This window comes from Sulfuriferula nivalis, from assembly GCF_009937995.1.
Classification (GTDB): Bacteria; Pseudomonadota; Gammaproteobacteria; order Burkholderiales; family Sulfuriferulaceae; genus Sulfuriferula; species Sulfuriferula nivalis.
Genome location: NZ_AP021881.1, coordinates 2873447 through 2931117 on the forward strand (window position 1 = coordinate 2873447; position 57671 = coordinate 2931117).

A 57671-nucleotide genomic window follows, 5' to 3' on the forward strand; every position below is an offset into this window, starting at 1 on the left:
CGTTATCTAAATAATGATGATCTGCCATTAGCGCGCACCTCTTTCACAGTGTATGTCTTCTCTTCGTGTACGCTCACAATAACCCACCTGTGCCGCATCCCCAGTTACCATAACAGACAACGCCTCATCCACACTGCCAGACGGACGCACGCGCGCTATCCACGCCTCATACGGTTCTATATTAAGCAGGTTAGGATCATCTAAAACATCGTGATTAGCATCTTCGATAACACAATCAAAGACATTAGGTACAGGACCAGCCCACTTTCCACTTTCTATTGTGGCCACTGGCTTACCTATAGGACGCAATGTTCCGGGACGACGAACTCGTACATGTAAAATTTTACCCGCAACAGTTTGAGAAATATCTGTCATACCAATGGTTAAAGTACCGTCTTCTTCTCGGCGTGCCCATATTTGGTATTGATCATCGTAATATAACTCAGGGCGAAATTCGCAACCGTTACATTCCATATCTTTATCTTTATTCTATGTGCTTGAAGATGGATAACTTGCTCTAAGCACAGTCAATTAATGTAAGTGGGGCTGCATTAACTTCCTGCAACCCCAATGACAACTTAATTAAACCACACCTTTTGCATGCAAGAAGTCTAATGAATCGCTTACATTCTCATGAACACCTAACTTGCGAGCAGACAAACCCATTGCCAAGCCAAGCAGTTGTGTGAAATATAAGATTTTTACATTAGTTTTGATACCAAACTCTGTTTCTGCACGAACTTGATGCATTTCCAAACCAGAATGGCATGTTGGACATTCTGTAGCAATAACTTCTGCACCTGCATCTTCAGCAGCTTGAATAATGTTCAAAACAAGTTGAGTAGAAGTATCGGCATCAGACAGTGTATGAGCACCACCACAACAGGCTGTCTTAAGTGGGAAATCCACATTCACAGCACCTGCTGCACCAAGCAAATCATCCATGAAATGCGGCTTGTAGCTTGATTCACTACCAGGGCCTTGATCCTTTTCAGGGAAAATTTGACGTGGACGTGTATACATACATCCGTAATAATTCGCAACCTTAATACCGTTCAGGCTCTTTGAAATTTTTTGCTTAATGCCATCAGCACCCAAATCTTCCATTAACCATTCCAGCAAATGCACTGTGCGCACATCACCTTTATAAACTGGATCTTCAGATTTTTTAGCCAAACCTTGCAAAGTATCCAAGGATTCTGAAGATGTAGCCAATTCATACTCAGCTTTTTTCAGATTGTGGTAGCAACCGTTACAAGGCGCCATAACTGTGTCATAACCCATTTGCTCACTTGCAATAGCCATAACACGTGCTGACATGTAAGTTTGCAACATAGGATGGATGTTTTTAACTTCCATCGCGCCACAACAATTCCAGTCATGTACGGTTTCCATTTCCATACCAAGACTTTTAACAAGTGCACGAGTCGAACGATCATAAGGACCGCCAGAACCTTCTAAGGCACAACCTGGATAATATGCAACCTTAGCCATGCGCTAACTCCTTTTGCTCTTTAACATATTGACTTAACACTTCGCCTGTATGACCCCATGATTTCGTTTTTGGTTTGAAGAACATAGAGTAACCCATATGCAATGAATGCATGATAGGTGTACGTGTAATGAATTTCCATATATTACCGTTGCGCAATTCAGTCCACTTATTCATACGAGCAACAAAAATCCCTAACCAGCCATTTAACGCCATTTCTTTAATGTCTTGATTGGTGTTTTTGTAGAAGTTCGTCATCACTTCTGAATCTTCAATACGTCCACGCGCTATACACTGGCGAGCAAATTCTTCATCGAAAATAGTCGAATTTGATTTTTCACCAAATCCTTCAGCCTCAATCCAATGCGCCAAAGCTTTCATCACACCTTCAGGGCGAACATCTTTTGGGCAGATATTCGTGCACTTGTTGCACGAAACACATTGCCAAATAATATCTTTATCCTTCAGGATTTCATCTTTTAAACCTAAACGAGTAAGGTATATCCAATAACGCGGATTAAAGTCCGTATTTTGAGCATACATTGTGCATGAATTTGTGCATGACCCGCACTGCCAGCAACGGTGTACATTTTCAGCACCTGCGTACTCTTTGATATGCGCCTCAAAACCATCGTCATATTCTTTCAAAGTACGCGGTAGGATCATGGTATTCCAGTGACCTGAAACGTCGACCCCATCCACTACTAGGGTATCACTAGTGATTAACCGGCTAGGGTCAATCAGCGTTTTTTCATGAATTGCCATTCAATCTTCTCCTAAAATCCGTCTATTACTCAATGCTTATACAATTTAATCCGTGAATAACTAATCAGTTAATGTTTCACGCCGCACTCTTGACAATCCAACCTTCGCAGGTGCATCTATACCCAAAAACTTTTTAATATGATCACTAGGTCCACTGGCCCTGCCAAAATCAGCACTTAACATACCTTCAGCCATAGAACGGAAGTATTCGGCATACGCTTGTGCCTGAACCAAATCCACCCAGAAATGCACATCTTTATAAAGCCCTTGTTCAGCAAGTTGCGTCGCTAACCATGTTCTAGCACCTTCATACATTTCTGGACTGTTGCCTAACGGCACATCCGGCATTGTATCGTTACCACGAATAAATTCGCGCAAAGCACCGCTAACTGTATTTTGATCCCATACCCATCGAGTCATCAGTGGATACTTTATAGGATTATTAAAATGCAGCAGTTCAGCACCAAAATCGAATGCCGCACGCTTATTTTTAGCAGCCAGCTTTCTGGTCTCTTTGTCTGCACTATCATCGCACACGACTACATCAGAGAACTGATCAAGCCTATCAAGCAAACTTGCTTTACCGTATAACAAATTCCTTACCCGCTCACGCGCACTATCTATCCCTAACGTTTCTATTGATGGATAGACCCGACGACGAGCCGAAAAAACCGTTTCCAATAATGCTTCTACACTTTCCATGCTCAATTCTGTTAGCTTTTCTTCAGCTAGCAAATTTGAAAACAACTCATGCTTTGCTTGTAGACTTGCTAAAAACGCATCAACACCAGCATCCTCTTCCGCATTTTTTTGCAATGCGGAAAATTTCTGCTGAAATTGGCGGGCATCAAGCGGAACTGAAAGCTCAGCCGGAATAATTAAATCCGGCTCACTCTCAGCTGCTATCTGATTAGGCTGCTTTTTGAACCAAAGCATTCATATCACCCACAGCGCGCATAGCCATTGCCAAGCCATGAGAGATACTAGTATCGATATCTTCTGGACCCAATGCTGCACCACCGACGTAAACACCACGGCGAGTACTACTAAAACTGCTGGTGTACTGCTCGCCCTTGTCTACGAATCCGTGCTTTTCCAAACCTATGCCAAACACTTTAGCAAGTTCTGGATTTTCTTCGTTTGGATCCATACCGATAGCATGCACAACGATATCCATAGGAATAACGATAGGGCGTTTAACAAGAGTATCTTCACCCTTAACTAATAGACGACCATCAGCTGATTTGGTTACTTCTGCGATACGGGCTTTAACAAATTTAGTCTTAAACTCTTCCTGTGATTTCCAGTAGAACTTATCTTCATACAGACCAAATGTGCGAATATCCATGTAATAAATGAATACTTCAGTCGTAGGCGAAATTTCTTTAATTTCCATTGCCAAATTTGTAGATACAGTACAGCAAATCTTTGAGCACCATTCACGACCAATTTGACGATCACGAGAACCTACACACAATAGAATTGCAACACGCTCAGGCACACGACCATTCGATGGACAAGCAATTTTACCTGTACCAACCATTTGCTCCATCTGAGTAGTTGTCAACACATCTTCATGCGTACCAAAACCCCACTCAGGCTTATTGATAGAATCAAAATGTGTAAATCCTGTACCCAGAATAATGCTACCAACATTTGCAGTTTGGCCATTAGAAAGTGTCACTGTGAAATTACCAGCCTCACCCTCAACCTTAACAACTTTTGTTGATTTGTGTATGGTCACGTTAGGACTATCTTCAACGCGCTTTACCATACGACCAATCGCATCTTTAGCCCATTCACCAGAAGGAACCAATTTCGCATAACCAGATAGAATTGGCGCACCGCCTAAGACAGATTCCTTTTCTACCAAGATTACTTTCTTACCAATAGATGCCACGCCAGCTGCTGCGGACAATCCTGTTGGGCCTGCGCCCACTACTAAAACGGTATCAGACATTTTATTGACGGCCTCCTAATGCCAGCTCTGGGTTATATAAATACTCAATGTTTCCTGCTTCTACTTCTTTTAAGTAAGCCTCAAATGTTTTCTTGGCTTCAGTCCAAGAAACACCCATTTTCTCAACCAACTCTTCACATGGTGATGCATGCCATTGCAATTGTACAATTTTAAATGGGTCTGCTCCGCATGCCAAAGCAGCGAATTGTATATCAGCCATAATAGGCACTGCAAAATTGTTATCGTGAGCTTTACCAATCCACTGGTTCTTGTCCATGGTAGTAATACAACCAGTATCAATACCCAACATTACGTCAGCGTTTGCTTCCTCTCTAACAACACGAATTTTACGATCCATCGTGAATGAACGTGTAAATTCACGTTCAGAAATAATGTGACGGAAACCAAAACCACAACAGTCATACCAAGTTGAATAGTCAATTAACTGCGCACCAAGCGCTAAAGCAACAGAACTACCAACTGCAGTACGATTACCACCCAAAACATCAGGATCATAAATTGCATCTTCATGAACCATTTTGTAATAGTGACAAGCCGCATGCATAGTAACGCGTATGTTTGAGACATCTACAGTTTGCATCTCTGAAGCAATACGGTTGCGAACAACGTGTACCCATTCTGAGTAGTGAATGATCTCTTCTGGTATAACCAACTTACCATCAACCAAACGACCCAACTTTCCTAATATTTTAGTAACGCGCTCACGCAACTCAGCAGATTCTACTAAATATTTACGAATTTCTTTATAGTTACCAAAAGAAGTACCACAGTGAACTAACGGGAAAAAGTGACCAGCTTCAAATCCATGCTGTTTACCAGAAATATACGCTTGGTGGAAATTACGCATAAACACTGCAGCTAAAGACTCTACGTTACCGATACCTGATCCATGGTAATTCCATGCTGTACATGAAGTTTGATCTGTCTCATCCAAGTAGTCTTTACCTGGTACATAACCAAAGTTATTCATGAACCACAAGATTGATGTCGGGTAACCTGGAATATTGCCACACTGACCACATGATTTGTGATGCCACAATTGTGTCGTTGGGACTTTTTTTGCCCAACCAAACAAAGTGTTGACTTCAACTGGCTTGTGATCATCAGTGATACGGTGAACGATAATTTGACCGTCCTTTTCGAGCTCCCACATATGATCGCGGATATCATCCATACGCTCACCGAGATCGACAGTACGCTTATCTACGTGTTTACGAACCCACTCAGTTGCCGTAGCTGCTTCTGCACCTGATAGATTTGTTTGCTGGAAGAACGACCCGTGACCAGCAATTCCTTCATTTTCATTGCCTATATTACTCATGGCATATCTCCTAAAATTAACTTACAGAATTGATAAAATCAGTCTTCTTCCTGCTCTTCCAACCATTCTTCATACTCTTCGCGCTTCTCGTCAATGAAATCTTCGATAACGTCAAATAAGTTTTCATCCATTGCTTCTAACGAACTTAGAACACCTGTCATTTCCCAAATTGTGTACATCTCTACCGATGTCTTTAATGAAACTTCCCAAGCTGTATCAGTTGTTTGCAATGTACGAACTGGAATTGCCTTACGTAAAGTTTTCAGATCGCCTTCAACTTTTTGTATGTTAGGACCCCAGTCTGGAAAGTGATCTGGCTGGATCATGTCTGGAGACAACTGGTTACCTGTTGTAATCAGTTTCAACATTACACGACCAAACGGGCGAAGCACATCTTTAGCCGACTGCATACCATGCTTAATCGACACTTCACGCATAATCATCACCAATCCACCTGGTGAGTTCTTAAATGGACAACGAGCAGCACATGTCATGCATTGAGCGCACGCCCAAATTTTCTCCTGCATTGCATCGTAAATTTGCTCCACATTTTCTGTCCACAACAACTGGACAATTTCACGTGGACTGTAGTCATAAAATTGCGCTGATGGACATGTTGCAGTGCAAATACCGCAATTCAAACATCCATTCAATTCATGGTCATAACGAAAATCGCTACGAATATCATCATAAATTTCGCGCATTTCAGCGTAAGTTGCCATTATGCACCTCTCGTTTAGTCGTGCCGCTACAATAAATTAAAACTGGAACCATAGTCGTTATAGTCCAGACTGGTAAAATATCAAGATAAACCATTAAGCTATCTCAATCAACTATAATTTTGATATCAATTAGACGTTACTATTGATAATTAGACAGCGCAGCTGATTGCCGCGCTATTATTGATTGAAAAACAACGATTTTGTCGCTGCTTTTCCAATCCTGCTTGATTACAAGTACAAGCAAATATCTGAATCACCTGCAAATGAGAAGAATGAAGCCGCGCCAACATAATCTACGCCATCAATGAACTCACTGTGATCAAAGCCAAAAAGCTCTACAGTCATTTGACATGCCAAGAATTTCACATCGCACTCATGGCACATGGAACGTAGATCTTCTACTGTAGCAACACCATTGTTAGAAATCGACTTCTTCATCAGTACAGTTGCAACAGCTTCATAACCTGGCACGATTGCCTGAATCGCATTTGGAACATTCCAATTAATCCCACGGAACCACTTAGGCCCGAACGGCATCTTCATAGGCATACCAGGATTTCCCAGCGGGCTAACTCTTAGGAAAGAAAGATCCTTGCGCACTAACTGCAACCCGTAGAATGTAAAGAAAATCTCTACAGAATAATCCAAAGCCGCAGCTGTTGAAGCCAAGATAAATGGCGGGTACGCCCAATCCAGCGTGCCTTTTGTTGCAATGATTGCAAGTTTCTTTTGTTCCATGTCTATCCCTCAAATTTTGAGACTGACCAAACATTCAAAATGTTTGGCACATCAATTATGTTTATTTATTTCTTCTTCATAAAGAAAGTAAATTCAGCACCAGCTTGAGCAGATGAAAGCAATTCATTACCTGTTTGCTTAGCAAATGCTTCGAAATCTTTAATAGCGCCTGGATCTGTTGCAACAATTTTCAACACTTGACCAGTAGTCATATCAGCCAAGCTTTTCTTGCAACGCAAGATTGGCAATGGGCAGTTTAAACCTTTTGCATCTAATTCTTTATCGAAATTCATTACTCATCTCCTTAAATTTAAACAAAAACACCAAAAAACTATATCGCAGATAAAGGGCGGCCTGAACGTATCCAACCCATTATCCCTCCCTGCAAATTATACACCTCAACCAATCCCTTTGAAGCCGCGAAGGCTGAAGCTTGGGCTGAGCGTCCTCCAGACTGACAATAAAACACCACTGCTTTATCGGCCGGCAAATCTTGTGCTTTTAATGGGAGCAAATGCAAGGGCAAATGTATTGCACCTTCTATTCCTCCGCGTGAAACCTCAGCATCTGTACGCACATCAATTAACATGCATCCTGTCTTGGCTATTAAATCATCCAAACCTTGCACATCAATCTCTTTAAATCCGTACATAACTACCCCAAAATAACGAAAGTTTACTAATATACCAAAATGCAGTATCCAAGCAAATAGTTTTCTTTATTTTTTTAAGTACGCTGTGCGCCATGATATAAATTAATAACATGCCGCGCCTCTGCAAAAAACAACCAGCGCTCTGCGACTACACCAATTACAGCAAGCATTACCGCAATATATATATCACCTTGGGAAGTTAGCCCCATTGATAACATTACTATTGGTAATACAAATCCTAGTAAAAACACCACAACTTTTAACATCAACGCGTATTTACGTGCAATCTTAAAACCAAACTCTTCAGTTAAAAATGTACCGTGCGTATGCCCCGTATCCAGCAATCGCACCGTTCCACGAGTAAAACCTGTTGCAGTATTAATTGTTGATGTTGCACCTGGCTTACCAATCCAAAAATAGTAAATTGCTTTAAGCACACCTGCGATAACCGTTAACGCAATACTTATTGCAACATACCCATCCATTTTCACTAAACTGCCATTCACTATTATCAACAGTAGCAGCCCGCCCAGCAAATGACCCAGCGCCAAATAATTAGCTGGCACCAAGGGTGAGTTCCATTGCCGTATAGTTTTCAAACATGCATATATCATTCCCGTGCTGAATATAGTCACCCATGCCAATATAGCTGCCAACACACCGAATATCATCTTAATAGTGGCAAATTGGCTCATATCCAGCCAAGTCAACCCCAAATATGCAATTGCAAATGGATAGAACATAACAGCGAACACGCCTTCCCTGGACAGCCAGGAAGTGCGATATCGGCTAAACGCCCTCCATGCATTTTTTGGATTCGCCAAATGGAACACTGACGATGACAAACCTGCGGCCACAAGGAACAAAGCCAAACTACCCGCCGTTAGCTTTTGATCAATCGACAGACCGCCACCCAAGCCCAGCAAATCAGCCAATACTAGCAACGCAAATAAACCAAAACCAGCGCCGGAGCTAACTGTAAAAAAAATCACGGAAAATGCGGGATGCATTATTTACTCCATCTAGAATGAATATGTATAAAACGTACTTAACGTTTTACTACTTTATTAACAATACCCTTTAATCTATCTTTAAAGCCTGACTTACCCATATTGTCAGTAGATATTGGCGTAGCTTTGCGCACTGGAAGGTAATGATTAGTAGGGTTATAACCTAACTCAGGCATTAATTGATAACCACCACGCTCACGAATGACAACACTCACAGCAGAGTTTGCATCATCCATGTCACCAAACATCCGAGCATGCGCAGGACATGTTAATACGCATGCGGGCTGACGCTCTTCAACTGGCATAAACGTGTCATATATACGATCAATACACAAAGTGCACTTCTTCATTGTGCCAGATTCTCTGTCCAATTCCCGAGCGCCATAAGGACATGCCCATGAGCAGTAATTACATCCCATGCACTTGGTTTGATCAACCAAAACAATACCATCTTCCGCACGTTTGTATGACGCACCAGTTGGGCATACCGTCACACAGTCCGCATCTTCACAATGCATACATGACATAGGAAAATTAATAGTCTTATTGTTGGGATACTCACCCACTTCGTAACTACGTATACGATTAAACCAAACCCCGGATGGCTGAGCTCCATAAGGTTGATAATCAGTCAACGGAGCAGTCGCACCAGACGCATTCCATTCTTTGCAGGCAATCGCACAAGCATGACACCCCACGCACACATCCAAATCAATTACTAAACCTAATCTCATTTATCTCTTCCTAAAAATCAAGCCTGTTCATTATCTTCTGGACGCGTGCTATAACGCAGCGTATCAGGGCGCTCACCATCATCCCATGGCAATGGCTTCAATGGAGGGAACTCTGGCCAACTGCCTGTCTCTCCTTCAGCTGCCTTGGATATCTTCACGCGCAAGTCAAACCATGCCGCCTGTCCCGTAACAGGGTCGGAATTAGTAATGCGACGCTCACCCTTTTTAGCTGGAAGCAACTCTGAAATAAGGTGATTTAGCAGAAAGCCATTTTTAGCTTCCGATGCTTCTGGCTTCAGACCCCAAGCACCACCCTGCTTACCAATTGCATTCCACGTCCATACTGTATTTTCTTGCGTACCTTCCATAGTGCGCATTTGGCAACGAATCTTGCCGTTATGCGACTCAACCCAAATCCAGTCAAAATCTTTTAATCCCATACGGGTAGCCTGACCACGATTCATGTACATATAGTTTTGCGCAAGTATCTGACGCAACCATACGTTTTGCGAATCCCATGAGTGATACATCAACATTGGACGCTGAGTTAATGCGAAGAACGGATATTCATTTGCATCCACACGCTCTTGTTCCAACGGCTTATACCACATAGGCAATGGATCAAAATAGGTTGCCAGGCGTTCGCGATCTACTGGATTATTAGGCTGAGGCCCATCATACAAACCCTGACCCGCCAATCTAAATTTTTGCAGTGGTTCTGAATAAATTTGCATCGTAATCGGCTCGGACTTACCTACGAAACCAACTTCAGCAGCAATATCCAAATACTCCTTGTTTGCAAAACGATTGTATTTTTGACTGTCTGGCCAATGGTGCGCAAAGAAAGACTCGTTTTCTATGTACTTTTCCCATTGTTTTGGATTTGGCTCGCCCTTAAGCGACTTTTCACCATTTTTACCACGCCAACCCGCAAGGAAACCTATACCAGGCGCGCGCTCATAATTGACGATAAAATCAGGATAATCCTTGAATTTAGGCGTTCCATCTGCATTAGTAAACGCTGGAAACTTGAGACGCCCCGCCAACTCCACCATCACTTCTTGCCATGGGCGCACATCCCTATCCAGCTTCAATAACGGATAACGGATTGCATCAGCAGCTGCATCAGGCTCTGATATAGGTCGGTCTAACAGCGAAATCGTATCATAACGTTCCAAATAGGTTGTATCCGGCAATACCAGGTCAGCAAAGTTAACCATTTCCGAATGGAATGCATCAACGACTACCAAGAACGGGATCTTATGTTGATCTGGTTTAGCCGGATCCTTTTCTCGTAACATATCCTGCACATTCTTGGTATTCATTGTCGAATTCCAAGCCATGTTAGACATAAACAGCAACAATGTATCAATAGGGTATGGATCGTGGTTTGTTGCGTTAGTAATTACCATATGCATCAAACCATGAGATGCAATAGGTATTTCCCAAGAATAAGCCTTATCGATCCGCAATGGATTACCCTGCTTATCTATTACCAAATCTTCTGGGCGTGTTGGAAAACCTAGCGGTGTTTTTGATAATGGCGTATTTGGTGCATTGATTACATCGATATTGTTTTCCGGCAACTGATGCGGCGGAATTGGCTTAGGGTAAGGCGCTCGCGCACGGAAATTACCTGGGCCATCCAGCGCACCCAACATAATCTGTATCAGATGAACTGCACGACAAGCATGGAAACCGTTGGAATGTGCAGCGATACCACGCATCGCATACATTGCTACCGGACGGCCTATGACTTTATCATGCTGACGACCCCAGCTATCGGTCCACTGTATATCTAGCTCTACTGTTTCTTTGAACGCCACATGCGCCATCTCTAACGCCATGCGCTCTATAGTTTCTGCAGACACACCACATTCCTGCGCAACATTTTCGGGCGCGTAACGATCATCTAAGTAACGCTCTGCAGTTAGCGTCATGACCGTTTTAACTGGACGACCATCAGGAGCAACATAATTCCCAAATAATGCAGGGGCTATATCTTTATCCAGCCCATTTACAAATCCAGCCTTTTCTATGTCCCAAACCAGAGGATTACCCTGCTCATCACGCAAGAACAAGCCATGGCCTTTCTGCCCAGGAGTATCAACCACCAGCCAAGCCGAGTTCGTGTAACGAACCAGGAATTCCCAGTCAAACAATTCACGTGACAACAAGACATGCACTACAGACAGCGCCAGCAGACCATCCATACCCGGCTTAATAGGTATCCATTCATCAGCGATTGCAGAATACCCTGTACGCACAGGATTAACTGAAACGAACTTCCCACCATGGCGCTTTAGTTTCTCTAAACCAATTTTAATTGGATTGGATGAGTGATCTTCAGCTACGCCCCACATTATGAAATACTTGGCATAATCCCAATCTGGCGCGCCAAATTCCCAGAACGAGAAACCTATAGAATACAAACCTGCCGCCGCCATATTGACAGAACAAAATCCACCGTGTGCAGCCCAGTTAGGCGTACCAAACTGTTGCGCCCACAAACCTGTTAACGCCTGCATCTGATCTCGACCAGTAAAGAAAGCAAGCTTAGAGGGATTCGTGGCGCGAATATCAGCCAGACGCGTGGTTAACATATCCAACGCCTGATCCCATTCAATCTCAACAAACTCACCACTACCACGCTCAGCGCCAGGCTTGCGCATCAACGGTTTACGCAACTTAGCAGCAGAATACTGTTTCATAATGCCCGCAGACCCCTTGGCACACAACACACCCTGATTGGTAGGGTGATTGCGATTACCTTGAATAAAGCGGACTTTATTCTCTTCCAAAGTCACTTTAATACCACAACGGCACGCGCACATATAACAAGTGGTGAACTTGATTTCTTGATTGTCGTGATTTTCTATTTTAACGATAGCGTTCATAATTGAATAACGGAATAGGTTTAAGGTTAATACACCAGAATTTCATATTTTCCCCCATGCACAACACTTTAGGCAAACTATAATCTTTAATGGGGCTATAAATATTATCAAAAGAACTTCTTCGCTTAGCTAGTTGTTTACGCCCCTGACTTTCCATGCTATATTTTGCTATATTTTTTGCAGCCGTTTCTGGATTCACCACATCTTTATTCATTTAAAATCAAGCGTTACGCTTTAGCAATTACTTTTAGGAGTGCAGCAGTGGACAAGACCAACTTTAAAGAAAATACTCGTTACACAGTAGCTTGGCGTGCAACAGATGGCAAAATTCGCCCAGCAAACATTTACGTTTATAAAATGTTTGAATCTGCGATGATTGCACGCATGACGGACAAAGCAGGATTTTTATACAAAATTGCTTATGACGACATTACCAAGATTGTTAAAGAAATTGCTGTTGAAACAGAAAACCAGTTCCACATTCCAGCTGCAGTGCTGGATGAGAAGGTTTGGAAAGATCGCTCCATGATGGAACGTTACTCTTCTTCGCCACACATGGGCAAATAAGCAATTAACACCTAACGGCGATTTACTCGCCGTTTTTTATTCCCGCTTGACAACCATTCTCCAAGCGCTAAACTGAATCACTCCTACATACTCGTTTTAATTTAGCTTGAACGACATCCCTATTGCCATCCTATTGGCGGCACTTTTTGTTTTACTTGCGCTATCTGCATTTTTTTCCGCCTCAGAAACCAGCATGATGGCACTTAATCGCTATCGTTTACGGCACCTAGCCAACCAAGGCAATCAGAATGCCAAACGCACCGCATTATTGCTAGCCAATACAGACAAACTGCTGGGTGTAATTTTACTAGGCAATAATTTAATCAATGCAGCATCTGCCACCCTAGTCACCATCATTTCAATCAGACTATTTGGTAATAGCGAATGGGTGCTAGGTGCAGCAACACTTGCCGTCACCTTTGCAATTCTGGTGTTTAGCGAAGTCACACCTAAAGTGATAGGCGCAGCTTACCCTGAAAACATTGCGTTACCTGCCAGCTTCATCCTGCGCCCGCTATTGACACTAGCCTACCCCATAGTCTGGTTCGTCAATCTTTTTGTGCAAGTTCTACTCAAAGCGTTACGACTAAAGCCCAACAACGACACAGGACACACTTTGGGAATAGAAGAGCTCAGAACCATCATTTTTGAATCAGGAAAACTACTCCCCCCTACCCACAAGAGCATACTAATCAACTTATTAGACTTGGAAAACATCACCGTGGATGACATCATGACGCCACGAAGTCAGATGGAAGCCATCGCGCTGGATGATTCTGCAACCAATATTACCAAACATCTTATCAGCAGCCACCACACACGCATCCCTATTTATCGAGATCAACCCAATGAAATAATCGGTATACTTCATCTACGTGACATTGCTCGCGATCTGCGCCAACAAGACATTAGTAGCGACATCATCCTTGCCAACGTAAAAACTCCATACTTCATTCCCTCTGGCACCTTATTATTTACTCAATTACGCCAATTCCAAGAAAACAAACGCAAGTTAGGCATCATTGTAGATGAATATGGCGAACTACTCGGCTTGCTTACCCTGGAAGATATACTTGAGGAAATAATAGGTGAGCTAAGACAAACCTCCCACAATCACTCCCTGGACTGCATCCCTCAGCCCGATGGAAGCTGGCTGGTTGAAGGAGGCACCCCTATACGAACCATCAATCGTCGGCTTAAGCTTGCTCTACCAGAAATCGGCCCGAAAACACTCAACGGCCTAATTTTAGAGCGACTAGAAGACATACCTGAATCAGGCACCACCATCAAAATTGCCGACCACCCTATCGAAATAATGCAAATACATGACAGAGCAGTTAAGACTGCACGCATCTACCCGAAACAACCTACCACCTAGCATCTTTACAAAAAAAAATTAACAGCGCATTATTACCAAGCAAGAACCCATTCCAACTAAAAATTCAACTTCGAGACTAATGGCATCAAACTCAAACCCCATCATATTGACAGGTCTTGCGCGCGCACTAGTTAGCCAACAATGGCTCACCAATGACGAGGCAGAGGCCATTATGAAAGACGCCAAAGCCAGCAATGAACAATTCGTCACCCAGCTGCTAAAATCCAAGAAAACTACGGCCGTTAAATTAGCTGAGTTTGCGGCAGTACAATTTGGTTTTCCTTATTTTGATTTAAATGCGATAGACCCTGAAGTCATACCCAACAAACTGTTAGACAGCAAACTGATACAAAGTCGTCGCGTCGTTGCACTATATCAAAGAGGTACCAAATTAGCGGTTGGGCTGTCCGACCCAACCAATTTACAAGCCATCGATGACATAAAGTTTCAAACATCACTGACTGTTGAAGTTATCGTTGTTGAAGATGACAAACTTGGCAAACTCATTACTCAAATTAGTGAAAGCAGTAACAACACCATCGCCAATTTGGCGGGTGACGATGATTTTGAACTTGATCTTACTGACGACGCTACACAAAATGCAAAAAATGCTGAAGAATCCCAAGAAATCGATGACGCTCCAATTGTTCGGTATCTGCAAAAAATACTCTTAGATGCTATCAATGATGGTGTATCTGACATCCATTTCGAGCCCTACGAAAAATATTACCGCATACGCTACCGATTAGACGGTGTGCTACGCGAGATCGCGCAGCCTCCATTAGCAATTAAAGACAAACTGGCTTCCCGCATTAAGGTCATCTCGAAACTCGACATTTCAGAAAAACGCGTCCCACAAGACGGGCGCATGAAACTCGTGTTATCAAAAAACCGCGCAATCGATTTCCGCGTCAGCACCCTACCCACCCTGTATGGTGAAAAAATTGTGATGCGTATTCTTGACCCAACCAGTGCAACATTGGGTATTGAAGCATTAGGATATGAACCCAAGCAAAAAGAGCTGCTGCTAAACGCAGTACAACGCCCCTATGGCATGGTGCTCGTGACCGGGCCAACAGGTAGTGGTAAAACTGTCTCGCTGTACACCTGCTTAAACATCCTGAATCAGCCGGGCGTCAACATCGCTACAGCAGAAGATCCAGCTGAAATTAACTTGCCTGGCATAAACCAAGTTAACGTGAATGATAAAGCGGGCTTAACCTTTTCTGCCGCATTAAAGTCGTTTTTGCGACAAGACCCAGACATCATCATGGTCGGTGAAATACGCGATCTGGAAACAGCTGAAATCGCGATTAAAGCCGCACAAACAGGTCACATGGTGCTATCAACACTGCATACAAATGATGCACCATCCACATTGACCCGTTTAATGAATATGGGAATCGCTCCATTTAACATAGCATCCAGCGTCATCATGATTACCGCGCAGCGACTAGCTCGGAAATTATGCAAGTGCAAACAACCTATAGACATACCAAAGGAAGCCTTGTTAAGAGCTGGGTTTGCTGAGAGCGAGCTTGATGGTAGCTGGAAACCCTATCATGCTGTTGGTTGCGATCTTTGCAAAGGTACAGGATACAAAGGAAGGCTAGGCATTTACCAAGTCATGCCCATAACTGATGAAATGCGCCGCATCATTATGAGCAACGGCAATGCAATTGACATTGCCGACCAGGCGCGCCGCGAAGGTGTGAGCGACTTGAGGCGCTCTGGTCTAAATAAGGTCATTACAGGACTGACCTCACTAGAAGAAGTTGAGTCAGTTACTAACGAATAACCCCACTAATCAAATAACTAAATCAATACGGGAGAAACACGATATGGCTGTTGCAAAAAAAACACCCACAAGCAAAGATGTTGCTTATAGCTGGGAAGGAACTGACAAATCAGGCAAAACGGTTAAAGGTGAGATGATAGCCGGCGGCGAGGCTGTGGTGAGCTCCACTTTGCGCCGCCAAGGTATTAATGTTAAAAGAATAAAGAAAAAGGGTAACTTGGCAGGCAGTAAAAAAATCACAGCCAAAGATGTTGCCTTATTTACCCGCCAACTCGCAACCATGATGAAATCTGGCGTACCACTTTTACAAGCCTTTGACATTGTAGCTAAAGGGCATGCTAACCCTGCTGTACAGAAGTTATTGATTGACATTAAAACGGATATAGAAGGCGGTACAAGTTTAAGTAAATCTTTCGCCAAACATCCACTTTACTTCGATACACTTTATGTCAATTTGGTTGATGCAGGTGAGCAAGCAGGTATTTTAGATGGCGTACTGGATCGCCTAGCGACTTATCAGGAAAAAATAATTGCGATTAAAGGTAAAATTAAGTCCGCATTATTCTACCCACTTTCCATTATTGTCGTTGCATTTGTTATTACTGCGGTGATTATGCTTTTTGTCGTTCCCGCATTTAAGGAGTTATTCAGTAGCTTCGGTGCCGACTTACCCGCACCAACCCTCATTATGATGAGCATTTCTGACTTCTTCGTTCAATATTGGTGGTTAATATTTGGCTCTATAGGCGGCGGATTCTGGTTCTTTTTCTACACATGGAAACGGTCTATCAAAATGCAAGAAATCATGGATAGAGCAATGCTTAAAATGCCAATTTTTGGCGTTATTTTAGAAAAAGCCGCCATCGCACGCTGGACACGCACACTCTCAACCATGTTTGCTGCTGGTGTGCCCCTAGTTGAAGCATTAAATTCAGTCGCAGGCGCTGCTGGCAACATCGTTTTTTATCACGCAACCATGAAAATCAAAGCAGAAGTCACTACAGGTACCAACCTCACAATTGCCATGCAGAATACTCATTTATTCCCTAACATGGTACAACAGATGGTACAGATAGGTGAAGAATCGGGTGCACTTGATTCTATGTTAAGCAAAGTTGCTGACTTTTATGAAGCTGAAGTAGATGATGCAGTTGCATCTATTTCCAGCTTGATGGAACCTGTTATCATGGTCATACTTGGCGGTTTAATTGGCAGCATGGTGGTCGCGATGTACTTGCCAATTTTCAAAATGGGCAGCGTGGTCGGTTAAACATGCTCACACTTCTGCAAACCAACCCCCTCTGGTTTACCGTTACTTGTGGCATTATCGGTTTACTGGTGGGGAGCTTCCTCAACGTGGTAATTTATCGCTTGCCGAAGATAATGGAAAACGAATGGCGTGTTCAATGCGCGGAGTTGAATCAAACCAGCTTGCCAGATCAGCCACCGTTTAGCCTGTCAATTCCACGCTCTGCGTGCCCTACATGTGGTCATGCCATCACCGCTTTAGAGAACGTTCCCATACTAAGTTATTTATGGTTACGAGGAAAATGTCGTGGCTGCCAGACTCGCATTAGCGTACGTTACCCTGTCGTGGAAGCCATCACTGGCATATTAACCGCAATCACCGCTGCCTACTTTGGCTATGGCACAGCCTCTCTAGCAGCCATTGTATTTGTATGGGCACTCATTGCACTTACATTTATTGATTTTGATACTCAATTACTGCCTGACAACATTACCTTACCTTTACTTTGGCTAGGACTACTGGCCAATATGCAAAATACCTTTACCCCTTTAAATTCAGCTGTCATCGGTGCGATGATGGGCTATTTAAGCCTATGGTCTATTTATTGGTTATTCAAACTTATAACTGGAAAAGAAGGTATGGGTTATGGTGATTTTAAACTGCTTGCTGCAATCGGTGCCTGGCTAGGCTGGTCCATGCTGCCTATAGTCATCCTGCTTTCTTCTGCAGTAGGCGCAGTGGTCGGAATCATACTGATCGTCGTTGCTAAACAAGGACGCTCAATTCCCATACCATTCGGCCCTTATCTTGCAGGTGGTGGATTAATTGCACTATTTTGGGGTAAGGAAATCATGCAAAGTTACCTCGCCACACTCTAATGACTTACTTGGTAGGACTGACTGGTGGCATAGGTTGCGGGAAATCAACTATCGCCAATTTTTTCAAGGAATTAGGCGCTCATATTATTGATGCCGATGAAATTTCACATGCCTTAACTGCACCATCAGGGATAGCGATTGAAGCCATTAAACAAGCATTTGGCAATGAATTCATAGATGACCTCGGCGCCATGCATCGCGCCAAAATGCGTGAATTAATCTTTTCCGATCCTGACACGAAACGTCAACTAGAAAACATTTTGCATCCATTAATATATCAACAAGTTTTGGCTAAGATTAACCAATTACAACACACACCATACATATTGCTGGTTATCCCACTACTTATTGAGAGTCCCAAGTATTTAGCCTTGGTGCAACGTATCGCTGTGGTCGATTGCGATGAGCCACAACAAATCAGTCGCACTATGGCTCGCAGCCACCTGACAGAAGACACCATCCATAAAATCATGGCCTGCCAGATTAGTCGAACCCAACGACTACAGCACGCTGATGATGTTATTAGCAACCAAAATGAACTCGTACTGACAAAAGCACAGGTAACTGCCTTACATGCTCAATATCTCAAGATGAGAAATTAATATTAAGCATTTGCCAAGTGTGCACTACCATGTCAAAATCAATGAAATCAACATTCCAAAACCCCTATTACACGTGATAGATTACGAATATCCATTAAGTGAACGTGTACGTACCTTGTTACGTCTAGAAAGCCTTTTCCACAAGGCGTTCTATTTCGTTGCGCTGGAAGATGCATTGCAGCATCATGCGGCGTTACTTGCGTTATTCGAAATCATCGAAGTGGCAGGCCGCGCTGATTTAAAATCAGACATACTGCAGGAATTGGAACGCCAACGCCAAGGTTTAGAAAACCTGCGTAATAACAAAGCAATCGACCAGGATAAATTAGCAGAAGTATTAACTGAAATTAGCCAGTGCCTAAAGTCTATTCATGGCTTAGCAGGTAAACTAGGGCAGAATCTCAAAGAGATAGAATGGTTAATGAATATTAAGCAACGCGCCAGCATACCAGGTGGCACTTGTGAATTTGACTTACCTGCTTATCATTATTGGTTACATATACCAAGTGACGAACGGCGTGCACAATTGAATCTTTGGCTTAAACCTATGCTGCCAATTTATCAGGGTATCAGCGTCGTGTTAAAACTATTACGTGAAAGCGGCGCGCCTCAAACCGTGCTTGCTATCAAAGGCAGTTATCAACAAATGCTTAATGGTCGTAATGCGCAGCTAATTAAAATTAGCCTGAATCAACATCAACCTTACACCCCAGAAACCAGTGCAAATAAGTACGCGCTCAGCATACGCTTTTTAGAAGCGCTGACCGAGCACCCCAAAACTTGCACCGAAAATCTGGAATTTAAACTCACCTTCTGCAATTTATGAACCTGGTTGTTAAATGCCCAACCTGCAAAACTGCTGTGGAATGGACTAAAGACAGCCAGTTTCGCCCATTCTGTTCAGAGCGCTGCCGCCTGATAGATCTTGGCGCATGGGGAAGTGAGCAATACAGCGTGCCCGTCTCAGGTCTACCTGATCAGAGCGACGCCGAGCCACTCAACTAGTCACCAGCCTTCATCGTTTTCACACCATCAGCAGTACCAAGCAACAGTACATCTGCAGGACGCAGTGCAAACAAACCGTTAGTGACCACACCGACGATTTGATTCAATGCCGTTTCCAGCTCAACTGGATTCATAATAGTCAAGCCCACCACATCCAGAATCACATTACCGTTGTCGGTTATAAAGCCTTCACGTAAACGCGGCTGACCACCGAGTTTTGCCAATTCGCGGGCAACATAACTACGCGCCATCGGAATAACTTCGACTGGCAACGGAAAGTTACCCAGCAAATCGACCAACTTAGATGCGTCAGCCAAACAAATAAATTGCTTTGCACATGCTGCAACGATTTTCTCCCTTGTCAACGCACCACCACCACCCTTGATCATATGCATGTGTTTGGTGATTTCATCTGCGCCATCTACGTAAATTTCCAATTCGCCGACATCATTCAATTCATATACGGAAATACCATGCGACTTCAGACGTTGTGCCGTAGCCTCACTACTTGCGACCGCACCATCAAAACGGCCTTTGACCTTGGCCAACTCATCAATAAAAAAATTAGCCGTTGAACCCGTCCCCACCCCGATAATACCTTGTGGCACATATTCTATTGCTGCACGGGCTACAGCTTGTTTCAATTCATCTTGCGTCATTATCATCCTCACATTACTTAACTAAAAACAAAACAAACAGCATAACCATAAATGAGAATTTTCACAAATCACGCAAGGTCTGTTAATCTAGACGACTCTTATGGAACAAAACATCATCATGACTAGCGACACCGATTACCTGGCTAAAATACTCACCTCCCACGTTTATGACGTAGCAATAGAATCTCCGCTGGAACTCGCGCCAAATTTATCTGCGCGCATAGGCAACCAGATCTACCTCAAACGTGAAGACTTGCAGCCCGTTTTTTCATTCAAACTACGCGGCGCATATAACAAAATGGCGGGGTTATCCGCCGATGCACTCCAGGCGGGGGTTATTACCGCATCAGCGGGCAACCACGCTCAAGGCGTTGCGCTCGCCGCACAGAAGCTCGGATGTCACGCCACTATCGTCATGCCATCACCTACCCCACAAATCAAAGTCAATGCAGTCAAAGCACGCGGTGCCGAAGCCATACTCATAGGTGACACCTATGATGACGCTTACGCCCACGCCAAACAGCTTGCCGAACAAACGGGGGCAACCTATGTGCATCCCTATGATGATCCCGCTGTCATTGCAGGACAAGGCACTATCGCCATGGAAATCCTGCGCCAGCACAGCGCGCCCATAGATGCAATTTTTATTCCGGTTGGTGGTGGTGGACTGATTGCAGGCATGGCCGTCTACATAAAGCGGCTCAAGCCGGGTATCAAAGTTATCGGTGTAGAGCCTGAAGATGCGGATGCGATGGCACGCTCGCTGTCAGCCAAGCAGCGGGTGCTTTTATCACAAGTAGGCATATTCGCTGATGGTGTAGCCGTCAAGCAAGTCGGGGAAGAAACCTTCCGTCTGGCTAGCTTATACGTTGATGAAATTATCCGCGTCGATAATGATGCAATCTGTGCAGCCATCAAGGATGTGTTTGAAGATACTCGTTCCATATTAGAACCCTCTGGTGCGCTCTCCATCGCCGGTGCCAAACTGTGGAGCGCACGTGAGCAAGTCCAGAATGCCACGCTTATCGCCATCGCCAGTGGTGCCAACATGAATTTTGATCGCTTACGCTATATCGCTGAGCGCGCCGAACTCGGCGAACGTCGCGAAGCCATTCTGGCCGTCACCATACCCGAAACACCAGGCAGCTTTAAAGCCTTTTGTACGCTATTGGGTACTCGCAACATCACCGAATTTAATTATCGTTTTGCCAACAATCAGGACGCACATGTATTCGTCGGCTTACAAGTACCCAACCGTCAGGCCAGCACCGATTTGGTCGCCATGCTACAGGCAAACAAACTAACTACGCTGGATCTGACTGACAACGAAATGGCCAAACTGCATGTACGCCATCTAGTCGGCGGTCATGCGCCTCAGGTTGAGCATGAACTGCTCTATCGATTTGAGTTCCCTGAACGGCCTGGCGCATTGATGCAGTTCCTCAACGCACTCAGCCAGAATTGGAATATCAGCTTGTTCCACTACCGTAACCACGGCGCTGATTATGGTCGTGTCTTAGTCGGCATTCAGGTACCACCAAACGAACGCGATCACTTCCATACATCACTGGACAACCTGGCCTATCCATACTGGGATGAAACAGATAACCCCGCTTATCAATTATTTCTCAGTTGATGCGTTATTTATTCATTCTCTTGATACTGTCATTAAGCGTGCTCACCCACGCTGATGACAGTAAAGACTACCTTGCGGCACGTGATGCATTTCGCAACGGACAACTACAAAAACTGCCCGCCTATGCTGCTCGACTAAAAGACTCGCCATTACTGCCCTACCTACAATACTGGCAACTTACCTCCCAGATTAAAACGGCAAGCGCTGATGATATCCGTTATTTCATCGACCGCAACAGCGACACGCCACTATCTAACAAGCTCCGTGTTGACTGGCTGCGTTTGCTCGCTCAACAACAAGACTGGGCGACCTACCTGGATTTATACCCGCTGGCTGTCAATCCTGATCTAAGCCTGCAATGCTACGCACTACAAGGACGCGTCCAGCAAAATCAACCCACCGCCATCACCGAGGCAAAACAACTCTGGCTTACCAACAAAGACCTGCCCAGCGCCTGCGATCCACTTTTCATCGGCCTCATCAACGGACAACAAATCAGTAACGATAATATCTGGCAGCGCATCAGGCTATTACTGGCAAACAACAATAGCGCTAGCGCAATGACATGGTCTGAATATCTGGACACACCTTTAACAGATAAACAACTTAACCTTGCTAATACTAACCCTGAAAACTTTCTGTCCAGCGACAATCTCAATCTAAAGTTAAGAGATCAACGTGAAATCGCCATCTATGCAGTTACCCGCCTCGCCACAAAGGATGCGGCACAGGCTGTGCAACAGTGGCAACTAATTAAAGATCAATTTCCTAAAGCTGACCGCCAATATACCTGGGCGCAAATTGCCTACCATGCTGCACGCCAGCACCTCCCAGAAGCTTACGACTGGTTTGAACATAGCGACTTAACCCAACTGAGTGATGAACAACATGCATGGCGCGTACGAGCAGCGCTCTGGCAGGGCAACTGGCGTAATGTACAGACCAGCATCCTCGCCATGCCTGAATCCGAACGCAATGAAGCCGCATGGCGTTACTGGTTAGCTCGCGCCTACAAAATCCAGAATAAAACACTGGCTGCAAATACGCTATTCGTCACCTTATCCAAAGAATACAATTTCTACGGCTTACTCGCTGAAGAAGAATTAGGTGCAACCGTAGGAAATCTCACTATCAATGTTAATGTCAGCAACGACGAAATTGCTGCCATCCAGCGCATTCCCGCGATACAGCGCGCATTAGCACTCTATCAAATGGATTTACGCACCGAAGCCAATAACGAATGGTCATGGGCAACACGTGATTTCGATGACAGGCGCTTACTTGCTGCAGCTGAACTCGCACTACAATATAACTGGCTAGATCGTGCTATCAACACGGCTGATCGCACGCAGCAACTCCACAATTTTGATTTACGCTTTCTGGCACCATATCGCGACAAAGCCAAACAATATGCCAAGGAAAGTGGGCTGGACGAAGCCTGGGTATATGGACTCATCCGTCAGGAGAGCCGCTTTGTCAGCCATGCAAAATCTGGTGTAGGTGCATCTGGCCTCATGCAAATCATGCCCGCCACCGCGCACTGGATCGCTAAAAAACTCGGCATCAAACGTTTCCAGACCGAAGATTTACATGATATGGATACCAACATGCAATTTGGCATGTATTACCTTAAAACCATACAACAAAGTCTGGATAACTCTGATGTGCTAGCTACCGCTGCCTACAATGCAGGGCCAAGTCGCGCCCGTCGCTGGCGTGCAGACCATGCCATAGAAGGCGCAATTTATGCGGAAAATATTCCCTTTAGCGAAACACGTGACTATGTCAAAAAAGTTATTTCCAACGCCATCTTTTACGCTCGCCGCTTCGATGAACCAGAAACGTCCATCAAAACACGTCTGGGCACTATTACCGGCAACAATCTGACTTGCGCTGACGCAGACAGCAACTCACCAGCCTGCACTAACTAAGCAACACTTGATTTAGCGCAGTCAATGCACCTGTCACCAGCTGATCTATCTCCGCCTCACTTATCACATAAGGCGGCATAAAATAAACCGTATTACCGATAGGGCGCAGCAATAAACCTTGCTTTAGCGCAGCCAGATAAAACAAACGTGAAAAATCGGCTGGTGCATCAGCGACATCAAACGCCCATATCATCCCAGTGCGGCGCCAATGGCGCACTTGCGGATGATAACGCAACGTTATGGCCACGCTATCGAGATAATCACCCTTATGCGCGTTCTGCATCAACACATCATCCTCGGTAAAGATCGCCAAAGTCGCTAATGCAGCACGACACGCCAATGGATTCCCTGTGTATGAATGTGAATGCAAAAAGCCACGCACCGTGCTATCCGCATAAAATGCGCTATAAATTTCGTCCGTAGTCAACACCGCCGACAATGGCAAATATCCTCCGGTAATCCCTTTTGAAAGACACAGCATATCAGGCTTAATCTGCGCCTGTTCACAGGCAAACATCGTTCCTGTACGCCCAAAACCAACAGCAATTTCATCAGCAATCAAATGCACCTGATATTTGTCACATAACTCACGCACATGACGCAAATAGGCAGCGTCATACATTGCCATCCCCGCCGCCCCCTGCACCAGCGGTTCAACAATGATCGCTGCCACACGCTGATGATGTTGTGCCAGGTAATCCGCCACATCCTGCGCTGCGCGCAACGCATAATCCGATACAGTTTCACCCGCGGCGACCAAACGACTATCAGGACTCATCACCTGCACACTATGTCGTAACAATGGCGCATAAATATCTTTGAATATTGCCACATCCGTAACCGACAACGCACCCAACGTTTCGCCGTGATAGCTATTTTTCAGACTAATAAACTCGGTCTTGCCGCCTAAACCAACATTGCGCCAGTAATGAAAACTCATTTTCAGTGCGATTTCGGTTGCACTGGCGCCATCTGAACCATAAAAAGCATGCCCCAACCCAGTTAACTGCGCGAGCTGCTCGGACAGCTCAACCACAGGCGCATGGGTACAACCTGCCAGCATCACATGCTCAATTTTACCAAGCTGATCAGTGATCGCTGCATTAATACGAGGATTGGCATGCCCAAACAAATTCACCCACCAGGAAGAAATACCATCTATATAACTTCGTCCCGCTTCATCGAAAAGCAGTACGCCCTGCCCACGTGTAATCATCAAAGGTGGCGTCAATAACTGCTGCTTCATTTGTGTACACGGATGCCACACAGCCGATTGCGTGCGAACTATCCAATCTAAATCACTCATTTATCATCCTCGTTACTACTTATCTCATTTTAATCAAATTTCGTACATCACTTCACATTTACCCAATTTTTAGTTAGCATACGTTATCTACAAATATGCCTGTGCTAAAAGCACAACGCATCAACCCGAATCATTTACCTTACGAGGCATCCATGAGCGAACATATTCATTACGTTACCGACGACACCTTTGAACAGGAAGTCCTACAGTCCACCGTGCCAGTTTTAGTTGATTACTGGGCTGACTGGTGTGGTCCTTGCAAAATGATAGCGCCTATCCTTGACGAAGTCGCCAAAGAATATGCAGGTCGTTTAAAAATAGCCAAACTCAACATCGACGAAAACCAAGCTACTCCGCCTAAATTTGGCATCCGCGGCATCCCAACCTTGATGATATTTAAAAACGGTAATGTAGAAGCTACCAAAGTTGGCGCATTATCTAAATCACAACTCACTGCTTTTGTTGACAGCAACATTTAATTCCTTTATCCTGCGCCTGAGCCTTGTCGAATAGCTACAAAATCTAAACATTCGATAATCAGGCGCAAACTACCCCCTTCATAACATCCAGCCTACTAATTAGGTTTAGAGCTTCCCTACATGCATTTATCAGACCTGAAACTACTTCACGTCACCGAACTCGTAGAAATGGCAACAGCCAATTCCATCGAAGGTGCTAACCGCTTACGCAAGCAAGAGCTTATTTTTGCCCTGCTCAAAAACCAGGCCAAAAAAGGCGTCAGCATATTTGGTGAGGGCACGCTAGAAGTCCTGCCAGATGGCTTTGGCTTCTTACGCTCCCCAAACACTTCGTATCTTGCCAGTCCTGATGATATTTATATCTCACCCTCGCAAATACGCCGCTTCAATTTACATACAGGCGACTCCATCGAAGGCGAAATTCGCATTCCTAAAGATGGTGAACGTTATTTTGCACTGGTAAAAGTCGACAAAGTTAACAGCGACGCGCCAGAGAATGCCAAAAACAAAATCCTGTTTGAAAACCTTACCCCGTTACACCCTACCGAACCCTTGTTACTCGAGCGCGATATCCGCGCTGAAGAAAACATCACTGGCCGCATCATCGACATGATAGCGCCTATCGGTAAAGGCCAACGTGGATTGCTGGTTGCCAGCCCAAAATCCGGTAAAACTGTCATGTTGCAACATATCGCGCATGCGATTACCAGCAACCACCCTGACATCACCATGATCGTCCTGCTCATCGACGAACGTCCTGAAGAAGTGACTGAAATGACGCGCTCAGTACGTGGCGAAGTCGTTGCTTCCACCTTTGACGAACCCGCAACTCGCCACGTGCAAGTTGCTGAAATGGTTATCGAAAAAGCAAAACGTCTGGTTGAGCATAAAAAAGACGTCGTCATCTTGCTAGACTCAATTACCCGTCTGGCACGTGCTTACAACACCGTTATCCCATCATCAGGCAAAGTATTGACCGGTGGTGTTGATGCGAATGCTTTACAACGCCCTAAACGCTTCTTTGGTGCGGCCCGTAACATCGAAGAAGGTGGTTCACTCACCATCATCGCTACCGCACTGGTTGATACCGGCAGCCGTATGGATGACGTGATCTTTGAAGAATTCAAAGGTACGGGCAATATGGAAATCCATCTTGATCGCCGTATGGCTGAAAAGCGTCTGTATCCTGCAATCAACGTCAATCGTTCTGGCACACGTCGTGAAGAGCTGCTTATCAAGAATGACATACTACAAAAAATCTGGGTGCTGCGTAAACTGCTCTATCCTATGGATGATCTGGAGGCGATGGAATTCTTGCTGGACAAGGTCAAAGCCACTAAGAACAATGCGGAGTTTTTCGATTCCATGCGTGGTGGTCGTTAACTCAATCAGATACCCAATCTGAAAATGAAATTCCCGCTCCGGCGGGAATTTTTTTATCTACTAACAGCCGCTCATCAGTCTAACCACCAGCATCTCAACGCTTCGCCAATACACCAGGCACAGACATTGTTTTAGGCAGCAACACCCACATCTGCCCAGACTGTTTCATCATACCTGCTTGCTTACCCGCTGCATCACCAAAACCCCAGAAGAAATCAGCACGCACATTGCCGCGTATCGCGCCGCCGGTATCCTGTGCCATCACCAGACGATTCATCGGGGTCGTTGACAATGGCTGGGTGGTAGCCAACCACACTGGCGCACCCAAGGGAATAGCGCGAGTATCAACTGCCACGCTACGCTCTGGCGTCAGCGGCACGCCCAGTGCACCTATCGGCCCGGCATCATTATTTGGCAATATTTTGAAAAAGACAAAACTCGGATTCTGTGCCAACAGATTCGGCAACTTGGCAGGATTTTTCCGTGCCCAATCCTTAATTCCCTGCATAGATGCCTGTGCTAACGGCAACTCACCTCTGTCCGCCAATACTTTACCAATAGCGCGGTAAGGATAACCATTTTGGTCTGCATAGCCTACACGCAACATCCCGCCTTCAGCTAATTGAATGCGGCCAGAACCCTGTATTTGCAGAAAAAATGCATCCACCGCATTATTAACCCACACCAGCTCATTACCCGCCAATGCTTGTGGTTTGTTGTCAATTTGCTCACGACTCAAATAAGGCACAACCTTATTGCCTTCCAGACGACCACGCAAACGAATATTTTTTAATTCAGGATAAACCGCGCTTAAATCCACTGTCAGTAAATCTTTAGGCACACTATAAAGCGGTATATTATTCTGCGCACTAGGCTTGAGACTACCCTGTAACAAGGGTTCATAATATCCTGTGACTAAGCCGCTAACCGATCCATCTGACTGCTGTGATTGATATACGTTAAACCATGTTTCAAAAAACGCACGTACTTGATCACTGCTTTCCGGCTTTAACTGATTAGCTGCAGCGCACACCGCTCTCCAGTCAGGCTTGTTCTGCAAACCAGCACAAGACTGTATCCAGCTATTCCATGCAATTAATAAGTCATCATCTGCCCAGCCTGGCATTGCATCCCAAGTTGCCGAATGTAAATTAGGTACAACAACTGGCTCAGCGCCAGGCACTACAGCAGGCGTACAGGGAACAGCCACAGGAACGGGAGGCACAGCAGCACACCCCGACAATAACAACAGGCTCAAGACAAGTTTGACACGCGTAAGATAAGTCATGCGAAAATAGTAAACATCGATAATCTGCAAGTATAACAAATCATGCACAAACCCTATCAGCCTGTTCCACGTTTTTACCTTGAGCGACTCACTATCGCAGCACTTTGCAATGAGACTATGAATTTACACTGGCAAGATGAAGTAACAGACATGCACTACATCGCACAATTATTGCCAGTAGATACGACAGAAGAAAACGCAACTGAATACCTGATTGCTCACAACGAACAGGGCGAGACATTGAAAATCCGTCTGGATTTAATCCATAACTTCCCTACACCGGTGAAATGACGGTAAAACCCGTAGTAACAACGCTACAGCATCAATCCGTTTTTATGCTACGCGCAACCTTGCGCTGCAGATCTGCCAATAACACCAGCACCTGCTCTTTCAATGACAATAGTTTTTCACTTAATTGCTTAGCCGCCATAATCTTGCCATCGGCATGCAAACGTACAATTTCCTGACCGACACGGTGTACGTCAGCATGCACGCTCTCCAGCGCAGCATATTCAGCAAGATGACCATAACGCTGTTTACCCAGACCGTAGAACCAGCGTCCGAAGCGACAATGGTGATGATCAACCAATTCCGCCTCGGTCATCGCCAGCGGCTCATTGAAAATGGATGACATCACCTTCTTGATCCAGGTTAAATGATCATATTGTGCAATTAACAAAGGAAAATCGCTCAAATCCCAATGTGCATTAGCCCACAATTGCCAGTTTTTATCAGGCTGATATTGCTGCGCCCATTCCAGCACATTTGCAGCCGGCATGGGTCTGGCGATACCATACCCCTGACCACGATCACAACCCAAACGCAGCAATAGCACCCCGTGCTCACTGGTCTCTACCCCTTCAGCAATCACTTCGTTGCCAAACACTTTAGCCAGGCTAATGACCGCTTCAATCAACGCAATACCAGATTTATCACTAAGCATATCGCGCACAAATGACTGATCAATTTTAAGCACATCTGCTGGCAATCGCTTGAGATAACTCAATGACGAATATCCGGTACCAAAATCATCCAATGCGAAACGCACACCCAAAGATTGGCAACGCTCTATGGTATCGCGAGCATAATCCAGATTACCAATAGTGGCAGATTCCAGTATTTCAATTTCCAGCAAATTCGCCGGCACTTCAGGATGTTGTTTTAATAATTGAGTTAACCGATCTGCAAAATTTGCCTGCTGAAAATGCAATCCAGCAATATTGACACTCACCTCCCAGAACTTACCCAATTGCAACCAGTGACCAATTTGCTGCAGCGCTTGCACTATGACCCACTCACCGATTTCAATAATCAGATCCGTTTGTTCAACTAATGGCAAAAACTCCATCGGCGGTACCAAACCCTGCTCAGGATGCTGCCAGCGCAACAAAGCTTCCATCCCTTGTACCGTACCCGTACGCATATTCACCTTGGGCTGGTAATACAATACGAACTCATCAGCATATAACGCCTGCCTGATGCGATTAACCCGTTCCAGATTAGTTCGTGTTGCCACATCTTTATCAACATCAAACAAATGATAGCGATTACGCCCGCCTATCTTGGCCTGATACATAGCCTGATCAGCATGTCGCATCAGCGTATCAGCATCCACATCGTCCAGGGGATATACAGTTACCCCCAAACTCGCACTCACAGTAACTGCTACATTGCCAATCTTATATGGTTGCGCAATCGCCGCCAAAATACGACACATGGCAATTTCAATCTCGTCGACATCATGTAGATCATTTATCAGTAAAACAAACTCATCGCCACCCAGACGCGCTGCTGTGTCCTCTCCGCGTATCACCATACTCAATCTACGTGCTACTTCTATGAGTACTGCGTCGCCCGCCTCATGCCCATAAGTATCATTAATTGGCTTAAAGTCATCCAGATCCAGCAGACAGACTGCCGTCAAGGTATTGCTGCGTCGCGCATTGGATAAAGTCAGGATAAACCGATCGTTAAGCAATGCCCGATTAGGCAGATTGGTCAGAACATCATGCCCTGCTTGCCAGCGCACTGCTGACATCAACCTATGCTTATCACTCACGTCATGGAATACCAGTACACAACCCAGCAAGCTGTGATCACCCATCATGATGGGCGCAGCTGAATCTTCGATATGGTACTCAGTTCCATCTTGCGCAATCAGCAAGGTATGATTTGCCAGCGCCACAATCGAAGCGCTGCCTAGCGCTTCACGCACAGGATTGCTAACAATCTCACGAGAATGTTCATTTACAATATGGAATATCTGCTCTATCGGCAAGCCAACTGCATCAGGCTGCGTCCATCCCGTCAATTTCTCTGCTACCTGATTCAAAAACACCACATTACCCAGTTCATCAGTCGTCAATACGGCATCGCCAATACTGGCCAATGTCACTTCAGCACGCTCCTTTTCCAGATACAATGCGTGCTCGAGCACCTTACGCTGGGTCACATCCAGCGCAATACCCAGGTAGCCCGTAATCACTCCATTCAGATCACGTACGGGCGTAACGCCCAGACTCACCTGTATATGCACGCCATCCTTGCGCACATACATCCACTCACGCCGTTCCTGACCTTCAACTATTGCTCGGGTAATAAACACATCAAATCCGGCAATTTCTCTTCCAAATTCAGCACTCAGGATTGCACCATAAGCAATCACTTCCTCTGCAAGATGGAACACAGCTGGCGTCGCTTTACCCACGAATTCCTCGGCAGCATAACCTAGCATGCGTTCTGCACCCGCATTAAACAGCGTAATCACTCCATGCAAATCGGTCGAGATTATTGACACTTCAACAGCTGCCTGCATCACACTGCGCAATTGATGGCTTACCCTTAATGCTTCACTCTCCGCAAACTTACGTGCAGTGATATCAAAACGTATCACTTTATAACACCATGGCTTCTGAGTTTCTTCATCCAGCATAGGCACAATGGTGGTATCTACCCAATATAAATGACCATCTTTCGCACGATTACATATTTCCCCATGCCAAACTTTACCTGTGGTTATGGTGCGCCATAATTCCGCATAAAATGCTTGTGTATGAATGCCGGAACTAAATTCCCTATGGTTTTTACCCAACAACTCTTCGCGACTGTAACCCGATACCATAGCGAATTTCTCGTTGGCATAAGTAATATTTCCCGCCAGATCAGTCTCTACCAGAATCGCGGCAGCATTCACAGCGCGATGCTGTTCTTGCAAGGAAAAGTTTTTGGCATGTATCTCTTCCAGCTGCTCGACTTGCTCCATATCTCGCTGCCGCAATGTTTTAATCAGACTACCCAGACGTGAATTACCTTCGTTAAACGCACGTACCAGCAAGCGTAATTCGGGTGCACCCTGTTCAGGCACAACATAGTTGTAATTACCCGACTGCATCTGCGCAACTGCTTGCGCCAAATCGGCTATCGTATGCAAGCTGCGTCTGAGCACCCAATATACAAACCCTGAAATTAATATCAGCGCCAATACCACCAATTTTGTGTAGCGGATAAAATCGCGCCACAAGGCATCATTTCTCTCGGTCGGATCAAATGTCATGGACAGGTCACCATAGGCCTGCCCACTAAAATTCAGCGGCGCAACTAACTCTACTGATGGCAATCCCATAGTCTGTAAGAACCATAGCGGGGCGGCACTCTGACCAGCTGGCACATAGCCAACCACCGTCATACCTCGCTGATTACGCCACACCAATTTAGATACTTCAGGCCGCAATTGTGCCTGCATGGATAAGTTTTGTTTAATGCTCGCATAATCACCTGTTACCACACCTTCAACAATCGTGGGCAATGTCAGCACTTGCATCTGATGCATCGTAGACTGCGCGCGCAACGCGCCTAATTCACGCTCTTGCGAGACACTCAATGACAATATCAGGGTTGCAATCATGAGCACTATACCCATTACGCCGCATAGCAAACGCACCAGCAATGACATATCACGAATATATTTCATTCTTCGCCACCCTGCATTTGCAGTCGATAGAATGTACGATAATTGTCATAATCGCTGTCATTCGCACTAATGAACTGTACTGATTCAGATTGATGCAGTAACTGCTGTGCCGCTGCCAGAATACGCTGACCTTCGGTATCTTGCCCCATGCTCACCAAGGCAAGCTGAACTGCACCAACTGTGGAAGCTGGCACACGCGGGTTAGCCATTACAGGAAGATCATAATAATAAGGGGATTGATATAACACACGAAATTTTGCCTTTTCGCGCTGTATATAGTTGGCATAGACAATATTATTTACTCCAGCTGCTGCGGCCTTACCATATTGCACATTGGAAAGTGCAGCCTCCTGGTTACCTACAAAAACAGATTGCATATGCACGCCTGCTCTTAACAAGCCATCCATAGGCAAAGCGTAAGCTGAAAACCCATTTGGGGTTGGGAATGCAACCACTTTACCCTGAAGATCGATCAGTTTTTGGTAAGGTGAGTCGATTGAGGTAACGACCATACCGCTAATACCTTCATTCTTAAAGCGTGCAATGACGTGATAGCCTAATTTATCGCGGTCAGGTGTAAACAAGTGATTAGAGTAGACAAAATCAAACTCACCGCGCACAGTCATCACCAACGTTTCATCTGCGGTCTTACCCATTTTCAACACCAATGGCACACCGGTTTTAGCAGTCACATAGTTTAAAATAGGGTTCCACAATTGCGCAGTCAACAACACCGAGCGTTGATTTAACACGCCAAATCGCAATGGCTCCTGCGCTAGTGAGTTAGCCATCAAACTGAATAAAATAAAGCATAAACCCAAGTTTCTTAACATTATTTCCCCTGCAGTCTATGTGGTTTATCGTTTTTTATTTCATCATAGGCATAATTTATCCACCTGTAAATGCCGAGCTGTCTGCATTGCAGAGATATTTAACGCATGAGGTATGATGCCTAACAAGGGTGCGTTAATTCGCTGCTGCACAGCCAAGATATTTTCATCCAGCAATGGCATACCAGCGTTTACACAATTCGCCACCCATCCCGCCAATCGCAGGCCGCGCGACTGTATCGCCAATACTGTCAATAGCGCATGATTAATACAACCCAAGCGCATTCCTACGACGAGTATCACAGGCAATCCTAGCTGTTGCGCCACATCGGCAAGGCTCTCAGTATCATTTAATGGCACGCAAAAACCACCCGCACCCTCAACTATCACCACATCAGCTAATACACTTAACTGCCTGTAAGCAGCCTGTATTACCTGAGTTGATATGACCACACCCGCCTGTTGCGCAGCGAGATGTGGCGCAACTGGTGGTTCAAAACGATAAGGGTTACGAACATCCAGTGGTGCAACGATATTGCTGGCCTGTTCCAACTCGACAACATCATGCCAAATACCCGCCACACTTCCCGCTGCGACTGGCTTCATACCCATCACGCGCAAACCCCGTGCTGCAAAAGCATGCAGTAGCGCCGAAGCTATCAGCGTCTTACCGACATCGGTATCCGTCCCTGTAACAAAAAAACTCACAACAACCCTTTTTCGCTACGGCGACGCTGGATATTCATTTGCACGATTTGATAACCGTCCTGCGTACGCGTTTTTTGATTAACCCATGCATGACCGTAAATCACTTCATATGTCGCAGGTAGCTTCCCATCCTTGCGTCTGCGCTCAAATGCCGCCTCCAGCGCTTTCCAGCGCGCACGGCCCATCAAACCCTGATTGCGCCCCGACGTCACATTATGCGCACCGATACCCTTGAGTTCCAGCAACATGGTTTTCAAATCTGCATAAGTTAAGGTAATGTATTCCATGTCCATGACGGGTGTATTAAATCCCGCGCTCACCAGCACATCACCGATATCATGCATATCAACAAACTCATTCACATGACTGTAGCCATCCACTTCAGCAAATGCGGATCGCAGCTCTTTCAAAGTATCGGGGCCAAAGGTCGCGAACATCAGCAACCCGCCTGGCGCCAATACACGGTACAACTCTGCAAAACTCACATTCAGATCATTACACCACTGCAACGCAAGACTAGACCACACCATATCCACACTGGAAGTTTTCAGGGGAAGATGATCAATATCACCACATACGGCATGAAACGGCGTAGCGCCACGTATTTTTTGCCACAAACTGGTCTGAGGTCTGGCGATTTTTAACATGGCTTCCGCCAAATCCAACGCAATAATCGCGGCATCAGGGTAACGTGCACGCAAATGCTGTGCCCCATAACCCGTACCTGTACCCGCATCAAGTAACGTACCTGGCTGATGTTTGATATAGTCCAGCCGCTCCAGCATGCGGTCAGCAATCTCGCGTTGCAGCACGGCATTGGCGTCATAGGTTTTCGCTGCTCGATCAAACGCAACACGCACTAAACGCTTATCGACAGTCAAAGCGTCGTTTGTCATATCAGGATTATCTTTCATCTAAAAATTCAATTAACGCCGTTTCAAATTCGGTGCGATGCGACAGGAATGGCGCGTGCGAAGCGCCGGGTATCACATGCAAGCGACCATCCGGCAAAGCGGGTGCCAGCCACTCTGCTGCACATACTGGTGCCAGTTGGTCAAAGCTGCCATGCACGACTAGCGTCGGCATAGTAATTTGATTCAGCTGGGGGCGTAAATCTGCCTGCAGCAAAATTGTTAGTCCTGCCTGCAATACCGCACTATCGGGCTTGCCGCGCGCAAACAACAAACTGCGCAGCCGCACCAATACAGCACGCGCCTCCTCGTCGCCACGCGCCTGCAACGCCAGAAAACGCTTCAGCGTCACTTCGTAATTAACCGCCAGCTCTTCACCAAACTGCGTAAGTACTTCAGGTGCAATGCCGCAATGCCAGTCAGTCCGTGTGGTAAAACAAGGATTCGCGCCCACCAGCACCAGCCGCCGTACCCGCTGCGGCATCAATCGCGCCAGTGTCATCGCCACCTGCCCGCCCAGCGACCAGCCACACAGATCAAACAACGGTGGCAACTCGGCGGCAATCGCCTCGGCCAGATTTTCCAGCGTATAAGGCGCTACCGCAGCACGCCCGCCATAGCCCGGCATATCCACCAGCTGTGCCCGCTCACCCAACACTTCCGCCGTTGCCGTCCACACTCCGCTGTGCATACCCCAGCCATGCAACATCACTAACGGCGTCATGCGTTACCCATGGCATTTAACAGCAGCGCCACATCGGCTGCGCTGTGTGCCGCCGACAAGGTAATGCGCAACCGCGCACTGTTGACCGGAACAGTTGGTGGCCGTATCGCTGGCACCAGAATACCCTGCTCCAGCAATGCGCTGCTAATGGCTAATGTCGCTTCATTGCTGCCGATGATAACCGGCTGTATCGGCGTAGCGCTGTCCAGCAATTCCCACCCCTGCGCCTGCAACCCGTCGCGCAACTGCATAACCAGTTCACGCAAATGCGTGCGCCTGTCATCGGCACCCGCAATCACTTGCAGACTCGCCAGCAGCGCCGCCGACAATAGTGGTGGTGTTGCCGTGGTATAGATATAGGTACGCGCTTTTTGCAGCAGCCAAGTGATGACGTCGTGTTCCGCAGCCACCACCGCACCGGCCACACCCGCTGCTTTACCCAGTGTCGCCATGTAAATAATTCGCGGCGACTGTAAGCCGAAATGCGCCAGCGAGCCGCGACCACCGGCTCCGAGCACGCCAAAACCATGTGCATCGTCGACCAGCAGCCAGGCATCATGCGCCTCGCACAATGCCAGCAACGCTGGCAGATCCGCCACATCGCCATCCATGCTGAACACTGCATCAACCAGCACCAGCTTACTGCGGGCAGTACTCGCGGCCATTAGTCGTTCTAATGCTGCCAGATCATTGTGGGCATAACGGCTGAATTTCGCCCGAGACAGCAGCGCCGCGTCATTGAGTGAAGCATGATTGAGTTTGTCACCAAACACCTCACCTTCTCTGCCAACCAGCGCGGTCACTACCGCGAGATTAGCCATATAGCCGGTAGAAAACAGCAAAGCGTCAGGCAAGCCGACAAATTCGGCGAACTTGGTTTCAAATGCATGATGCGCGGTATGATGCCCAGTAATCAGATGCGAAGCGCCGGCACCGACGCCCATCTCCGGTAAGGCTTGCGCCACTGCCGCAGCCAGTGCAGGATGATTGGCCAGGCCGAGATAATCGTTACTGCAGAATGACAGCAGTTCGCGGCCATCGACATGCACCCTAGCGTCCTGTGCGCTTTGCAGCATACGCCGCTGGCGCAACAGGCCTTGCTCGCTTAGCGCGGTCAGCCCGCTGCGTATTTCAGAGAGTGCCGCGAACGTCATTGACCCGCCTTAACCGCAGGTATTACAAGCCGCAGCACCTTGTGGCTGTATGCCCAGTTTGGCCAGCAGATCACGATCACGCTGCACGTCCGGGTTCCCTGTGGTCAGCAGCTTCTCGCCGTAAAATATTGAATTCGCACCAGCCAGGAAACACAAGGCCTGAATAGCTTCAGACATCGCGCTGCGTCCGGCCGATAAACGCACATAACTCTTGGACAGCACGATGCGCGCCACTGCGATAGTACGCACAAACTCCAGCTGATCCAGCGCTTCGGTATCCTGCAACGGCGTACCTTCTACTTGCACCAGCATGTTGATAGGTACCGATTCAGGTTGCGGTGTCAGATTCGCCAATTGCGCAATCAGACCGGCACGTTGCGTACGCGATTCACCCATGCCAACGATACCGCCGCAGCACACGTTGATTTCAGCGCCACGCACGCGCTCGAGCGTGTCCAGTCGGTCCTGATAGGTGCGGGTGGTAATCACCTCACCGTAGAATTCCGGTGCGGTATCGAGATTGTGGTTGTAGTAATCCAGACCGGCGACTTTCAACTGCTCGGCCTGCCCGTCTTTGAGCATTCCCAGAGTGGCACAAGCTTCCAGACCCAAATCCTTGATACCTTTCACCATTGCCAGCACCGGCTCCAGATCACGCTGCTTGGGGCCGCGCCAAGCAGCACCCATACAGAAACGGGTAGCACCGGCTTCTTTGGCGGCACGCGCAGCGGTCATCACCGTATCAATATCAAGCAACAGATCAGCTTCAACATCGGTGCTGTAACGCGCCGCCTGCGGGCAGTAGCCACAATCTTCTGAGCAACCACCCGTTTTTATCGACATTAATGTCGATAACTGCACGGTATTTGCATCAAAATGTTCACGGTGCACAGTCTGCGCACGGAAGATCAGATCATTAAATGGCAAGGCAAATATTGCCTCAATATCGGCTACACGCCATTTTGCTGATTCAGTTACAGGTTGTGTCATATCGTTCATTGTTCTACCTCTACAGTTAAATCTTCCCAATTTTCACGACCAGCGCGAATTATGTCCCAAATACCAAATGGCACGACGACGGCAACTATAATCAGCCACACCACAACCCAGCCATAAAAATTACCAAACAGGGTATGTGTGGACAAACCTAATTCATGCGAAATAATCGGCTCGAGCAAGAAATTAATCGGCTGGCCAAAAATCACCATCGCACCCGTTATTCCATAAAATCGATATCCTGAGATACGGTTGTAATACACAGCACGCGGATTAGGGTGATGCGCAACTGTGGCGTAAGCAAAAATGGATATCGCCACCCAAACCATCAACAATGGAGCGATGAGAGTCGCAACTATACTGGCGATATTAAACAACCGTGCAGCAAATAACGCACTTTTGCCTGTAACTATTTTGGTTGCCATGAGTGTACTCAGATACAATAAATATCTAATTTTGTGGGATTTGCATGAGATAGTCAATTTTGAATAGCACGGCATTAAACATCTGCTTAAATTTTGCACAAAGCCTGTTTCCGCAGAACTGCTATTTATGTGGTGCACTGGCAGGACTGTACCCTGTATGCGCCGACTGTCGCGCTGATTTAACGCTGCACTCAACTGCCGCTTGCCCGATTTGCGCCTACCCTACAGCACAGGGTGAAATATGCGGCCAGTGTTTACGTCGACCGCCCGCTTACCAACGCACTCTCGCAGGCTATCGTTATGAATTTCCGACCAACAAACTAATCCATGGCCTGAAATATCAGCACCAATTCGCATTAGTCGACACACTCATCGCACCGTTGCTCGAATCAGCGCAGGCAACCCCAAGTCCCGACGCGCTGCTTGCTATGCCGCTACACCCGCAACGCTTACGTGAACGTGGTTACAATCAGGCGCAACTACTTGCTGCCGCACTCAGTCGCCAATTGCATATCCCATTATTAACACTCGCTGCAGAACGCAGCCGTAACACTCGACCTCAAACTGGCCTGCCTCTCACTGAACGGCATGCAAACATCAAAAACGCATTTACTACCGATGCGCAGCAAGTCACTGGCAAACATATAGCCATCATCGACGACGTAATGACCAGCGGCAGCACACTGAACAGCCTTGCCCACAGTTTGAAATCAGCAGGGGCAAGTGAAGTCAGTTGCTGGGTGGTTACACGTGCGGTGCTTAAATAATCCTAGGTAACCACTGGCGAAAAACGCACTACCATCCGCGTTCCGCGCCCTAGTTCTGGCGTCAGGATTTCCAGCGTTGCGCCATGTAACTTGGCGATCTCATCAACGATAGCCAAGCCTAAACCGCAGCCATTACCAGGACTGCCATCGACACGATAAAAACGTTCTAACACTCGCCGCCTTAAAGACTCAGGAATTCCCAATCCGTTATCTTCTACCTCCAGCACGGCACCGGCAGCAGTTTGATAACAGCGCACGGTAATATAGCCATTTTCCAGGGTGTAGCGTATGGCGTTATCAAGCAAATTAGTAATAAGCTCCGTTAACAACAATTTGTCGCCTGTTACCACCGTTTCCGACAACTCAAAACCCAGATCAAGTTTCTTGACCTGCGCCCGAACCAGCATTAACCCGATCAAAGGCTCTACCAGTTGCGCCAAATCAAGACGTTGCATGCTGACCAAATGCATAGCACCCGGCTCTACCCGGGCAAGTGTAAGCAGCTGATTGGCAAGATGAGTAGCACGTTGGGTCGCATCCAGTAACTGAGTAAAAATAGCATGCACATCTGCTGGCATATCCATACGCAGCGCGAGTTCCACCTGGGTTTGCAGACCTGCCAGCGGCGTGCGCAACTGGTGAGCTGCATTGGCCAAAAAACGTTGTTGCCCATCAATGGCCGCCTCGAGATTAGACAGCAAGTTATTCAAGGCATGTACTACCGGAAGCACCTCTATAGGCACATTAGATTCTGGCACTGCGCGCAAATCATTGAGCGAACGTCGGGTAATCTCATTTTTTAATTTCTGTAACGGCACTAATCCGCGACTGATACCAAAACCAACCAAAACCACGGCCGCCAGCGTAATAATGATGGAAGGCAAAATCATAATCAGCAAAGTTTCATATAAATTGCGATCACGCTTGGTCAAGGTCTCTGCGATCTGGACTATCACATCATCATCACTGCCATCAAGCGTAAGCCGTATCGCCGCCACACGAATATCCCTGCCTTTAAACTTGGCAGAATAGAACTGTGGTTTGTATCCGACGTTAGATGGCACACTCAAATTGAGTGTGCCCGTATACAGCTTGTTCGTTGGCGAGACCACCTGATAGTAGACGCTGTCATAAGCATCGGTAAATAATGAATGCAAAGACTCGGGTGACAAGGTGATGATGGGCGGCGCACCCTTTTGCAGTTGTATATGCTGACTCAGCACTTGTATGGGATCCAACAAGGCTTTATCGAATGCGCTAGTCGCTGACTTGTCGGCCACATAAAACGCCCCTACCGAGGCGAGCGTCAACAAGCTCAACAACGGTATGAGCAGCCAGGTCAGCAGCGATTTTTTAAGGCTAGGCACTCGCATGCTGCGTATTTTCAGATTCCAGCAAATAGCCAAAGCCACGGATCGTGCGTATGAACACACCAGCAGGATCCAGCTTGCTACGCAGTCGGGACATATACACTTCGATCGCATTAGGGCTTATCGATTCATCCCAGCTGCAAACTGCCTGCAGTATCTTTTCCTTGCTGAGCACCTGCCCTTGACGCATCAGCAAATACTCCAGTATTCCCCATTCCCGCGCGGTCAAATTCAGCGGGGTTTCACCCAGCCATGCCCGATGTGACAAGGTATCCAGCATCAGCGTGCCGCAGTTAAGTTGTGGGCTGTTGACCTGCGTACCACGCCGCACCAGAGCACGTAATCGGGCTTCAAATTCACTCAAGGCAAAGGGCTTAATCATATAATCATCCGCACCCAGATCCAGACCACGCACTCTGTCGTTGACTGCATCTCGCGCTGTTAAAATCAGCACCGGACAGGTTTGTCCCCGAGTACGCATATGTTTAAGCACAGTAAAGCCATCGATACCCGGCAAACCAATATCCAGCACCACCAGATCATACGTTTCTGCAGTCAAGGCCAGATCGGCGCGTTCTCCACTGTTAACACGATCGACCGCATAACCCGTTTGATCCAGAGCGCGAACCAGTCCCGCAGCCAACAAATCATCATCTTCAACTATTAATACTCGCATTTATTCCTCACTCGGTTTAGGTGACGTTGCATTCCGCTGAAATACCAACGGCAGAAGTAGCAATGTAAACAAAGTGGCAGAAACGATACCACCGACGATAACCACGGCAAAAGGACGCTGTGTTTCCGAGCCTATGCCATGTGAAAGTGCAGCTGGCAGCAGGCCCAGGCCCGCCATCAACGCTGTCATCAAAATAGGGCGTAACCGCTGTACAGCACCTTCCATCACAGCGGTACGCATGTCTGCACCATTACGCAACAGATCAATAATCTGCTCCATCATGATCACACCATTTTGCACAGAAATACCCGCTACTGCGATAAACCCTACCGCTGCTGATACGGACAAATGCAAGCCTGCCAGACCCAGACCGGCAATACCGCCTATCAAAGTAAACGGCACCATCATCAGCACCATACTGGCCAGACGCATGGATCTGAACGCCCAGAATAACAGCGCAAATATCATAAACAGACTAATCGGCACAATGACCTTTAGCCGCTTCATGGCGCGTTGCTGGTTCTCGAATTGCCCACCCCAGGTAATGCTATATCCGGGCGGCAATACAACTTGCTCCTTCACTTTCTGTTGCGCTTCAGCCACGAAACCGCCCTGGTCGCGCCCCAGTATGTTGGATTTTATCGACACATTGCGCCCACCGCCCTCGCGACTAATTCGGGAAGCGCCCTGCTTGACGCCAATACGCGCAATATCACCTAACGCGACAGTTCCTGCACCATTAGGTAATGCCACTTGCAAATTGGCTACGTCATCAACCGCTTCACGATAATCTTTTTCCATACGTAAGGTGACATCAAATCGACGTTCGCCTTCATAAAAATCATTCACCACCAGTCCACCCAGTGCAGTTTGAATCACGCTATTGGCATCAGCCACATTAATGCCCAGACGTCCCATTTTGGCTCTGTCCAACACAATATTCAGCTCGGTCTGCCCACCTACCTGTATCGCCGCTACGTCAGTCGCACCCGGCACTTTGCTAAGTATCGAAGCGATCTGGTCGGCTTTATCCTGCAGAATTTCCAGGTCAGGGCCGAACACCTTGACCGAAATCTCACCCTTCACCCCGGACATCGCTTCTTCAACGTTATCCTGTATGACCTGAGAGAAGTTAGTCGGCAAGCCAGGAATAGACTTCAGCTTAGCCGTCATGCTTGCGATCAAGTCCTCTTTGGTCGCAAAACGCCAGGTATCGTGTGGGTTCAAGTCCGCCAGTATTTCCATATTGTTCGGCCCTTTAGGATCAGTCCCGTCATCCGGTCGGCCAACCTGGGTAATAATATTGCCTACTTCAGGGTAGCTGCGCAGTATGGCACGCACCTGCCGCTCGACTTCCTTAGTTTTATCCAGTGCAGTTTGCGGTGGCAAGCTGATGGTCAGCCAGATATTACCCTCATCCAGCTTAGGCAAAAACTCGCTACCCAGCATCGGCGCACCTGCCAACGCCACCACCAGTAACGCGATCGAACCTGCCAGTATCATCTTGTAACGATCAGCAGCCCAGATTAGCAGTCCACGATATCGTTTTTGCAGCCCATGCATCCAGTTGGAATGTTTCTCTTCCATCCCCGGCTTTTTCAACGTAAATGACAATAGCGTCGGTATCAGCGTCAACGTTAATATCAGCGCGCCTAACAAGGCAAAACTCAGGGTTAAAGCGACAGGGGTAAAGATTTTCCCTTCCACACGCTGAAACGTGAAAATAGGCAGAAACGCCAGAATAATAATAGCTTTGGAAAACAGGATGGGGTGACCGAGTTCAATAGCTGTTTGCTTGAGTGCATGAGTACGCCAACTCAGCGTATTGTGTGCAGGATTGGATGCGCCCATCGCCAGACGCACCATCAGCGCCTCAACCAGCACCACAGCACTATCGATGATAATACCGAAGTCGACTGCACCCAGCGAAATCAGATTCGCTGACACACCCCGCGCATCCATCAGCGTAAAGGCAAACAGCAAGGCTAATGGAATTATGGATGCAACTATCAGCGCCGCACGCCAGTTACGCAGGAACACGATCAATATGGTAATGACCAGCACTGCGCCCATGATAAGGTTTTCAGTCACGGTATGCACAGTGTGCTTAATCAGCTCAGTACGGTCGTAAATGGTATGCAGCTTCACGCCTGGAGGCAATTTGGCACTAATCTCAGCTATCTTGAGTTTTAGTTCTGCAACCACCTTGGCCGCATTTTGCGCCTTGACCATTTGTACTGTGCCTTCAACCACGTTATCCTGATTGTTGAAAGCAACCACACCTGAACGTGGACGTGCGCCTATAACCACTTCACCGATATCGCCCACCTGCACCGTTTTACCATCTTTAGCCAGCACCACCACATGGGCAATGTCATCCAGACTGGTAAACAAGCCTTGACCGCGAACCACCAGTGATTCATCACCACGCCGCATCAATCCACCGCCAACGTTGGCACTATTGACGCTCAAAGCACTTGCGACCTGATCCAGCGTCACCCCGAACTTTTTCAACAAATATGGATTGGCATTTACCTGATACTCACGAATCACACCACCGAAACTCACGACATCCGCGACACCTTTCACCATGCGCAACGCAGGACGAATCTGCCAGTCCTGAATAGCACGAATTTCTGACAGTGGCATATCGGCAGGTGCTTCAACCACATAGCGGAAAACCTCGCCTACTGCGGTGGATAATGGTGCCAGACTAGGCTGTATATTGGGAGGCAGCGTCACACCCTGCAATTTTTCCAATACCTGCTGACGTGCGAAATAATCATCAGTATGGTCAGCAAAGGTTAGCGTGACGATAGATAAGCCTGTCATCGACACTGAACGCAACTGGGTAATATGCGCAACCCCGCTCATTTCACGTTCTATCGGCAGGGTAATGGAGCGTTCCACTTCCTCAGGCGCCTGACCAATGGCTTGGGTCACCACCTGAACCTGCACGTCCTGCACATCTGGGAAAGCTTCTATCGGTAAATTATCCAGCGCATTAATCCCCAGCAACACCAGTGCAAAGGTGAGGATGAGTATAAAAACGCGCTGCTGTAAGGCAAAAGTAATGAGTTTATCTAACATTATCGCCTCGTTATTTAGCCGTATCGAGTTCGGAATTAAGCAACAATGCGCCTGAAGTGACGACTTTATCTTGAGCAGTCAGACCCTCAGCGGCATAGCTGTAATCACGATATTGCACTACCAGTGGTATGCGACGTTTTTTCAACACTCCCGGTGCGATTTCTACAAACACATAGCTGTATAAGCCATTGCTGACTATTGCCCCATTCGGAATGCGGAATGCGTTTTCGTCAGCTTCGGCCAGCAAAGTCACTTTGGCGTACATCTCGGGTTTAAGCAGATTTTTGCTGTTATCCACCGAACAACGTACGGTGATACGACGAGTGACGGGATCCAGCGCAGGCGCGATTTTCTCGATACGTCCGGCGAAATGCTGATCAGGGTAAGCATCCACGCTAATGCTGACAGGGTGCCCCACTTCGGCTTTAGCCAGCAAAGATTCAGGCAAATCTATCGTCACCCATACCTTGGCTGGGTTGGTAATGATAAACAAAGGGTCAGGCAAATCTGGACGGACTTCTTCGCCTGGATTAAGTTGACGTTGCGCCACTACGCCACTGATAGGACTACGCAAAGCATAACCTTCAGCGGCATTGTTTATTCCCTGTGGCGCCAGATTTTTCAGGCGTAATATTGCGCGACGTGACTCAGCAGTAGCGGCAGCATAGTCAGATTGCGCAGACTCCAAATCCTTGCGTGCAATTGCTTCGCCTTGATACAAGGTTTTGGCGCGACTCAAGTTCAATTGTTTAAGTCGCGCATCCGCATTAGCTTTTTCCACATCAGCAATAGCATTCCCCAAATCGGGGGAGTCCATGACAAATAAAGTTTGACCCGCTTTTACCTCATCACCCAACTGCGCTTTAATATTTAATACCCGCCCACTGATAGGCGAGTTAATCCGTGTAGTGACATCCTCGTCATAGGTCACTTTTGCATTCAATGGATCCGCAAGCGGCACAGGTAATTGTGGCAAAGTTTCACTATGAATAGCAGCCAATTGCGGCGCACCCGCCGGGTAGCGCAATTCATCAGCAGGCGTGGTTGACACAGTTACTGGCTTGGCAACAGGCTTGGCAGCACCGCCACCAAATTCGTAGTAGGCGCCCACTAACCCAACAGCGATTAAAGCAATAATAAGTGCAGTCTTTTTCATCATCCGTTCCTAATTCTGTGTAGTCAATGTTTGCCAGCTATGTTGAGCGCGGGCGTAATCCGATTGTGCGCCGAGGGCTTCAAGCTGGATGGCGCGCCAGGTGCGACGAGCATCGAGCAAATCAACTGCCGAGATTGCGCCGTTGGCAAAACCAAATTCCGCCGCGTCCATGGCACGACGCGCTGATGGCAACAAATCTGTCTGATAACGCAGCAAGCGTGCCTGGCTGCTGGATAATAGTGCTTGTGCGCGCTGTAACTCACCTGTTGCCAGCGCCTGCGTCTTGGCCAGATTATCTTCCGCGGCACTCAGCGCAACTTCAGCATTGCGGATATCGCCTTCATAATTATTGCCTAGCAGCAACGGGAAACTGATACCCAAACCCATAGTGTTATCGGTTTGCCCTGGGTAATGCTCGGCTTGTAAACCCACAGAAATATCGCGGGTACGCTGTGAGCGCGCCAGCTCCTTATACTGGCGTGCAGCTTCCACGCGTGCCTGCGCAGCCTGTACATCGGCGCGACGATTAATAATAGCGGTGAGGTCAACAGGTGTAAGTGTAGATGCAGGTTGCGGCCAGTCTGATACCACGCTGATAGCGCTGGCACTGCCATCCAGACCCAGCATATAAGCCAGGGCTATGCGTGCGTTACTGGCATCCGCCACAGCTTGTTCCGCATCGTTCTGCGCGCGTAATGTATCCACACGGATATTAGCAACCTCTGAAGCCGCAATATCGCCAGCCGCCAAACGTAGTTCAGCTTTCTTTTGCCCCTGCAGCGCCAAATTTGCCGCATCCGCAGTCAGCTTTATTTTTCCCTGCGCGTAGGCCACATCGTAAAATGCGTTATACAAAGCAATAAGCTGCTGGCGTTGAGCATCAGCCAGATCGGCAGTGCTAGCGGTCGTAAGTGCCTGTGCAGTTTTAATACGCAAATCTCGCTTGTCGCCACGTTCTATGACCTGATCTACACGCAAAATGGTATCGATTTGCTTATCTGACCAGCTCCCAGCACCAAAATTATGCGGATTAATGCTGGTGGTATTTAATGAAATTTGCGGATTAGGTCGCGCAGCCGCACTCAGCTCGGTAGCTTGTGCGGCTTCTACATTGCGTTGCGCTGCCAGCAAATCACGGCTATGTACCAGCATCAGCGCTTGCGCTTGCGCCAATGTGAGTGCAGCAGGGCTTACTGCCACGGCCGCTGGCGCAGCATAAGCACCTATCGGCGTAGCGAACAATAAAAAGAGGGATAAGGCAAAACGTGTTTTCAAAACCACTCCCAATATGGGCAAAAAAACACATCATGCCAGATTTATCTGACAGAAAACTTACTTCAATATGACAATTTGCTTACTGTTGTATTTTAGCTAATCACTCACAGCTGGGCACGACCTCGCGCAACTGCAGCACGCACTTGCGCAGGCGCAGTGCCGCCGATGTGATTACGGCTATTCATTGAACCCTCCAATGACAGCACCTCGTAGATATCATCAGCTATCAGGCTGGAGAATTGCTGCAAACTGACCAGTGGCAAATCCGCCAAATCACAGCCTTGTGTTTCAGCATGACGCACGGCTAGCGCAACGGCTTCATGGGCATCACGGAACGGCAGGCCTTTTTTGACCAGATAATCCGCCAGATCGGTGGCCGTGGCATAGCCTTGCAACGCTGCATTGCGCATCGCTTCAGGCTTGACGCGTATGCCTGGCAGCATTTCCGCAACGATGGCAAGCGTATCGATCAGGGTATCAACGGTGTCGAACAATGGCTCCTTGTCTTCCTGATTATCCTTGTTGTACGCTAGCGGTTGACCTTTCATCAAAGTCAGCAACCCAACCAGATGACCATTGATGCGACCTGTTTTGCCACGAATGAGCTCAGGTACATCCGGATTTTTCTTTTGCGGCATGATGGACGAACCGGTACAGAAACGATCAGCCAGATCAATGAAACCAAAACGCGGATTCATCCACAAGATCAGCTCTTCCGACATGCGCGAAAAATGCGTCATGATCAGACTGGCGCAGGCGGTGAATTCTATGGCGAAATCACGGTCGGACACGGCATCCAGCGAGTTTTCACATACACCGTCAAAACCCAGTTCACGCGCTACCATTTCACGGTCTATTGGGTAACTCGTACCTGCCAATGCAGCCGCACCCAGCGGCAGGCGATTAACCCGACGACGACAATCCGTCAGACGTTCGGCATCACGCTTGAGCATTTCAAAATACGCCAGCAAGTGGTGCCCGAACGAAACTGGCTGCGCGACTTGTAAATGGGTGAAACCTGGCATCACCGTATCGGCATGCGTTTCAGCCAGATCTAATAACGCAGTCTGAGCTGCCCGAATAAGCTGCAAAATGCCATCTATGTTATGACGCAAATACAAACGGATATCCGTTGCCACCTGATCATTACGTGAGCGGCCGGTATGCAAGCGCTTACCTGCATCGCCCACTTTGGTAGTAAGCGCTTTTTCAATATTGAGATGCACATCTTCCAGATCCAGCAGCCACTCAAACTGACCTGCATGGATGTCAGCCAGTATTTCACTCATGCCGCGCTGTATATCAGCCAAATCCTGCTGGCTGATAATAGCCTGATGTGCGAGCATGTTGGCGTGGGCAAGCGATCCTTGTATATCAAATTCAGCTAAACGATAATCAAAGCTGATGGATGCGGTATAGCGCTTAACACGCTCTGAAACAGGCTCAGTAAAGCGACCAGACCAGAGTTGCGGCGTAACAGAATTAGACATGACAATAACCTGATAATATAACGTTGAGATGAAGAGAATAAGCGCACGATGACTATGCCTAGCACCACTGACTATCCTGACCGGTTACCCGATTTCTGCAATCTGGGCATCATGATGCGTATTTTACTCGGAGTCGAGGCTTTAGTGTGGATAACTGCGTGGTTACAAACCCCACACCTATCCGAAATGATACGTTTATTTGTTGGCTATTCGTTGGTAGTGCAACCCGCATTGCTGTTTACTTTAGCCATATTATGCCTGACCGGTAAACCGTTGCGACGCCAGCCTTATCCTCAAGGTGTGGCCATCAGTGTATTCATCGCATTATTCACAACCGCCCTGATTATGAACGGCTTGAGCAATTTACTGCTGGATAGCCACATCGCTATGACCTGGCGGGACGCATGCAATGTCATCGGTATCAGCGCGATCATATTGAAGTATTTCAATCTGCGTGGACGCGCACTTTCACCCGCACTCACCGAAGCCAGATTGCAAGCCTTGCAGGCACGCATACGCCCTCATTTTTTATTCAACAGCCTGAACGCCGTACTCAGCCTGATGCGCAGCGAACCCCGTCGCGCCGAACGTGCACTGGAAGATCTGGCAGATTTATTTCGTGTAGTCATGGCCGACAACCGCCAGCTCAGCACTTTGAAACGCGAAGTCGAAATCAGCCGTCAATATCTAGAATTAGAGGGCTTGCGCTTAGGTGACCGACTGCGGGTGGTATGGCATATCGACAAAGCGCCAAGCAATGCACTGCTGCCACCGCTAGTACTGCAACCGCTGCTGGAAAATGCGGTATATCACGGCATCGAACCAGCATTAGAGCCAGGCGAAATCAGCGTCAATATCTATCGCAATGCCAATCAAATGCATATCATCATCCGCAACCCATACAAAAAAACAGGCGACCATCATTCAGGTAACAAGATGGCATTGGGCAATATTAAAAGCCGGCTCATGCTGCATTACGACGTAGAAGCCAGCTTGCAAACTCAGGTACAGCAAGACTACTATCAAATCCACATTACCTTGCCTTATCAAATCTCATGACTCAGCCATTACGCATTCTCATCGTTGACGACGAAGCTCCAGCGCGTAACCGCCTGCGCGACGTGCTAACTGACTGCGCAGTCCAATTGCCCCTGACTATCGTCGGCGAAGCGGAAAATGGCGTACAAGCATTGCAACTGCTGGCACAAACACAAGTTGACGTAGTCTTGCTGGACATCCACATGCCCGGTATGGATGGCATGGCACTCGCACAACATCTGGCGCAACGCGAACACCCTGTCGCTGTGATCTTCACCACGGCCTATGATGCGCATGCATTGCAAGCCTTTGAACTCAACGCACGTGACTACCTGCTTAAACCTGTACGTGCAGAACGACTATTGGCCGCGCTACGCAAAGTGATCGCCACCACACCCACAAAAACGCCACCAAAACGGCAGTACCTCAGCGCCACCGAACGCGGCCGCGTCTTGCTCGTCCCCATCGACGAAGTTATCTGCTTACGCGCCGAGCAAAAATACGTCGCCGCGCGTACCGCCAAACATACTTATCTCATCGAAGACAGCCTCACCAGCCTGGAACAATCCTTCCCTGATTATTTTGTACGCATACACCGCAACACACTTATTGCAAAATCAGCCATTGCCGGGTTTGTCCTCAAAGATCAGGGTGACGGTGAACACAGCGGCTGGTTCGTTTTATTAAAAGACAGCGACGAAGCGCTGCCCGTCAGCCGCCGCCAGTACTCGGTGGTAAAACAATTTAAACAAGGCGAAGCATAACGATCAAAGTGCTCGCACAGTTTTTCCAGTAAGCAAAAAACAGTGACTTGAAATATACTATGCCGCCTTCATACGAAGGCAAACATAAACAGCAGGCGAAGACCTAACTATTTTTATAACAACGGAGCAACACATGATCAACATTACCAAAAAAGCCTTTCCCATATTAGCCAGCCTGTTATTAACCGCAGGCGCAGCTCACGCTGACTACGTTAAACCCGATATCACCCATGCGCCTTATGGACATCAGCAAGTGGTTTATCAAATCAATGGTGGCGATGCAAAATTGCAGTTCCACGCACTCAAAAATGTGTTGAATCATGTCACCACAGTAGAAGACATTGATGCTGTCATCGTGGTGCATGGTGAAGGCATATCGTTGTTAACGACAAAAGACCCTGAAATCACAGGTATGCTGGATAAGCTGCGCGAGAAGCACGTCAAAATTGACGTATGCAATAACACGCTTAAAGGTAAGAATCTGGACTGGCATGAGCTATATCATGTTGAAGAATCCGATATCGTGCCATCAGGCGTAGCTGAAGTTGGCTACCTGCAATCGCAACATTATGCCTACGTCAAACCTTGAAATAACGAATCTCGACCAAGCTGAACTTTTGCGCAACACCTGTCGTTGTTGCGCAAAAGTAAAAGCACATCAATACGTTTTGTAGGGTAAGAATTTACCATTCAACACTATCTTTACCCGGTCACCTTTAGGATCGGCTACACGAGAAATGTCCATGCTGAAATCAATTGCGCTCATGATGCCGTCGCCAAATTCCTCATGGATCAGCGCCTTGATAGAAGTACCATACACATTGATCAGCTCGTAAAAACGGTATATCAATGGATCAGTTGGTACAGCCGATGGCAAGGAACCTTTGTAAGGCACGACTTGCAACGCTGCAATCGCTTCGGCTGGCAAATCCAGCATTTTGCCTATAATCGTCGCCTGCTCCACATCCAGCGTCATTTGCCCAAGCAAGGCGGCCGTTGTCCACTCTTTACTTAAACCAATTGCTTTGCCGAGGTCATCCCATTTCAGCCCTTTGGCAATTTTGGCAACCAGTATCAAATCAGTTACATCGGTACGTTTCATGGTAGTTCCTTTCAGTTGATAGCATTAATTAACAAGATGAATAGCAGCCTGCTTGAGCGGACGCGGTGTTGCATCAGCATCCTCATCCATTTCACCGGGTCTGACTTCAGGTGGATTCCGCGGGTCATAATCTGCGTCTGATGTAAGCGCTAGCTCACGCGAACGACTCACCAGGAAATCTACCAGATGGTTACGTATGCGGTAATACTGAGCATCCTTGTGAATATCATTGCGAGTACGGTTGCGTGGCAACGTGTTGACAACTATTTCGGCAATACGCGCACGAGGTCCATTGGTCATAAGAATAATTTTGTCAGAGAGCAAGATCGCTTCGTCTACGTCATGCGTAATCATGAATACAGTTTGCTGAGTAGCGGCGCATATTTTCAGCAACTCATCCTGGATTACGCCACGAGTCAAAGCATCCAGCGCGCCGAATGGCTCATCCAGCAGCAGCATTTTAGGCTGGATGGAAAATGCACGCGCAATACCGACACGCTGTTTCATACCACCCGACAACTCGGATGGCTTCTTGTGCTCGGAACCTGTTAACCCCACCAGATCAATAAATTGCTGGCTATGCTGCTGAATTTTTTCCCTGGACCAGTCTGGCCAGCGCGACTTGACGGCGAATTCAATATTCTTCATCACCGTCAGCCACGGCATTAACGCATGTCCCTGAAACACCACGCCACGATCCAGACTAGGGCCCGACACTTCGCGCCCATCCATAATCACGGTGCCGGCACTGGGACTATCGAGTCCAGCCAACACATTAAGAATAGTCGATTTGCCACAACCAGAGTGCCCGACTATGCAGACGAATTCACCCTTAGCGATGCTGAAATGGATGTTTTCAAATACCGGTACTGGTGTTTTTCCTCGACTAACCGGATAAACCTTACTTAACGCTTCAACTTTCAAAAAATCGGTTTGCATATCTGGCCTCTTAATCGTTATATGCCACTAATCGCGACAACCAGCCGAACACCATGTCCAGCATCATGCCGACGATGCCTATCATGAGTACGGCGAAAATGACGTTGGTGAGACTGAGGTTATTCCATTCATTCCACACAAAATAACCGATACCAGTACCACCCACCAGCATTTCAGCCGCCACGATGACTAGCCAGGCTATGCCCATGGAAATACGCATGCCAGTCAGTATGGTCGGTGCTGCTGCTGGCAATATCACCAGAAAAGCTTTGCGCAACGGGCTGACTTCCAGCGTTTTGGCAACGTTCAGCCAGTCACGTTTGACTGCGGCAACACCGTAGGCAGTATTGATCAGCATAGGCCACAACGAGCAGATGAAGATCACGAAGATCGCCGATGCCGACGAGTCCTTGATGGTATAGAGTGCCAGCGGCATCCACGCCAGCGGTGAGATCGGTTTGAGTATCTGGATGTAGGGATCCAGCGCCCGATGCATGATAGGCGACATCCCAACCACAAACCCCAACGGTATCGCCACCAGTGCAGCAAGCGCAAATCCGGCCAGCACGCGCGTCAGCGAGTAACCAAGCTGAATGCCGATACCCTTGTCGTTAGGACCATGGTCGTAGAACGGATCAGCAAGCTTTTCCCGGAACGTATGTCCCACCTCAAGCGGCGTCGGCATGCCTGACTTTTTAACGGCACCACCACCCATTAATGCAGCGTATTCGGCATCAGCTTGCGACACTGCTACCGTTTTCTGCGGCAGTGTCGCCAGATACCAGCCCATCAACATCACGCCAAAAATCAGCGCAGATAACAGATAAGCACGAAAAGTCAGGGATTTGCTCATGATCAGGCCCTGCTTATCTTAAAGGATTTGAGATATTGCTCAGGCTTAGCCGGATCAAACTCTTTGCCCATGATGGTGTATTTACTGTAGTTGCTGGCTGGCGCCGACAACCCCATTTCCTTCATACGTTTGCGTGCATCTGTGGCGAGGAATACCTGCTCTGCAATTTGCTTGTAATTGACATCGCCTTTCAGATAACCCCAACGCTTCATCTGCGTCAGCATCCATACTGCCATCGACTGCCATGGGAACGGGTCGAAATCAACGCGATCCGGCACATTGCGCACTTTGCCCAGACCATCGGCAAAGTGACCCGTCATGACCTGTTCCAACACCGGAATAGGCTGGTTGAGGTAGTTAGCTGGCGCAATGGCCTTGATGATGTCGTCGCGGTTTTCCGGCTTGTGCGCATATTCGGTCGCACTGGCAATGGCACGGAACAGTGCGGCAAAGGTGTTTGGATAAGCTTTGGTAAACTCATGCGACACACCGAACGCGCAGCATGGGTGACCATCCCAGATATCGCGTGACAGCGTGTGAATAAAGCCGACTTCTTCATATACGGCACGCTGGTTGAACGGCTCAGGTCCAAGGAAACCATCAATATTGCCCGCGCGCAGATTAGCAACCATATCAGGCGGCGCCATGATGCGCAGTTCTACATCCTTGTCTGGGTCTATGCCGTTTTCAGCAAGGAAATAACGCAACAGGAAGTTATGGATGGAGTAATCGAACGGGATACCGAATTTCAGACCCTTCCATTGTTTCGGATCCAGATTGTTTTTGTGCTTGACGTGCATGGTAATGGCTTGACCATTGATATTCTCGATGGCAGCCACGTCGATAGGCTGTGCCTGTGAACCGAGGCCAAGGCTGATTGCCAGCGGCATAGGCGAGAGCATATGCGAAGCGTCATATTCCTTGTTCATAACCTTATCGCGAACCACAGCCCAACCGGCCGTTTTCAGCAGCGATACGTTAAGTCCTTCACGCGAATAGAATCCCATGGGACCGGCCATGATAATAGGGGTGGCGCAAGTAATAGGTACGAAGCCGATTTTCAAGTCAGGCTTTTCCAGCGGGGCGCGGTCAGCGGCCAGTGCTTTTGCTGCCGCCATTGGGAACAGCGTGGAAATAGCAGCGAACGCCGTGCTGGCACCGACAGCACGGATGAAATTGCGGCGAGTTTCGTCATGTGGAAATAACGCGCGCATCACGGTGGTTTCGACCACGCGACCAATGCGGGCATCTTCGTCAAGCTGATGCTCGGTCTGGTTACTATGGCGGCCGCAACTACAGCCCTGGCTGGCAAGTTTGACCTTGGGGTCAAATGGATCGTCAAAAGCTGACATCGTATATCTCCTTAACATTTGATTAACAAAATTTATCTGCTGGGTATCAATTAGCAGCAATCGTGCCAACCTGACAAATTACTGATTTCATAAGGCTTGCAGGCTTATCATATGTTTTCTGATATTTTCCTCGCCCGATTTTTGCTTACATTGTGTAAACAATTTGTTCATGACAGGAGAGGTCAAAATGGATACTGCAAATATTCGAACTGCGCCAGAGACACTGATAGATGAAGAGCTATTAGTAATACGTGAAGCGTCTGCGCTAATGGGCAAGAGCCCAGATCAGCACTATGTCATCCGTGAAATACTGCATTTACTGTCCGAGTTACTGGGTTTAAATCGTGGGCGTGTCGTGCTGCCAGACGCCGAGACCGATATATTACGCATCGCACACGCTTATGGACTGTCGCAAACAGAGATTAAACGCGGTCAATTCTCACCAGGCGAAGGCATTACCGGACGGGTGATGCAGACCGGACAAATGGTAATAATTCAGGATATCGACAGCGAGCCTGAATTCCTGTTTCGCACCGTAGTACGCGATCAGTTACCGCATGAAACAGTATCTTATATTGCCATGCCTATTGAGCAGGGTGGCAAAGTACTCGGCGTACTCGGCGTGCACCGCTTGCGCGACCGTCCACGACCGCTGGCGCGTGACTTGCAGATGTTAAAAATCGCCGCCACCCTGATCGCCCAGGTCATTATGCTTAACCGTTATATACAGGAGCGTACCGCCCGACTGGAAACCGAAAATCGCGAGTTGAAATGGGCGCTAAACAAGAATCCATCCACGCTGGGATCCTTCGGTATCGTCGGCGAATCCATGCCGTTACGGCGTGCGCTAAAGCAAATCGAACAGGTTGCGCAAACCGATGCGACGGTGCTGTTATTAGGTGAATCCGGCACTGGCAAAGAGCTGTTTGCGCGCGCCTTGCACCTTTCCAGTGCGCGCCGGGATTTTCCGTTCATCAAGGTCAATTGTGGTGCAATACCGGAAAACCTGTTTGAATCCGAGTTATTTGGTTATGAAAAAGGCGCCTTTACCGGCGCGACCAGCAGTCGGCCCGGCTATTTCGAGCAGGCTAACAATGGCACCATATTTCTCGATGAAATCGGCGATATGCCGCTGGCGATGCAGGTCAAATTATTGCGGGTGCTGCAGGAAAACACCATACAGCGCGTCGGGGCGCGTCGGGAAGCTGCGATTAATGTGCGCATAGTGACTGCTACCAATCAGGATCTGCAACAGGCAGTCAGTCGCGGCAAATTTCGACTCGATTTATTTTATCGCATCAATGTAATCCCGGTGCGACTGCCGACCTTACAGGAACGCCCCGAAGATATACGTCATCTGGTGCGCTATTACCTGAATCAGATTAATCAAAGTTATCAGCGCAACGTTAATATTGCACCCGATGCGCTCGAGCAACTTGCAGCTTATAGCTGGCCAGGCAATGTGCGGCAATTGCGCAACGTGCTGGAACGACTGGCCTTACTATCTGAAAACCGATTAATCAGTGCAGCCGACGCTGCATCAGTGATTGCCAGCGAAACCATGAATGAAGCATCCACGCACCCAGTTGCTGACATTGAGACGACGCTACCAGGAGGCTTACGCACTTATCAATCGGTACAAACCAGTGATCGTGCGAGCATTATTCAGGCGCTGGCCATAAGTAATGGCAATAAGTCGCGCGCAGCACAACAGCTGGGCATGACCTTACGTCAGCTAAATTATCGTATTCAGCGCCTGGGGATAGACTAAATCCCGGCTCGACCACGACTTGTTATACAAATTGTTAACAATCTGTTCGCTTACAAAACCAAGGAAGGACTGAGCTTTTATTTATTTATTGTTAATAATCATGCAATTATAGTTATTTTTCGATGCTGGCATGGCGTTTGCAATAGTGTCAATGTGTCCAATGGGCCACTTACATTAATTGTCATCGCATAAGGAGCAAATCATGCCAGAAGCAGCCGTACTAAAAATGAATACCGTGTTAACCCCCATCGACAAAGCAGGTCTGGAAGCGCTTGCGGTCAAAGGCAAAGCTAACCCACAGAACGTCGTCACCTTAAAATCCAAAACGGTGTGTGAAGGTAAATTCCGCAATTTAAGCTATGTACGCAACTTGCCAGCACACGTCATTGATGAACCACCTCACTTGTTGGGCGACGATACCGCACCTAACCCATCTGAAGCCGTGCTGGCAACCCTCGGTTCCTGTCTCTCGGTTGGCTTGCATGCCAACGCAGTTGCACGCGGCATTTCACTGACCAAGCTCGAATTAGAACTTGAAGGTGATATCAACGTGACTGCAGTCTGGGGGGTCGGTGATTTATCTGATAGCAAAATCCTTGGCTTTACGGATATCCGCGTCAAAGTGTATTTGGAAGGCGATGCCAGCCAAAGTGAACTGGAAGAATTAGTCGCACACGCCAATCGCTGGTCACCTGTAGCCAACACTATGCGCAACCCCGTAGGTGTGACGGTAGCATTAGCCTGACCCTGTCAGCTGAAAATGGCTGACCTTGCGGCAGCCATGTAAAAACAAGGAGTTATCATGCAAGTTGAAATGTTAAAACCAGTAATGGATACAGAAACGGGTGAATCGTTACCAGGCATGGCTGAGCTAATCCGTACCGAATTGTGTCCACGGGTGGTAAGCATCGATCTCAAGGGTGAGTACCCCCGTGAATTCATGCACAAACTGGGCGCGATTGGCGGTTTCGGTGCTATGGTTGCGCCACAGTTTGGTGGCACTGGTTACGGTCTCAAGAATGCGATACGGATAATCGAAGATGTGTCGCGCGAATGCGTATCTACCGGATTCATGGTGTGGGCACAGTACGCTTGCGCCTGGTATTTGCAGAACAGCAGCAACCTCGCCATCCGCCGCGACGTGCTGCCGCTAATTGCCAAAGGCATAGTGCTAGGCGGTACCGGACAATCCAACGCAATGAAATCCTGCGCGGCTATCGAAGATAACCGCCTGACGGCAAAACGTGTTGACGGTGGTTATCTGGTTAATGGCACGCTACCCTGGGTTTCCAATATTGGCATCGATCACTACTTCCATGTCGGCATTGATGTCGAAAACGAACCTGGACTATTGATAGCACTGGTCAAGGGTGATCATCCGGGGCTTACGCTCAACCAGAATGCCCACTTCATCGCGATGGAAGGCACCAACACCTTCGCCTGCAATTTCAAGGGCGTATTTATTTCCAATGAATCCGTCGTTTCACACCCCAGTGAATTTACCCAATTCAAATCACGCACCAAAGCTGCATTCATCCTGATGCAAATGGGCATGGGGCTAGGACTGATCGATGCGTGTGTGAGTATGATGAAACGCTCCAACAAAACCCACGGCCACGTCAACTGTTTCCTCGACGACCAGGCTGAAACTATCGAAAGTGAATTGTTAGCCGCGCGCGAAGCATGCTATCGTCTAGCCGATAAAATTGACGCTATGCCCGATGCCAATCACGAACGCGAAACGCTGGCACTGCGTCTGGCGGGCGGCGAGATGTCGCTGAAAGCAGCTAACTCCGCCATGTTGCATCTCGGCGCCAAAGGCTATCTGGTCGGAAATGC

Annotated in this window: 56 protein-coding genes (2 of these 56 running past the window's edge); 20 read left to right on the forward strand and 36 right to left on the reverse strand. The window is 47.5% G+C overall.

Annotation, left to right across the window (positions count from 1 at the left end):
• From SFSGTM_RS14075 to SFSGTM_RS14145, 15 genes are all read right to left on the reverse strand, one after another.
• Positions 1–28, reverse strand: the beginning of a protein-coding gene (locus SFSGTM_RS14075; protein ID WP_162085716.1) for a DsrE family protein. 368 nt of this gene lie to the left of the window's left edge; 28 of the gene's 396 nt are visible here — the first part of the coding sequence; it begins with the start codon at positions 26–28; the stop codon falls past the left edge of the window.
• Positions 28–474, reverse strand: a complete 447-nt coding sequence (locus SFSGTM_RS14080) for a biotin/lipoyl attachment domain-containing protein (protein WP_162085717.1) — start codon at positions 472–474, stop codon at positions 28–30. The genes SFSGTM_RS14075 and SFSGTM_RS14080 overlap by 1 nt, the downstream gene beginning before the upstream one ends.
• A gap of 108 nt (positions 475–582) precedes the next feature.
• Positions 583–1494: a CoB--CoM heterodisulfide reductase iron-sulfur subunit B family protein gene (locus SFSGTM_RS14085; protein WP_162085718.1), complete on the reverse strand. Its 912-nt coding sequence runs from the start codon at positions 1492–1494 to the stop codon at positions 583–585.
• Positions 1487–2257, reverse strand: coding sequence for a 4Fe-4S dicluster domain-containing protein (locus SFSGTM_RS14090; RefSeq protein ID WP_162085719.1), 771 nt, complete (start codon positions 2255–2257; stop codon positions 1487–1489). Before SFSGTM_RS14090 ends, SFSGTM_RS14085 begins: the two co-directional genes overlap by 8 nt.
• Positions 2258–2317: 60 nt before the next feature.
• On the reverse strand, positions 2318–3193 hold the full coding sequence (locus SFSGTM_RS14095; RefSeq protein WP_162085720.1) for a phospholipase D-like domain-containing protein: 876 nt from the start codon (positions 3191–3193) through the stop codon (positions 2318–2320).
• Positions 3168–4217 carry a CoB--CoM heterodisulfide reductase iron-sulfur subunit A family protein gene (locus tag SFSGTM_RS14100; RefSeq protein WP_162085721.1) on the reverse strand — a complete coding sequence of 350 codons (1050 nt, stop codon included), beginning with the start codon at positions 4215–4217 and terminating at the stop codon, positions 3168–3170. Before SFSGTM_RS14100 ends, SFSGTM_RS14095 begins: the two co-directional genes overlap by 26 nt.
• A gap of 1 nt (position 4218) precedes the next feature.
• Entirely contained in the window at positions 4219–5559 is a 1341-nt protein-coding gene (locus SFSGTM_RS14105) for a heterodisulfide reductase-related iron-sulfur binding cluster (protein WP_162085722.1), read from the reverse strand.
• 38 nt (positions 5560–5597) lie between these two features.
• On the reverse strand, positions 5598–6281 hold the full coding sequence (locus SFSGTM_RS14110) for a 4Fe-4S dicluster domain-containing protein (protein ID WP_198420565.1): 684 nt from the start codon (positions 6279–6281) through the stop codon (positions 5598–5600).
• A 228-nt stretch (positions 6282–6509) separates the two neighbouring features.
• Positions 6510–7019, reverse strand: coding sequence for a sulfur carrier protein DsrE2 (gene dsrE2 / locus SFSGTM_RS14115; RefSeq protein WP_162085723.1), 510 nt, complete (start codon positions 7017–7019; stop codon positions 6510–6512).
• A gap of 65 nt (positions 7020–7084) precedes the next feature.
• Positions 7085–7312: a sulfurtransferase TusA family protein gene (locus SFSGTM_RS14120; RefSeq protein ID WP_162085724.1), complete on the reverse strand. Its 228-nt coding sequence runs from the start codon at positions 7310–7312 to the stop codon at positions 7085–7087.
• 38 nt (positions 7313–7350) lie between these two features.
• Positions 7351–7671: a rhodanese-like domain-containing protein gene (locus tag SFSGTM_RS14125; RefSeq protein WP_162085725.1), complete on the reverse strand. Its 321-nt coding sequence runs from the start codon at positions 7669–7671 to the stop codon at positions 7351–7353.
• A 74-nt stretch (positions 7672–7745) separates the two neighbouring features.
• Positions 7746–8681 carry a dimethyl sulfoxide reductase anchor subunit family protein gene (locus SFSGTM_RS14130; protein ID WP_162085726.1) on the reverse strand — a complete coding sequence of 312 codons (936 nt, stop codon included), beginning with the start codon at positions 8679–8681 and terminating at the stop codon, positions 7746–7748.
• A gap of 38 nt (positions 8682–8719) precedes the next feature.
• Complete coding sequence (locus SFSGTM_RS14135; RefSeq protein WP_162085727.1) at positions 8720–9415, reverse strand: 4Fe-4S dicluster domain-containing protein; 696 nt, start codon at positions 9413–9415, stop codon at positions 8720–8722.
• 17 nt (positions 9416–9432) lie between these two features.
• On the reverse strand, positions 9433–12312 hold the full coding sequence (locus tag SFSGTM_RS14140) for a molybdopterin oxidoreductase family protein (RefSeq protein ID WP_162085728.1): 2880 nt from the start codon (positions 12310–12312) through the stop codon (positions 9433–9435).
• Positions 12296–12526, reverse strand: a complete 231-nt coding sequence (locus tag SFSGTM_RS14145; RefSeq protein WP_162085729.1) for a hypothetical protein — start codon at positions 12524–12526, stop codon at positions 12296–12298. Before SFSGTM_RS14145 ends, SFSGTM_RS14140 begins: the two co-directional genes overlap by 17 nt.
• 47 nt (positions 12527–12573) lie before the next feature.
• On the opposite strand from SFSGTM_RS14145, the gene SFSGTM_RS14150 reads away from it, so the two are divergent.
• From SFSGTM_RS14150 to yacG, 8 genes are all read left to right on the forward strand, one after another.
• Positions 12574–12879 carry a hypothetical protein gene (locus SFSGTM_RS14150; RefSeq protein WP_162085730.1) on the forward strand — a complete coding sequence of 102 codons (306 nt, stop codon included), beginning with the start codon at positions 12574–12576 and terminating at the stop codon, positions 12877–12879.
• Between the two features lie 106 nt (positions 12880–12985).
• Complete coding sequence (locus SFSGTM_RS14155) at positions 12986–14257, forward strand: HlyC/CorC family transporter (protein ID WP_174237423.1); 1272 nt, start codon at positions 12986–12988, stop codon at positions 14255–14257.
• Positions 14258–14336: 79 nt separating this feature from the next.
• On the forward strand, positions 14337–16055 hold the full coding sequence (gene pilB, locus SFSGTM_RS14160; RefSeq protein WP_162085731.1) for a type IV-A pilus assembly ATPase PilB: 1719 nt from the start codon (positions 14337–14339) through the stop codon (positions 16053–16055).
• A 43-nt stretch (positions 16056–16098) separates the two neighbouring features.
• The gene (locus SFSGTM_RS14165; protein ID WP_162085732.1) at positions 16099–17325 is read left to right on the forward strand and encodes a type II secretion system F family protein; all 1227 of its coding nucleotides are present in this window, start codon (positions 16099–16101) and stop codon (positions 17323–17325) included.
• Between the two features lie 2 nt (positions 17326–17327).
• Positions 17328–18182 (forward strand): prepilin peptidase, encoded by an 855-nt coding sequence (locus SFSGTM_RS14170; RefSeq protein WP_162085733.1) that lies wholly within the window; start codon positions 17328–17330, stop codon positions 18180–18182.
• Positions 18182–18784, forward strand: coding sequence for a dephospho-CoA kinase (gene coaE / locus SFSGTM_RS14175; protein WP_162085734.1), 603 nt, complete (start codon positions 18182–18184; stop codon positions 18782–18784). Before SFSGTM_RS14170 ends, coaE begins: the two co-directional genes overlap by 1 nt.
• Before the next feature lie 19 nt (positions 18785–18803).
• Entirely contained in the window at positions 18804–19610 is an 807-nt protein-coding gene (zapD, locus tag SFSGTM_RS14180) for a cell division protein ZapD (protein ID WP_269780061.1), read from the forward strand.
• Positions 19607–19789: a DNA gyrase inhibitor YacG gene (yacG, locus tag SFSGTM_RS14185; RefSeq protein WP_162085735.1), complete on the forward strand. Its 183-nt coding sequence runs from the start codon at positions 19607–19609 to the stop codon at positions 19787–19789. Before zapD ends, yacG begins: the two co-directional genes overlap by 4 nt.
• Here the strand turns inward: yacG and rpiA are convergent.
• A complete protein-coding gene (rpiA, locus tag SFSGTM_RS14190; protein WP_162085736.1) occupies positions 19786–20454 on the reverse strand; it encodes a ribose-5-phosphate isomerase RpiA in 669 nt (222 codons plus the stop codon). The two genes, yacG and rpiA, sit on opposite strands and share 4 nt — an antisense overlap.
• Before the next feature lie 112 nt (positions 20455–20566).
• Between rpiA and ilvA the strand changes: the two genes are divergently transcribed.
• Entirely contained in the window at positions 20567–22084 is a 1518-nt protein-coding gene (gene ilvA / locus SFSGTM_RS14195; RefSeq protein WP_162086351.1) for a threonine ammonia-lyase, biosynthetic, read from the forward strand.
• Positions 22084–24015, forward strand: a complete 1932-nt coding sequence (locus SFSGTM_RS14200; RefSeq protein ID WP_162085737.1) for a transglycosylase SLT domain-containing protein — start codon at positions 22084–22086, stop codon at positions 24013–24015. The genes ilvA and SFSGTM_RS14200 overlap by 1 nt, the downstream gene beginning before the upstream one ends.
• On the opposite strand, the gene bioA is transcribed toward SFSGTM_RS14200, so the two are convergent.
• A complete protein-coding gene (gene bioA, locus SFSGTM_RS14205; RefSeq protein ID WP_162085738.1) occupies positions 24008–25321 on the reverse strand; it encodes an adenosylmethionine--8-amino-7-oxononanoate transaminase in 1314 nt (437 codons plus the stop codon). The genes SFSGTM_RS14200 and bioA overlap by 8 nt on opposite strands.
• Before the next feature lie 152 nt (positions 25322–25473).
• On the opposite strand from bioA, the gene trxA reads away from it, so the two are divergent.
• On the forward strand, positions 25474–25800 hold the full coding sequence (gene trxA, locus SFSGTM_RS14210) for a thioredoxin TrxA (RefSeq protein WP_162085739.1): 327 nt from the start codon (positions 25474–25476) through the stop codon (positions 25798–25800).
• Between the two features lie 120 nt (positions 25801–25920).
• On the forward strand, positions 25921–27183 hold the full coding sequence (rho, locus tag SFSGTM_RS14215; protein ID WP_162085740.1) for a transcription termination factor Rho: 1263 nt from the start codon (positions 25921–25923) through the stop codon (positions 27181–27183).
• 94 nt (positions 27184–27277) lie between these two features.
• Here the strand turns inward: rho and mltA are convergent, their stop codons facing one another.
• Positions 27278–28519, reverse strand: coding sequence for a murein transglycosylase A (mltA, locus tag SFSGTM_RS14220; RefSeq protein WP_332836246.1), 1242 nt, complete (start codon positions 28517–28519; stop codon positions 27278–27280).
• Between mltA and SFSGTM_RS14225 the strand changes: the two genes are divergently transcribed.
• Positions 28514–28762 carry a hypothetical protein gene (locus SFSGTM_RS14225; protein WP_162085741.1) on the forward strand — a complete coding sequence of 83 codons (249 nt, stop codon included), beginning with the start codon at positions 28514–28516 and terminating at the stop codon, positions 28760–28762. The genes mltA and SFSGTM_RS14225 overlap by 6 nt on opposite strands.
• A gap of 31 nt (positions 28763–28793) precedes the next feature.
• Here the strand turns inward: SFSGTM_RS14225 and SFSGTM_RS14230 are convergent, their stop codons facing one another.
• Genes SFSGTM_RS14230 through SFSGTM_RS14265 form a run of 8 tightly spaced genes read right to left on the reverse strand, consistent with a single transcriptional unit; the run spans position 28794 to position 38189 of the window.
• Entirely contained in the window at positions 28794–32441 is a 3648-nt protein-coding gene (locus tag SFSGTM_RS14230; protein ID WP_162085742.1) for an EAL domain-containing protein, read from the reverse strand.
• Positions 32438–33274, reverse strand: a complete 837-nt coding sequence (locus tag SFSGTM_RS14235) for a phosphate/phosphite/phosphonate ABC transporter substrate-binding protein (RefSeq protein ID WP_162085743.1) — start codon at positions 33272–33274, stop codon at positions 32438–32440. The genes SFSGTM_RS14230 and SFSGTM_RS14235 overlap by 4 nt, the downstream gene beginning before the upstream one ends.
• Positions 33275–33316: 42 nt before the next feature.
• A complete protein-coding gene (gene bioD, locus SFSGTM_RS14240) occupies positions 33317–33979 on the reverse strand; it encodes a dethiobiotin synthase (protein ID WP_162085744.1) in 663 nt (220 codons plus the stop codon).
• Entirely contained in the window at positions 33976–34893 is a 918-nt protein-coding gene (bioC, locus tag SFSGTM_RS14245; RefSeq protein ID WP_232525987.1) for a malonyl-ACP O-methyltransferase BioC, read from the reverse strand. The genes bioD and bioC overlap by 4 nt, the downstream gene beginning before the upstream one ends.
• Positions 34883–35614: a pimeloyl-ACP methyl ester esterase BioH gene (gene bioH / locus SFSGTM_RS14250; RefSeq protein ID WP_162085745.1), complete on the reverse strand. Its 732-nt coding sequence runs from the start codon at positions 35612–35614 to the stop codon at positions 34883–34885. Before bioH ends, bioC begins: the two co-directional genes overlap by 11 nt.
• A complete protein-coding gene (gene bioF, locus SFSGTM_RS14255; RefSeq protein ID WP_162085746.1) occupies positions 35611–36768 on the reverse strand; it encodes an 8-amino-7-oxononanoate synthase in 1158 nt (385 codons plus the stop codon). Before bioF ends, bioH begins: the two co-directional genes overlap by 4 nt.
• A 9-nt stretch (positions 36769–36777) precedes the next feature.
• Entirely contained in the window at positions 36778–37767 is a 990-nt protein-coding gene (bioB, locus tag SFSGTM_RS14260; protein ID WP_162085747.1) for a biotin synthase BioB, read from the reverse strand.
• Positions 37764–38189 carry a hypothetical protein gene (locus SFSGTM_RS14265; protein ID WP_162085748.1) on the reverse strand — a complete coding sequence of 142 codons (426 nt, stop codon included), beginning with the start codon at positions 38187–38189 and terminating at the stop codon, positions 37764–37766. The genes bioB and SFSGTM_RS14265 overlap by 4 nt, the downstream gene beginning before the upstream one ends.
• A gap of 59 nt (positions 38190–38248) precedes the next feature.
• On the opposite strand from SFSGTM_RS14265, the gene SFSGTM_RS14270 reads away from it, so the two are divergent.
• A complete protein-coding gene (locus SFSGTM_RS14270) occupies positions 38249–38956 on the forward strand; it encodes a ComF family protein (protein ID WP_162085749.1) in 708 nt (235 codons plus the stop codon).
• 2 nt (positions 38957–38958) lie between these two features.
• Here SFSGTM_RS14270 and SFSGTM_RS14275 read toward each other — a convergent pair whose 3' ends face one another.
• The 6 genes from SFSGTM_RS14275 to argH form a co-directional block, all read right to left on the reverse strand.
• Positions 38959–40329, reverse strand: coding sequence for a sensor histidine kinase (locus SFSGTM_RS14275; RefSeq protein ID WP_162085750.1), 1371 nt, complete (start codon positions 40327–40329; stop codon positions 38959–38961).
• Complete coding sequence (locus tag SFSGTM_RS14280) at positions 40316–41002, reverse strand: response regulator (protein WP_162085751.1); 687 nt, start codon at positions 41000–41002, stop codon at positions 40316–40318. Before SFSGTM_RS14280 ends, SFSGTM_RS14275 begins: the two co-directional genes overlap by 14 nt.
• Complete coding sequence (locus SFSGTM_RS14285) at positions 41003–44092, reverse strand: efflux RND transporter permease subunit (RefSeq protein ID WP_162085752.1); 3090 nt, start codon at positions 44090–44092, stop codon at positions 41003–41005.
• Between the two features lie 10 nt (positions 44093–44102).
• Entirely contained in the window at positions 44103–45251 is a 1149-nt protein-coding gene (locus SFSGTM_RS14290) for an efflux RND transporter periplasmic adaptor subunit (protein ID WP_232525988.1), read from the reverse strand.
• 6 nt (positions 45252–45257) lie between these two features.
• The gene (locus SFSGTM_RS14295; protein WP_162085753.1) at positions 45258–46523 is read right to left on the reverse strand and encodes a TolC family protein; all 1266 of its coding nucleotides are present in this window, start codon (positions 46521–46523) and stop codon (positions 45258–45260) included.
• A 104-nt stretch (positions 46524–46627) separates the two neighbouring features.
• Positions 46628–48013, reverse strand: coding sequence for an argininosuccinate lyase (gene argH, locus SFSGTM_RS14300; protein ID WP_162085754.1), 1386 nt, complete (start codon positions 48011–48013; stop codon positions 46628–46630).
• Between the two features lie 48 nt (positions 48014–48061).
• On the opposite strand from argH, the gene SFSGTM_RS14305 reads away from it, so the two are divergent.
• The 3 genes from SFSGTM_RS14305 to SFSGTM_RS14315 all read left to right on the forward strand — a co-directional run bounded on the left by SFSGTM_RS14305 (position 48062) and on the right by SFSGTM_RS14315 (position 50404).
• Positions 48062–49072, forward strand: a complete 1011-nt coding sequence (locus SFSGTM_RS14305) for a sensor histidine kinase (RefSeq protein ID WP_232525989.1) — start codon at positions 48062–48064, stop codon at positions 49070–49072.
• Positions 49069–49815: a LytR/AlgR family response regulator transcription factor gene (locus SFSGTM_RS14310; RefSeq protein WP_162085755.1), complete on the forward strand. Its 747-nt coding sequence runs from the start codon at positions 49069–49071 to the stop codon at positions 49813–49815. Before SFSGTM_RS14305 ends, SFSGTM_RS14310 begins: the two co-directional genes overlap by 4 nt.
• Positions 49816–49948: 133 nt before the next feature.
• A complete protein-coding gene (locus tag SFSGTM_RS14315) occupies positions 49949–50404 on the forward strand; it encodes a DsrE family protein (RefSeq protein ID WP_162085756.1) in 456 nt (151 codons plus the stop codon).
• Positions 50405–50473: 69 nt separating this feature from the next.
• Here SFSGTM_RS14315 and cynS read toward each other — a convergent pair whose 3' ends face one another.
• From cynS to SFSGTM_RS14335, 4 genes are read right to left on the reverse strand one after another with little or no spacing between them, the layout of a single operon-like run.
• Positions 50474–50917: a cyanase gene (gene cynS, locus SFSGTM_RS14320; RefSeq protein ID WP_162085757.1), complete on the reverse strand. Its 444-nt coding sequence runs from the start codon at positions 50915–50917 to the stop codon at positions 50474–50476.
• A gap of 24 nt (positions 50918–50941) precedes the next feature.
• Positions 50942–51856 carry an ABC transporter ATP-binding protein gene (locus tag SFSGTM_RS14325; RefSeq protein ID WP_162085758.1) on the reverse strand — a complete coding sequence of 305 codons (915 nt, stop codon included), beginning with the start codon at positions 51854–51856 and terminating at the stop codon, positions 50942–50944.
• Positions 51857–51866: 10 nt separating this feature from the next.
• Positions 51867–52709, reverse strand: coding sequence for a nitrate ABC transporter permease (gene ntrB / locus SFSGTM_RS14330; RefSeq protein WP_162085759.1), 843 nt, complete (start codon positions 52707–52709; stop codon positions 51867–51869).
• A gap of 2 nt (positions 52710–52711) precedes the next feature.
• On the reverse strand, positions 52712–54061 hold the full coding sequence (locus SFSGTM_RS14335; RefSeq protein ID WP_162085760.1) for a CmpA/NrtA family ABC transporter substrate-binding protein: 1350 nt from the start codon (positions 54059–54061) through the stop codon (positions 52712–52714).
• Between the two features lie 187 nt (positions 54062–54248).
• On the opposite strand from SFSGTM_RS14335, the gene SFSGTM_RS14340 reads away from it, so the two are divergent.
• From SFSGTM_RS14340 to SFSGTM_RS14350, 3 genes are all read left to right on the forward strand, one after another.
• Entirely contained in the window at positions 54249–55832 is a 1584-nt protein-coding gene (locus SFSGTM_RS14340; RefSeq protein WP_162085761.1) for a sigma-54 interaction domain-containing protein, read from the forward strand.
• 202 nt (positions 55833–56034) lie between these two features.
• The gene (locus tag SFSGTM_RS14345; RefSeq protein WP_162085762.1) at positions 56035–56577 is read left to right on the forward strand and encodes an OsmC family protein; all 543 of its coding nucleotides are present in this window, start codon (positions 56035–56037) and stop codon (positions 56575–56577) included.
• 57 nt (positions 56578–56634) lie between these two features.
• A protein-coding gene (locus SFSGTM_RS14350) for an acyl-CoA dehydrogenase family protein (protein WP_198420566.1) crosses the window boundary here: on the forward strand, positions 56635–57671 show its 5' portion. It continues 115 nt past the right edge of the window; the window shows 1037 of its 1152 coding nt (coding positions 1–1037); its start codon is at positions 56635–56637; the stop codon falls past the right edge of the window.

Coding starts and splice junctions, on each gene's coding strand:
- pilB (WP_162085731.1), top strand. CDS start 14,337: ATGGCATCAAACTCAAACCCCATCATATTGACAGGTCTTGCGCGCGCA.
- SFSGTM_RS14080 (WP_162085717.1), bottom strand. CDS start 474: ATGGAATGTAACGGTTGCGAATTTCGCCCTGAGTTATATTACGATGAT.
- SFSGTM_RS14310 (WP_162085755.1), top strand. CDS start 49,069: ATGACTCAGCCATTACGCATTCTCATCGTTGACGACGAAGCTCCAGCG.
- SFSGTM_RS14095 (WP_162085720.1), bottom strand. CDS start 3,193: ATGCTTTGGTTCAAAAAGCAGCCTAATCAGATAGCAGCTGAGAGTGAG.
- bioH (WP_162085745.1), bottom strand. CDS start 35,614: ATGACGCCGTTAGTGATGTTGCATGGCTGGGGTATGCACAGCGGAGTG.
- SFSGTM_RS14230 (WP_162085742.1), bottom strand. CDS start 32,441: ATGAAATATATTCGTGATATGTCATTGCTGGTGCGTTTGCTATGCGGC.
- SFSGTM_RS14265 (WP_162085748.1), bottom strand. CDS start 38,189: ATGGCAACCAAAATAGTTACAGGCAAAAGTGCGTTATTTGCTGCACGG.
- SFSGTM_RS14140 (WP_162085728.1), bottom strand. CDS start 12,312: ATGAACGCTATCGTTAAAATAGAAAATCACGACAATCAAGAAATCAAG.
- SFSGTM_RS14305 (WP_232525989.1), top strand. CDS start 48,062: ATGACTATGCCTAGCACCACTGACTATCCTGACCGGTTACCCGATTTC.
- SFSGTM_RS14105 (WP_162085722.1), bottom strand. CDS start 5,559: ATGAGTAATATAGGCAATGAAAATGAAGGAATTGCTGGTCACGGGTCG.
- SFSGTM_RS14345 (WP_162085762.1), top strand. CDS start 56,035: ATGCCAGAAGCAGCCGTACTAAAAATGAATACCGTGTTAACCCCCATC.
- SFSGTM_RS14340 (WP_162085761.1), top strand. CDS start 54,249: ATGGATACTGCAAATATTCGAACTGCGCCAGAGACACTGATAGATGAA.
- ntrB (WP_162085759.1), bottom strand. CDS start 52,709: ATGAGCAAATCCCTGACTTTTCGTGCTTATCTGTTATCTGCGCTGATT.
- SFSGTM_RS14280 (WP_162085751.1), bottom strand. CDS start 41,002: ATGCGAGTATTAATAGTTGAAGATGATGATTTGTTGGCTGCGGGACTG.
- SFSGTM_RS14130 (WP_162085726.1), bottom strand. CDS start 8,681: ATGCATCCCGCATTTTCCGTGATTTTTTTTACAGTTAGCTCCGGCGCT.
- SFSGTM_RS14285 (WP_162085752.1), bottom strand. CDS start 44,092: ATGTTAGATAAACTCATTACTTTTGCCTTACAGCAGCGCGTTTTTATA.
- SFSGTM_RS14135 (WP_162085727.1), bottom strand. CDS start 9,415: ATGAGATTAGGTTTAGTAATTGATTTGGATGTGTGCGTGGGGTGTCAT.
- SFSGTM_RS14325 (WP_162085758.1), bottom strand. CDS start 51,856: ATGCAAACCGATTTTTTGAAAGTTGAAGCGTTAAGTAAGGTTTATCCG.
- bioC (WP_232525987.1), bottom strand. CDS start 34,893: ATGAAAGATAATCCTGATATGACAAACGACGCTTTGACTGTCGATAAG.
- SFSGTM_RS14100 (WP_162085721.1), bottom strand. CDS start 4,217: ATGTCTGATACCGTTTTAGTAGTGGGCGCAGGCCCAACAGGATTGTCC.
- yacG (WP_162085735.1), top strand. CDS start 19,607: ATGAACCTGGTTGTTAAATGCCCAACCTGCAAAACTGCTGTGGAATGG.
- bioA (WP_162085738.1), bottom strand. CDS start 25,321: ATGAGTGATTTAGATTGGATAGTTCGCACGCAATCGGCTGTGTGGCAT.
- coaE (WP_162085734.1), top strand. CDS start 18,182: ATGACTTACTTGGTAGGACTGACTGGTGGCATAGGTTGCGGGAAATCA.
- argH (WP_162085754.1), bottom strand. CDS start 48,013: ATGTCTAATTCTGTTACGCCGCAACTCTGGTCTGGTCGCTTTACTGAG.
- trxA (WP_162085739.1), top strand. CDS start 25,474: ATGAGCGAACATATTCATTACGTTACCGACGACACCTTTGAACAGGAA.
- SFSGTM_RS14090 (WP_162085719.1), bottom strand. CDS start 2,257: ATGGCAATTCATGAAAAAACGCTGATTGACCCTAGCCGGTTAATCACT.
- dsrE2 (WP_162085723.1), bottom strand. CDS start 7,019: ATGGAACAAAAGAAACTTGCAATCATTGCAACAAAAGGCACGCTGGAT.
- SFSGTM_RS14315 (WP_162085756.1), top strand. CDS start 49,949: ATGATCAACATTACCAAAAAAGCCTTTCCCATATTAGCCAGCCTGTTA.
- ilvA (WP_162086351.1), top strand. CDS start 20,567: ATGACTAGCGACACCGATTACCTGGCTAAAATACTCACCTCCCACGTT.
- SFSGTM_RS14235 (WP_162085743.1), bottom strand. CDS start 33,274: ATGTTAAGAAACTTGGGTTTATGCTTTATTTTATTCAGTTTGATGGCT.
- SFSGTM_RS14200 (WP_162085737.1), top strand. CDS start 22,084: ATGCGTTATTTATTCATTCTCTTGATACTGTCATTAAGCGTGCTCACC.
- SFSGTM_RS14145 (WP_162085729.1), bottom strand. CDS start 12,526: ATGAATAAAGATGTGGTGAATCCAGAAACGGCTGCAAAAAATATAGCA.
- SFSGTM_RS14125 (WP_162085725.1), bottom strand. CDS start 7,671: ATGTACGGATTTAAAGAGATTGATGTGCAAGGTTTGGATGATTTAATA.
- cynS (WP_162085757.1), bottom strand. CDS start 50,917: ATGAAACGTACCGATGTAACTGATTTGATACTGGTTGCCAAAATTGCC.
- bioB (WP_162085747.1), bottom strand. CDS start 37,767: ATGAACGATATGACACAACCTGTAACTGAATCAGCAAAATGGCGTGTA.
- SFSGTM_RS14110 (WP_198420565.1), bottom strand. CDS start 6,281: ATGGCAACTTACGCTGAAATGCGCGAAATTTATGATGATATTCGTAGC.
- SFSGTM_RS14290 (WP_232525988.1), bottom strand. CDS start 45,251: ATGATGAAAAAGACTGCACTTATTATTGCTTTAATCGCTGTTGGGTTA.
- SFSGTM_RS14275 (WP_162085750.1), bottom strand. CDS start 40,329: ATGCGAGTGCCTAGCCTTAAAAAATCGCTGCTGACCTGGCTGCTCATA.
- bioF (WP_162085746.1), bottom strand. CDS start 36,768: ATGACGTTCGCGGCACTCTCTGAAATACGCAGCGGGCTGACCGCGCTA.
- rpiA (WP_162085736.1), bottom strand. CDS start 20,454: ATGATAATGACGCAAGATGAATTGAAACAAGCTGTAGCCCGTGCAGCA.
- SFSGTM_RS14120 (WP_162085724.1), bottom strand. CDS start 7,312: ATGAATTTCGATAAAGAATTAGATGCAAAAGGTTTAAACTGCCCATTG.
- SFSGTM_RS14165 (WP_162085732.1), top strand. CDS start 16,099: ATGGCTGTTGCAAAAAAAACACCCACAAGCAAAGATGTTGCTTATAGC.
- SFSGTM_RS14335 (WP_162085760.1), bottom strand. CDS start 54,061: ATGTCAGCTTTTGACGATCCATTTGACCCCAAGGTCAAACTTGCCAGC.
- SFSGTM_RS14225 (WP_162085741.1), top strand. CDS start 28,514: ATGCACAAACCCTATCAGCCTGTTCCACGTTTTTACCTTGAGCGACTC.
- rho (WP_162085740.1), top strand. CDS start 25,921: ATGCATTTATCAGACCTGAAACTACTTCACGTCACCGAACTCGTAGAA.
- SFSGTM_RS14085 (WP_162085718.1), bottom strand. CDS start 1,494: ATGGCTAAGGTTGCATATTATCCAGGTTGTGCCTTAGAAGGTTCTGGC.
- SFSGTM_RS14170 (WP_162085733.1), top strand. CDS start 17,328: ATGCTCACACTTCTGCAAACCAACCCCCTCTGGTTTACCGTTACTTGT.